The organism is Sphingomonas glacialis (assembly GCF_006439055.1).
GTDB lineage: Bacteria > Pseudomonadota > Alphaproteobacteria > Sphingomonadales > Sphingomonadaceae > Sphingomonas > Sphingomonas glacialis_A.
The window spans coordinates 392,882-450,552 of sequence record NZ_RCZC01000003.1 but is presented as its reverse complement, the minus strand read 5'-3'; the positions used below and the strand labels follow the sequence as shown (position 1 = coordinate 450,552).

Sequence of the window (57,671 nt, the reverse complement as noted above, 5' to 3'; positions counted from 1 at the left end):
CCGATCGATCTCGCGGCGCTTGCCGAAAGTGTCGTCGCAGACCGTGCGCCAGGCATTGTCGCCGGCGGACGGACGATCGCGCTCGAGACCGCCGACGATCCCGCGCCGGCACATGGCTATCCCGACGCGATGATCCTCGCGCTCGAAAACCTGGTCGATAATGCCGCCAAATACACGCCCGTCGGCACGACGATCCTCGTTCGGGTCGGCCCGGGCGCGCGGCTGAGCGTGATCGACGATGGCGTCGGCGTTCCCGAGGCGCAGCTGGCGCGGCTCAAGGAACGCTTCTGGCGCGGCGCGGATCGCGGCGTCGAGGGATCGGGCATCGGCCTGTCGCTGGTCGACCGCATCGCGCGCGCACATGGCGGCGCGCTCACCATCGCACGCGGGCCGAACGGCCGGGGCCTGATGTTCGCGATTCTGCTCCCCGACGCCCGCGATACCCCTGTGCCCTGATCGACTGCGATCGATGCGACCTTCTGCACCGCATCGGCGTTGGTGCGCGAAGCCGCGACGAAAGGGAGCCGATGCCAGCCAGCAAGACCGCCACGTCGGACCAGCCCGACCGCGAACAGCTCCATCGCATCGTCGCGGGGCTGAGCGACGGCGTCGTGCTGATCGAACCCGACGGGAGGATCGTCTGGGCGAACGGCGCAGCGCTGGCGATGCACGGTTGCACCGAACTCGCCGAGCTCGGCGCGACCGTCAAAGCGTATCAGCAGCGCTTCGAATTGCGGCTGCGCGGCGGCCAGCCGATGCCTGTCTCGGCCTATCCGATGGCGCGGCTGTGTCGCGGCGAGGCGTTCGAAGATGTCGTGATCGACGTCCGCAAGGCGCACCAGGCCGAACCCGACTGGGTCCACCGCGCGCGCGGCTTCGTGCTCGACCGGGATGGCAAGCCCGATTGCCTCGTGCTCATCCTGTGCGACGCGACCGAGGCGTTCGAGGCCGAGGAGCGCTTCGAGAGCATGTTCAACGCCAATCCCGCCCCGGCGCTGATCGTCCGGCTGTCCGACCTGCGCTATGTCCGCGTCAACGAAGGCTTTCTCGATCTGTCGGGGTGGGAGCGCGACCAGATCATCGGCCGCTCGCTCTACGATCTCGATATCCTCGACCAGGCGGCCGAGAAGGACAAGGCCAAGGCGCGGCTCGCCAAGGGCGACGCGATCCCGCAGATGGAGGCCGATCTGCCGCTGCCGAACGGCGACACCAAGCTCGTCCTGCTCGCCGGGCACCCCGCTGAGATGCCCAATAACGAGCAGTGCATGATCTTCACCTTCGCCGATCTCGACCCGCGCCGCCGCGCCGAGACGGCGTTGCGGCAGAGCGAGGAGCGCTTCGCGACGGTGTTCCGCTTCGCGCCGGTGCCGATGCTGCTCACCAGCCTCGACGGGCACCGCATCCTCAACGTCAACCACGCCTTTCTCGCGCTCACCGATTGGGGCCATGACAGCGTGGTGGGGCGCAAGCCCGCCGAGATCGAACTCTTCGAAAGCGGCGCGACGCGGCGCGAGATCGAGAAGAAGGTGTCGGAGAGCGGATCGTTCCGTGGCTATGAGGTGCAGGTCAAGACGCGCACCGGCGTGCTCGTCACCTGCATCGCTGCTGCCGAGACGGTGACGATCAACGGCCAATATTGCATCCTCGCCGCGTTCCAGGACATTAGCGAGCGCAAGCGCACCGAACTCGACCTGATCGCCGCGATCGAGGGGGCGATGCAGGATTCGAGCTGGCTCAGCCAGAAGATCATGGACCGGATGGCAGCGTTGCGCGGGCCCGCCGCGCAGGCGGGGACGACCGGCCCGAGCGTCGAGCTTACCCCGCGCGAGCGCGAAGTCCTGGCGTTGATCACGCGCGGCAAGACCGACGATGCGATCGCCGCGGCGCTGTCGCTCAAGCGCAATACCGTGCGCAACCATGTCGCGCGGCTCTACGCCAAGATCGGCGCGCACAGCCGCGCCGAGGCGATCATCTGGGCGCGCGACCGTGGGCATCAACTGGGCTTCGACGCCGCAGCGTGACGCCGCAGCGGCAGCGATTTATTCGTATATTGGGTGCCGAGGCACCTATCGAACAGGTGCCTGCGCATCTTTGGCGGCTGTCCCCGCCCCCCTAATTTCTCTCTCATCCGGGCCATCGCCCGGCCTGAGAGGAGAACATCAATGTCCATTCTTGCCTGGATCATCCTTGGTCTTGTCGCCGGCTTCATCGGCAGCAAGATCGTCAATCGTAGCGGCGAGGGTGTCATTCTCGACATCGTGCTCGGCGTCGTCGGCGCGGTCGTCGGCGGTTTCCTGTTCAACCAGTTCGGCGCGGCCGGCGTCACCGGGCTCAACATCTACAGCCTCATCGTGGCGGTGATCGGCGCGATCGTCGTGCTCGTCCTCTACCATCTCGTGGTGCGCGGCACCGCCCGCTGAACCTCCGCCTCTCCATCCCATCGACCCCCGGCCACCCCCCCGGCCGGAACCAGGAGCATATCATGACCCAGACCATCACAGGCTTGTTCGACCGCTACGACGACGCGCGCCGCGCGGTACAGGATCTCGAAGCGGCCGGCGTGTCGCATCGCGACATCAGCATCGTCGGCCGTGACAAGAGCCATCCCGAAGACGGCACGCGCGACGCCGCGGCCGAAGATGCCGGCGCAGCTGCCGGGATCGGTGCCGCCGTCGGCGGCGTCGGTGGCTTGCTCGCCGGAATCGGTCTGCTCGCGATCCCCGGCATCGGTCCGGTGGTCGCAGCAGGTTGGCTCGCGGCGACCGCAGCGGGTGCTGCTGGCGGCGCATTGGTCGGCGCGGCCGCCGGCGGGATCGTTGGTGCGCTGACGCAGGCGGGCGTTCCCGAGGCCGACGCGCATGTCTATGCCGAGGGTGTCCGCCGCGGCGGCACGCTCGTCACCGCCAAGGTCGACGAACCGCTCGCGCCGACCGCGCGGCAGATCCTCGGCGACGATCGTACCGTCGACGTGGCGGGACGCCGCCAGGCGTATGAGTCGCAGGGCTGGAACCGCTTCGACGACTCCGCACCGGCCTATTCGGAAAGCGACATCGCTGCCGAACGCGCGCGCTACGACCGCGTCTGACCCTCTGAGCTCGAAGGAGAACACCATGCGTATCCCAACGACCCTGCTACTCGGCACCGCCCTGCTTGCCGCCCCGGCGCTCGCGCAGACCGGCCCGGCCAAGAGCAATGCCGCGATCAAGACCGCACATACCGTCGATGACGGTGCCTCGCGCGGTGGTGCCAATTCGTTCACGCAGGCCCAGGCGCGCGAGCATATCGCCAAATCGGGCTTCACCAACGTCTCGGCGCTGACCAAGGACGATCATGGCGTCTGGCGCGGCACCGCCAAGAAGGGCGGCCGCTCGGTCCATGTCGGACTCGACTTCAAGGGCAATGTCGCGACCGGCAAGTAACCAGGGACGGGCGCGCGCTGCTATCCGCGGTGCGCGCCCGCTACCGATCCTTGCGGATCGCTCAGCGCGTCCAGCGCGCGAAGATCGCGGTCGGCAGCAGCAGCCCACGCGCTTCCTCACGCACCGCCATCTCGCCGACTTCGACCGTTCCGCCGAGATCGGACAGCGCCTGGCGCACCACCTCGCCGATCGCCAGCGCCGACATGCGCACAGCGTAGACGGTGAGGACGAGGAACTTGCTGTCCTTGTCGAGCAGGCGACGGCAGTCGGCGATTAGGCCGGGCAGGCCTTCCTCGAGCTTCCACACTTCGCCATCGGGTCCGCGCCCGAACTTTGGCGGATCGAGGAAGATGCCGTCGTAACGCTTCTCGCGCCGCACTTCGCGCGCGGCGAACTTGGCGGCATCGTCGACCATCCAGCGGATCGGGCGATCCGACATGTCCGACAGGAAGGCGTTGGCCTTGCCGGCGTCGACCGATTTCTTCGACGCATCGACATGCGTCATCGCCGCGCCCTTGGCGGCGAGCGCGAGCGTGCCGACGCCGGTATAGCCGAACAGATTGAGCACCTGATCGCCCTCGGCGACCTTGCCGCGCATCCATTCCCATTGCGGGGCCATGTCGGGGAAGAAAGCGAGATGGCGGAACGGCGTGTTCTGCGCGGTGAAGAGCACTTCCTCCCAGCGCACGTGCCAGCCGCCGCGCGGCACGTCGCGCGACAGATGCCAGCGTCCGCCGCCATCCTCGTCCGATGCGCCGATGAAATCGCCATCGGCTTCCCAGCTATCCGACGCGGGCGCCCACATCGCCTGCGGCTCGGGGCGGATGAAGCGGAAGCGGCCATAGCGCTCTAGCTTGCGGCCGTGCCCTGAGTCGACGAGGCCGTAATCCTGCCAGGGTTCGGCGATGAGGGTGAGAAGGTCGTTCATATGCGACTCCCCTCCCTGGAAGGGAGGGGTTGGGGGTGGGTCGGCTGATGGAGTGAGGTTGCGCCCGACAACGGGCCGACCCACCCCCGGCCCCTCCCTTCCAGGGAGGGGAGGAAGAAGTGTGCGTGCGCCGCCATCACCGTGCACTCGCCCGCTCGGCGATATACGCCGTCACCGCCTCGAACGTGCCCGGCAGCGAGGCATAACGTTCCTCGCGCTCAAACAGGTCGCCCATCCGCGCCGGCAGCGACGGCCGCTGCCCGGTCGCGCGCTCGACGGCGTCGCGGAACTTGGCGGGATGCGCCGTCGCCAGCGTGACGACCGGCACATCCGCCGGCAGGTCGGCACGGCGCGCGGCGGCAAGGCCGATTGCGGTGTGCGGGTCGATGATCTGACCGCTCGCCTCGCACGCCCAGCGCATCGCCAGCGCCATGTCGTCCAAGTCGATCCGGTCGCTCGCGAACAGCGCGCTCGCGCCTTCGCGCTGCGCGTTGGTGAGGCGCATCGCCTTCGACGTCTCGAAACCGCGCATCTGATCGGCAAGCGCATGGCCGTCGCGACCGCCCAGATCGAACAGCAGCCGCTCGAAATTGCTCGACACCTGAATGTCCATCGACGGGCTCGGCGTCGGCACCACGGTGCCCTGCGAATAGTCGCCCGCGCTCAGCGCACGGTGGAGGATGTCGTTGACGTTGGTCGCGACGATCAGCTTGGCGACCGGCAGCCCCATCTTGGCGGCGACATAGCCTGCGAACACATCGCCGAAATTGCCCGTCGGCACCGAGAAGGCGACCGCACGCTCGGGCGCGCCGAGCCGCACCGCGGCGTAGAAATAATAGACGATCTGCGCCATCAGCCGCGCCCAGTTGATCGAATTGACCGCCGATAGCGCGAACTTGCCCGAGAAGGCGGGATCGTTGAACATCGCCTTCACCAGCGCCTGCGCGTCGTCGAAGCTCGCATCCTCGAGCGCGATGTTGTGGATGTTGGGCGCGATCACCGTCGTCATCTGCCGCCGCTGGACGTCCGACACGCGGCCCTTGGGGTGGAGCATGAAGACATCGACCCCGGCGCGCCCCGCAAGCGCGTCGATCGCCGCCGAGCCGGTGTCGCCCGACGTCGCGCCGACCACGGTCACCTGCTGCGTCGATCCGGTTAGGAAGCGCTCGAACAGCAGCCCCAGCAATTGCAGCGCGACGTCCTTGAAGGCGAGCGTCGGGCCATGGAACAGTTCGAGCAGCCATTGCCGCTCGTCGAGCTGCGCGAGCGGCACCACCGCGGCGTGCGCGAAGCGGCCATAGGCCTGCGTGCACAGCGTGCGCAGATCGTCCTCGCTCAGCGTGCCCTCGACGAAGGGCAGCATCACGGCGACCGCAGTGTCGACATAGGACAGGCCACGGAGCGCCGTTATCTGCGCAGCAGAGAAGCTCGGCCAGCTTTCGGGCAGATAGAGTCCGCCATCCTTGGCAAGGCCCGCGAGCGTTACGTCGCGAAAGTCGAGGGTCGGCGCGGAGCCGCGCGTGCTGATATAGCGCATGGCGCCTTCGGTTAGCGAGGTGAAGCCGACTCGGCAACCGTTCGCCGTCGCAGCGCGAGCGCATAGATAATTGCGGCAAGCGCTGCAAACACGAACCATTGTACCGCATAGGCGAGATGATTGTTGGGCACCGCCGACAGATCGGGCCCGGGATTGGGGTCGAGCCCGGCCGCCGGCGGATCGGCGACGAGCATCAGCGTCTTGGGCGTACCCTCGCCGACCATGCCCGCGATCAGCGCGGCATGATCGGGCGCGTAGGTGAGATATCCGGTGACGGGCCCGCCCTTCCAATCGGGCTTGGCGTGCGGATCGTTGCCGAAACCGAGCTGCACCGTGAAGCCTGGTCCTTCGGCGCCGGTACGGCACCGCGCGATCTGGCGCCAGCCGGTGCCGCCGCGCGCGTTACGGCCGCCTTCGATCGCGAAGCTGATCGGCTGCAGGCATAAGGCGCTGGCCCGGCGGAAGAGCAGGGTCGCGTCGGTCGCATCGCGCGGGAAGGCCATCGGCGGCAACGTCACGTTGCGCGCATAGCGCGCGAGCAACGCCGCCTTTTCGCTGCGCCGCTCGAGCTGCCAGATGCCGAGCCCGATCATGGCGACGATTGCGAGGCCGACGATGAGCGTCGCGACAACCGGGACTCGCTTCACGGCAACGTCTCGGGCGGCGCGATCCGGCCTTCATGCGCGGCGGTGCGATATTCCGAGCCGAGCAACGCCGCCTTGGCGATGCGCAGCGATCCGATCACGCCGAAGACGGTCACCGGCAGCCAGATCAGCATCTGCAGCCAGATCGGCGGGCCATAGGCTAGCTGGATCGTGATCGCGAGCCCGACGACGACCGCGCCGAGCACCAGCGTCAGGATCGCCGCTGGCCCGTCACCGACGTTGAAGGTGGTGAAATCGAGACCGCAGACTTTGCAGCGATCGCTGAAGTCGAGCAGCCCCTTGAACAGCCCGGGCGCCCCGCAGCGCGGGCACAGGCCCTTGAGCGCTGCGGCAACGGGCGTCGGCGCCACGGCCTCGGCCCGTTGCTCGGTCACTGGCTCACCCTGCGTGGACCGGTGCGCCCCAGCCGCCCCAGACATAGATCGAGACGAACAGGAACAACCACACGACATCGACGAAGTGCCAATACCAGGCCGCCGCCTCGAAGCCGAAATGCTGCTTGGGGGTGAAATCGCCGCGATAGACGCGGATCTGGCAGACGATCAGGAAGATCGTACCGATCATCACGTGGAAGCCGTGGAAGCCCGTCGCCATGAAGAACGACGCGCCATAGTTGAGCCCCTTGAAGGGGAACGGCGCCTCAGCATATTCGTACGCCTGGATGCAGCTGAAGATCAGGCCGAGCACGATCGTCGCCCACAGGCCCTTCTTGAGGCCGTCGCGGTCGCCGTGGATCAGCGCATGGTGCGCCCAGGTGATCGTCGTGCCGCTGGTCAGCAGGATCAGCGTGTTGAGCAGCGGGAAGCGGAAGGCGTTGATGACCTCGAGCCCCTTCGGCGGCCAGGTGCCCGCGGTGTCGGTGACGACACTGACGGTCTTGGCGACCGAATCGTAGGCGATGTGCGCCGGGAAGAGCGAGAAGTCGAAGAACGCCCAGAACCAGCCGACGAAGAACATCACTTCGGAGGCGATGAACAGGATCATGCCATAGCGCAGATGAAGCTGGACGACCGGCGTATGGTCGCCGGCATGCGCCTCGACGATGACTTGGCGCCACCAGCCATACATGACCGCGAGTACGCCGGCCAATCCGGCATAGAATACCAGACCGCCGCCTGCGGCCGAATGCATCCACATGATCCCGCCCGCCGCCATCACGAGCGCCGCCATCGATCCGGCGAACGGCCAGATGCTCGGCGGCAGTATATGGTAATCGTGGTTCTTCGCACCGGCCATGGGTTTTCCCTCTGCTCTGGTCTTATCTCGTCCCGTAACCCTGCTCTAGCCTTTGGCCTTCGCGGAATCCACCGGGTAAAATGTGTAGCTCAACGTGATCGTCTGGACGTCGCTTGCGTCCGGGTCCTGCAGGATCTTGGGATCGACGAAGAAGATCACCGGCATTCGCGCGGTCTCGCCGGGCTTGAGCGTCTGCTGGGTGAAGCAGAAGCACTGGATCTTGGTGAAATATTTGCCGGCCTGCGACGGCGTGACGTTGAACGTCGCGGTGCCCGTGATCGGCTTGTCCGACATGTTGGTCGCAGTGAAGAACGCCATGTCGCGTGCGCCGATATCGACCGTCTCGGACGGGTTCTCGGGGGCGAACTTCCACGGCATGTGCGGCGCGACATTGGTGTCGAAGTCGATGCGGATCTGCTGGCTGACCGCGCCTGGCGCGCGCAGGGCCCGCTGCGTCGTGCCGTTCAGCCCGGTCGCCTGGCAGAACATCCGATAGAGCGGGATGCTCGCCCAGCCGAGCCCGGTCATGAAACAGATCCCGAGGACGGCGAAGAGCGCGGTGCGAAGCTTGCCGTCGAGTACCATCAGTGCGGCATCCCCGCCTTGATCTTGGCGATGGTGATCGCGAACACGAGCACCACGAACGCGCCGAGGATCACGCCCAGCACCGCAGCGCGCGTGCGCTGCCGCTTGCGGACGAGGTCGGCGTGCGGGACCGAGAGGTCGGGCCGTGGGTCTGGGGTCATGCGGTCAGCCGATCGATGGCGAGAGTGGCGAAGATCGCGAGGATATAGCCGATCGAATAGACGAACAGGAAGCGTTCGGCCTTCATCTCGGGCGGGGTCGCGGCGCGCTGGACGACGACCCAGGCGGTGAGGCCGAGGAAGATCGCCGACGTCACCGCCGCGATGATGCCATAGGTCGCGCCTGCCAGCCCGAGCGCCCAGGGCGACAGCGCCGCGGCTGCCATCAGCACGGCATAGAACAGCATCTGCCAGCGTGTCGTGCGCGCGCTCGCCACGACGGGGAGCATCGGCACGCCGCCCTTGGCGTAATCGTCGCGGATCAGCAGCGCGAGCGCCCAGCTGTGCGGCGGGGTCCACAGGAAGATGATCGCGAACATCAGCAGCGGCAACGTCGAGATGCTGCCGGTCGCCGCGACCCAACCGATCAGCGGCGGGAACGCGCCGGCCGCGCCGCCGATGACGATGTTCTGCGGCGTGCGGCGCTTGAGGCCGACGGTGTAGACCAGAACGTAGAACAGGATCGACGTCGCGAGCAGAGCGGCAGCGACGAGGCCGATCGCCATCCCCATCAGCAGCACCGAAAACACACCGAGCCCGACGCCGAATTGCAGCGCGGTCTCGCGCTCCATCTTGCCGGCGGGGAGCGGCCGGTTGGCGGTGCGCTTCATCAGCGCATCGATGTCCGATTCATACCATTGGTTGAGCGCACCTGCTGCGCCGGCTGCCATGGCGATGCACAGGATCGCGGTGAAGCCGAGCACGAAAGGGAGCTGCACCGGTGCTGCGAGCATCCCGCACAGAGCGGTGAAGACCACCGATCGCATCACGCGCGGCTTGGTCAGCGCGAAGAAATCGCGCCAGTCGGCGGGGAGCGTGGCGGTGGGGGTAAGCGTGGTTACGGTCATTTCACTTCTACCCCCCTCCCGCGTGCGGGAGGGGCTGGGGGTGGGCGCGCGCCCTCAAACAGCGCTGAGTCGGGATGAACGCGTGAGCCCACCCCTACCCCTCCCGCACGCGGGAAGGGAGAAAAAGATCGACCCCCGCCGCACGGGCGGCGAGGGTCGGAAGCTCAGTCGATCCGCGGCAGCGTCTCGAACTGGTGATACGGCGGCGGGCTCGACAGCGTCCATTCGAGCGTCGTCGCGCCGTCGCCCCAGGGGCTGTCGCCAGCGGGCTTGCCCTTGGCGAGCGACCAGATGATGTTGACGAAGAACACGATCATCGACGCCGCCATGATCTTGTAGCCGAGCGTCGCCACCCAGTTCCAATGCGCCAGCGCGTCGGTGTAGTCGGGCACGCGACGCTGCATGTTCTGCAGGCCGAGGAAATGCATCGGGAAGAACAGCACGTTCACGCCGACGAAGAACACGTAATAGTGAATCTGGCCGAGCGTCTCGTTGTACATCTTCCCGGACATTTTCGGGAACCAGTAATAGAAACCGCAGAACAGTGAGAACACCGCACCCAGCGACAGCACGTAGTGGAAATGCGCCACCACGTAATAGCTGTCCTGCATGTAATCATCGATGCCGCCATTGGCGAGCACGACGCCGGTCACGCCGCCGACGGTGAACATGAAGATGAAGCCGATCGCCCACAGCATCGGCGTCTTGAAGGTAAGCGAACCACCCCACATCGTCGCGATCCACGAGAAGATCTTGATGCCGGTCGGCACCGCGATCACCATCGTCGCCGCGGTGAAGTACATCTTGGTGTTCACGCTGAGGCCGGTGGTGAACATGTGGTGCGCCCACACGACGAAGCCGACCACGCCGATCGCGACCATCGCGTACGCCATGCCGAGGTAACCGAAGACGGGCTTCTTCGAGAAGGTCGAGATCACCTGGCTGACGATGCCGAAGCCCGGCAGGATCATGATGTAGACTTCGGGGTGGCCGAAGAACCAGAACAGATGCTGGTACAGGATCGGATCGCCGCCGCCGGCCGGATCGAAGAAGGTCGTGCCGAAGTTACGATCGGTCAGCAGCATGGTGATCGCGGCCGCGAGCACCGGCAGCGCCAGCAGCAGCAGGAAGGCGGTGACGAGCACCGACCACACGAACAGCGGCATCTTGTGCAGCGTCATGCCCGGCGCGCGCATGTTGAAGATCGTCGTGATGAAGTTGATCGCGCCGAGGATCGACGAGGCGCCCGCGAGATGGAGCGAGAGGATCGCCATGTCGGTCGACGGCCCTGGCTCCCCATAGGTCGAGAGCGGCGCATAAAGCGTCCAGCCGTTACCCGCGCCACCGAAGAAGGGCGAGGCGAGCAGCAGCGTGAAGCTAGGGATCAGCAGCCAGAACGAGATATTGTTCATCCGCGGGAAGGCCATGTCGGGCGCGCCGATCATGATCGGCACGAACCAGTTGCCGAAGCCGCCGATCATCGCCGGCATCACCATGAAGAACACCATGATTAGGCCGTGCGCGGTGATCAGCACGTTCCACAGATGGAGCGAGTGATCGAGCCCCTGCTCGCCACCGGGCAGGAAGCTTGCCCAATAGCCGAGATACTGGATGCCGGGCTCAGCGAGCTCGGCGCGCATCAGGCCCGAAATCGCGCCGCCGATGATCCCCGCGGTGATCGCGAAGATCAGGTACAGCGTCCCGATATCCTTGTGGTTGGTCGACATGAACCAGCGCGCGAAGAACGACATCTGGTGATCGTCATGCGCGTGCGCATCCGAGTGCGGATGCGCATCGAACGCGTGGCCGGTAAGAGCGGAGTCGGTCATGGCTTATTGTCCAACTGTGCCGGCGCCGGCGGCATTGGCCGTCGCGCTCGTGTTTCTGACAGGTCCGGTGGCTGCGGCGCCGTCGGCGACGGGGCCGGTGACGTTCGCCGTCACGTCGGCTGCGGGCTCGGCAGTGACGGGCGCTGCTGCCGCACCCGGCATCGTGCCGCCCTTGGCCTTGACCCACTGCGCGTAGACTGCCGGGGTCACCGCCTCGACCGTGATCGGCATATAGCCATGGCGCGCGCCACACAGTTCGGAGCAGACGCCGAAATAGACGCCGGGCTTGTCGATCGTGAAGCTCGTCTCGTTGAGGCGGCCGGGGACGGCGTCGAGCTTGATCCAGAAGGCCGGGATTTCCCAGCTATGGATCACGTCGTTCGACGTGGTGATCAGCCGGATCGGCACGCCGACCGGGAGCACGACGCGATTGTCGGTCGCGAGCAGCCGCGGCCCGTCGATCGCGGTGCGTGCGCGCTCACCCTTGCCGGTCTCGCCGGCTTCCTTGAGCATGTTCGAGGTGATCTCGAACCCGCCATTGTCGGGATATTGATACGACCAATACCATTGGTTGCCGATCGCTTTCAGCGTCACCGCGGTCTTCGGCGCGGGCTTGTACTGCGCCTGCAGCAGCCCGATCGACGGGAGCGCGAGGCCGAGCAGGATCAGCACCGGGAGGCCGGTCCACAGCACTTCGAGGATCGTGTTGTGCGAGGTCTTCGAGGCGACCGGATTGTTGGCCTTGCGATAGCGGATGACGACCCAGATCAGCAGCAGCAGCACGAAGATCGTGATGATCGTGATCGTCGGCACGAGCAGCCAGTTATGGAACCACAAGGCCTGGCGACCATTCGGCGTGACCTGCGGCTGGATCGTGATCAGCCCGTCGACCGGCTGGCCGACCTTGGGGTCGATCGCCATCGCGGGCGCACCATCGACGGCGAGCATCGGATCGGTCGAAACGGCGGCGGGGGCGGCTGCAGGTGCGGCCGGTGTCGTAGCAGGCGCGGCAGCCACGGGCGCGGCTTCGACGGGTTTGGCGACAGGCGCGATCGGGGCCGCTTGCGGGGCGGCGTCGGCCGCTCCGATGCTCAGAATCGCGAGGCTTGCCGCCAGCACGATCGATTTGATCCCGATCCTACGCATCGTCTGCTTCTACCCTCTGCAGCGCCGCTTTTACGGCATTATCAAGGCGGGGATACGCCTCTATACCATGGCCTATAGCAGGCTATGCCTCGGCCTCAACCCGCGGCGATGCCTTTTTTGGCGCAATCGTTGCGTCGGCGGGCGGGCAACCCTAATCAGGCGCCTCTTCGCTTCAGGACGGAACCAGCATGACCGACGCCGATGTTCTCGCCGAATTCCGCGCTGCCGAGGCGTTGCTCGAGGGGCATTTCATCCTGTCGTCGGGGCTGCGCAGCGGCCGTTACCTGCAATGCGCCCGCGTCCTGATGGACCCGGCGCGCGGCGCGCGGCTGGCCGAGGCGCTCGTCGCACGGCTGCCGGCCGAGTTGCGCGCGAGCATTGCCGCGGTGATCTCGCCCGCGATGGGCGGCGTGATCGCTGGGCATGAGATGGGCCGCGCGCTCGGCGTGCCGGCGATGTTCCTCGAACGGCCCGAGGGCGTGTTCGAACTCCGCCGCGGTTTCCGCATCGAACCCGGCACCAAGGTGCTGATGATGGAGGACGTCGTCACCACCGGCCTGTCCTCGCGCGAGGCGATCGCCGCGATCGCGCGCGCCGGCGGCGAGACCGTCGCAGCGGCGGCGCTGGTCGACCGCTCGAGCGGGACCGCCGAGCTCGGCGTGCCGTTCTTCCCGCTGATCCGGCTCGACGTGCCGACCTACGCCGCCGACGCCCTGCCCCCCGAACTCGCAGCGATCCCCGCGATCAAGCCCGGGAGCCGCGCGGCATGAGCCGCGAGCTGCGCCTCGGCGTCAACATCGACCATGTCGCAACGGTGCGGAACGCGCGCGGTGCCGGTTATCCTGATCCGGTGCGCGCTGCCTTGCTTGCCGCCGAAGCCGGTGCCGATGGCATCACCGCGCATCTGCGCGAGGATCGGCGCCACATCACCGACGACGATATCGCCCGGTTGTCCGAGCAACTGACGATCCCGCTCAACCTCGAGATGGCGGCGACCGACGAGATGCTCGCGATTGCGCTGCGCCATCGGCCGCATGCCGCGTGCATCGTGCCCGAAAAGCGCGAGGAAGTGACGACCGAAGGGGGACTCGACGCCGCTGGGCGCTTCGATCGCCTCGAACCGCTGGTTAGCGCGTTGCGTGACGCCGGGATCCGCGTCTCGCTGTTCATCGAACCCGATGCGCGCCAGATCGACGCCGCGATCCGGCTCGGCGCGCCGGTGATCGAGCTGCATACCGGCCGCTATTGCGATCTCGCCGGCGAAGCGCAGACAGCGGAGCTGCGTCGCCTGGCCGATGCCGCAGCGCTTGCGGCGAAGAACGGTATCGAGGTTCATGCTGGGCACGGCCTGACTTACGCCAATGTCGCGCCGATCGCGGCGATCCCGCAGGTGCGCGAATTGAACATCGGGCATTTCCTGGTGGGCGAGGCGCTGTTCGTCGGGCTCGACGAAGCGGTCCGCCAGATGCGCGCGGCGATGGACGCGGCGCGGTGAGGGGCACTTCTTCTTCCCCCCTCCCGCTTGCGGGAGGGGCTGGGGGAGGGCCTGTTCCTACGAGCTCGGCACTCGAGGCACGCCCCTCCCCTAACCCCTCCCGCAAGCGGGAGGGGAATCTGCGATGATCATCGGCATCGGTTCGGACCTGTGCAATATCGAGCGAATCCAGGCCTCGCTCGATCGCTTCGGCGCGCGCTTCGAAAATCGCGTGTTCACCCCGCTCGAACAGGCGAAGGCCGCCCGGCGCCCGTTCACCAAGGCCGGCACGCTCGCCAAGCGCTTTGCCGCCAAGGAAGCTTTTTCAAAAGCCGTCGGTACCGGATTCAAGGCTGGCGTGTTCATGCGGGATATCGGCGTCGTCAACGCGCCCTCGGGTGCGCCGACATTGGCGCTGACCGGCGGGGCAAAGGCGAGGCTTGACGCAATCACGCCCGACGGCCACGTCGCGATGCTACATTTGACGATGACCGACGATCACCCCTGGGCGCAGGCCTTCGTGATCATCGAAGCGGTCATGAAGGACAGCGTATGAGTGAGGATGTGGCCCTGCGCACGCAAGAGACTATGGAGCCCGTCCCGAACGAGCCCGCGACACAGCCCAAAAAGGCGCGGACCGATTGGGCAGGCGAAGTGCGCGGCATCTTCTGGCTGATCCTCGCGGTGCTCGGCTTCCATACCTTCATCGCCAAGCCTTTCTACATCCCGTCGGAATCGATGCTGCCGGGGCTGCTCGTCGGCGATCAACTCGTCGTGAGCAAATTCCCCTACGGCTGGTCGTTCGTCTCGCCGACCTTCCATCTGCTGCCCTTCATCAAGGGCCGCCTGCTCGGCCATCTGCCAGAACGCGGCGACGTCGTGATCGTCACGCCCCCCGGCACCGAGACCGATTATATCAAGCGGTTGATCGGCCTCCCCGGCGACCGGCTCGAAGTGCGCGACGGCACCGTCATCCTCAACGGCGTGCCGGTGAAGCGCGGACCGCTGCATTATGTCGACATCCCCAATTATGGCGGCGTCCAGCTCCCCGCCCCCGAACGCGCGACGTGCGATCTCGGCGACGACGCGCTGCGTACCGGCCCCGATGGCAAGACCGTCTGCCACGTCCCCGTCATCACCGAGACGCTGCCCAATGGGCGGCATTACGACACGGTCGAGCTCGGGCCGTCGATCGGCGACAATTACAAGGAAGTGACGATTCCGGCGGGCCACGTCTTCCTGATGGGCGACAATCGCGATCGCAGCGCCGACAGCCGCTTCAGTCTCGCCGAACAGGGCCTGGGCGGCCCCGTCCCGTGGGAATATCTCGGCGGTCGTGCCGAATTCATCACCTTCTCGAAGACGGGTCTTGGAAGCTGGAACCCGCTGACCTGGGGCCAGTCGTTCCGCGGCGGCCGCGCCGGCACCTCGTTGCACGCGGCGCGGACCCAGTGAGCGACACCCCCGCCCACCCCCCGATCGTCACCGAGCCCGCGCCCAACGAACTGCGCGATCCCTTCGTGCGGCAGGAATTGAAGCGCGCGACGGTGTGGCTCGGCCTGGCCGGCGCGATCGCGCTCGTCGTGTTGCTGGTGCAGCCGCTGCTGATCATCTTCGGCGGGCTGGTCTTCGCTTCGATGCTCGACGGTGGGGTGCGGCTGCTCGGGCGCGTGCTGCCGATCGGGCGGGCGTGGCGGCTGGCGATCGTCGTCATCCTGACCGTGCTGTTCATCGCGGTCGTCTGCTACCTGACCGGCGCCGGGATCACGCAACAGTTCGAGCAACTGCGCACCACGCTGATGACGCAGGCGACCAAGCTGATCGACTGGGCGTCGCAAAAGGGGATCATGCCGGGCAAGGCCGATCTCAACGGCATCATGCAGCAGGCGCTCGGCTCGTTCGGCAAGCTCACCTCGTATCTCGGCATCGCCTTCGGCGCGCTCGCGAGTCTCATCATGGTGCTGGTGATCGGCCTGTTCATCGCGATGGAGCCGCGGCTCTACGAAGGCGGGCTGCAGTGGATGGTGCCGAGCGACCAGCGCAAGCGCTTCTCGGGCACGATCGAGCAGATGGCGACGACGATGCGCCGGCTGCTCGCCGGGCGCCTGTTCGGCATGGCGATCGAGGGCGTGATGACCGGCATCGCGCTCGCCATCGCAGGCGTGCCGATGGCATTGGTGCTCGGCATCATCACCGGCATCCTCGCCTTCGTCCCCAATATCGGCGCGATCACCAGCGGGATCATCATGATCTCGGTCGGCTTCAGCGCGGGGATGAACACGGGGCTCGCCGCGATCGGCATCTATATCTTCATCCAGGGGCTCGACGGTTATGTCGTCATCCCGATGGTAGCCAAGCGCACCGTCGATCTCCCGCCGGCGCTGACGCTGTCGATGCAGATCCTCGCCGGCACGCTGTTCGGCATTATCGGCCTGACGCTCGCCGACCCGATGACCGCGATGATCAAGGTCGCGCTCGAGCGCAGCTCGGAGAAGGAAGCGGACGCCGAGGCATGATCCTCTACGATTATTGGCGCTCCTCGGCGGCGTATCGCGTGCGGATCGCGCTTAATCTCAAGGGCATTGCCTATGAGAGCGTGGCGATCGATCTGGTGCAGGGCGCGCAGCACGCGCCCGAATATGTCGCGCGCAACCCGCAAGGGCTGCTGCCCGCGCTCGACCTCGGCGACACGGTGTTGACGCAGAGCCTCGCGATCATCGCCTATCTCGACGCGACGCATCCAACACCCGCTTTGCTGCCGCACGATCCGGTCGCTCGGGCGCAGGCGATGGCGCAGGCGCTGGTGATCGCCGCCGACATCCATCCGATCGACAATCTGCGTGTGCTCAACCACCTCACCACGCAATTCGGCGCCGATCAGGCTGCGCGCGAAGATTGGTACAGGCATTGGATCGTCGAGGGGCTCAGCGCGCTCGAGACGATGACCGTCGCGCTGCCGGGCCCGTTCCTCGGAGGCGAGGCGCCCAATATCGCCGACATCTGCCTGGTGCCGCAGCTCTACAACGCGCGCCGATTTTCGGTGCCGCTCGACGCCTGGCCGCGCCTGGTCGCCGCCGATACCGCTGCGGCGGAAATTCCGGCGTTCGCCGCCGCGCACCCCGATCTCGTCAAACCCAGCGCGGCCTAAGCCCGCCTCAGCGATCGCGCGTCACGCCACCATCGCGAAACGCCGTTCGAGCACGACCTCGTCGAACAGATCGAGATATGCCGCCGCCGCATCCTCGCCCGGCTGCGGCACGGGCCGCGGGCGCGCGCGGCCGGGGGCGAGCCAATGGTCGAGCGCGGCGACCAATCCGCCCGCATCGCCGGGCGTGACGATCGAACCGAGCGCTGGCCGCGTGACGATCTCGCGCACCGCGACGCTCGAATCGGTGGTGATCACTGGCGTCCCGACCGCGAGCGACTCGCGCAGCACGCCGGGAACGCCCTCGAAATCGGAAACCAATGCGAGCGCCGCCGCACGCGCGATCACCGGCGTCGGATCGGCGACATGCCCCGGAAGGGAGACGCGCCCGCCAAGCCCCAAAGCGGCGATCTGCGCCTCGAGCGCGGCACGCTCGGCACCCTCGCCCAGAATCATCAGCGCGATATCGCGATCGGCAATCCGGTCGAACGCGTCGATCAGCCGGTCCCAGCGCTTTTGTGGCGCGAGTCGTCCGACCCCCAGCAGAAACCGCCCGGCCGGCATCTCGGGCAGCGGGGCGTCGCGCACCGCGCGGACCGGCGGATTGGGAATGACGCTCAACATCGCGCGACTCGCGCCCATTTCGGCGCAGGCTTCGTCGGCCATCGCCGGGCTCATCGCCACCAGCCGATCGACGAAGCTTGGATGACAGCGCAGCCAGCGCCGATACGCCATCGCGAATGCGGGGCCGTGGTCGCGGCGGACCAGCGCGTTCGAGATCTTCGCGACGATCGGCGGGCACGCGCGCCCGAGCCGCATTTTGGTCCAGGCGGCGAGCGCGGAATAATGGTTGCCCGGGCAGAACAGGACGTCTGGCCCGATCTCGTGCGTCAAACTGGCGAGCCCGCCCATCCCGATCATCGATGTCCGCCCGAGCAGCCGCGTCTCGACTCCATCGGGAAGGTCGCGCGCGAGCGGCCCCGCGGCATCGCCGAGCACCAGCGTCACGCGCCGGCCGAGATCGCTCCAGCCGCGCACGAGCCGGAGCAGCGCCTTCTCGACACCGCCGCCCTCAAGCGTCTGAGCGAAGGCGAGAATGTGCGCAGCGGGAGGTCGTGGGCTCAACATGGAGGCATGCTAACGTGCGTTTGTAGCAAAAGTTTCCCAAGCGCGCAGTCCGACCACGATGACCTGCCAGCTTTTTCCGACCGCCCGGCGCGGCCGTGCCGGAAATTGCCGCGCCACACTTCTGCCGTTAAGCCGCGCCAATGGACCGTCTCGACCGGTTTGAACCAGCGGACAAACGCGCCACGTGACACAGATGAAGACCGGCCCCGGGATCGGCGCTGCGACCCCCGGGTCGGGAGCCTATGCCCCCTTGCCCCCCCTGCCGGGATTGACCGGCACCGCTGACCTTGCCGGATTGGAGCCGATGGCGCCGCTCAAGCGCCGCTGGCCGTCCTATCTCGGCGCCGCGGTCACGGTGGTGATGATCGTCTGGCTCGGGCTCAAGCTGCGCGCGCTCGGCGTCGACAGCCTGCTCGCGGCGATGCCGACCAACCCGCTGTTCTACGTCTTCTTCGCTTTGCTCTATATCGCGCCGGTCACCGGCGACTTCATCATCTTTCGGCGGTTGTGGGGAATCCCGGCCGCGGGTTTCGTCGCGCTGACCAAGAAGCGAATCGCCAACGACATCCTCAATTATTCGGGCGAGGCGTATTTCTACGCCTGGGCGCGGCAACGCTCGTCGATGGTCGCAGCGCCGTTCGGCGCGGTGAAGGACGTCAGCATCCTCTCGGCGATCGCCGGCAACATGGTGACGCTGGCGATGATCGCCGTCGCCATGCCGCTCGGCATCGGGCTGCTGACGCCGCACGGGCTGCACAATGCGATCTGGTCGGTCGTCGCGGTGTTCGCGATGTCGCTGCCGTTCCTGATCTTTTCGAAGCGGGTCTTCTCTCTGCCGCGCGCGACCTTGTGGTGGATCTTCGGAATCCACTGCCTGCGGCTGATCGCGGGCTGCGTGCTGATCGCCTTCACCTGGCATTTCGGCCTGCCGACCGTCACGCTCGGCATGTGGCTGCTGCTCTCGGCGGCGCGGATGATCGTCGGGCGCTTGCCGCTCGTGCCGAACAAGGACCTTCTTTTCGCCACCTTCGCCACCCTATTGATCGGGCAGGATGCCGAGCTGTCGGTGCTGATTGCGGTGACGGCGGCGTTGCCCCTGCTCGTCCATGTCGTGCTGGTCGCGATCTTCGGGCTGGTCGGCCTGGTGAGGAAGAATTGAAGATGCGCAAGATTCTGGCTGGGGTGGCAGCGCTGCTCGCGGCGACAGGGCTTCCTGCGGCGGCGCCGGCGGCACAGGTCCTCGGCAGCGATGCCGCGGCGTGCAGCAGCGGCGGCCCGGCGATCCGCGTCAACGTCGATGGGTTGAAGGACCGCACCGGCGAATTGAAGCTCGAACTCTATCCCGCGACCGAGGCCGATTTCCTCAAGGACGATCGCGACCTGATCAAGGAAGGCAAGTTCTTCCGCCGCGTCCGCCTGCCCACGCCGCAGACCGGCCCGATCAGCCTGTGCATCCGCGTGCCGACGCCTGGCCCCTATGCGCTGCTCTTCACGCACAATCGCGACGGCAAGAACAAGTTCAACTTCTGGGCCGACGGCGCGGGCTTTGCCAGCAACGTCAAGCTCGGCCGTACGCGCCCCAAGCTCGACATGGCGCGGATCGAAGTGCCCGAGGGGGTTGTGACGACGACCATTCATGCCCAATATCTGCGTGGGCTCGGTGGTTTCGGCCCGCTCGGGAGCTGATCCTGCGATGCGTATCGTCGACGTCAACGAATTCTACTCGCCGACCGGTGGCGGGGTGCGCACCTATATCGATCGCAAGATGGGGATCATGTCCGACCTCGGGCATGAACTGATCGTGCTCGCGCCCGGCCGCGAAAATGCGGTCGAGGAGCGCCCCGGCGGCGGCAAGGTGATCTGGATCCAGACCGGGCATCTGCCGCTCGACCAGAATTACGGATTGTTCTGGGACGCCGCGCCGATCCTGCGCTGGCTCGACGAACTGCAACCCGACGTCGTCGAGACGTCGTCGCCGTGGCGCCTGCCGTGGGTGATCGGCAAGTGGCAGCCGAAATATGCGGGAGGCGCGGTCAAGGCGTTCTTCATGCACAACGACAATATGGCCGCCTATGCGCTGCGCTGGTTCGAAGGGATGGCGCCGCAGGAGCGGCTCGAACAGGCGTTCGATTGGTACAGCCGCTACATGTCGCGCTTCCTCAAGCATTTCGATGCGGTCGTCACCAACGGCCCGGCGCTCGAAAAGCGGCTCAAGGGCCGCGGGGTGCATATCGACGCGTCGATGCCGCTCGGCATCGAGCGTGGCCATTTCTCGCCCGATCTGCGCGACGACCGGCTGCGCGCGGCGTTGCTCGCGCAGTGCGACCTGCCGCCGAGCGGGCATTTGCTGCTCGGGCTCGGGCGGCATCATCCCGAGAAGCGCTGGCGGCTGGTGATCGACGCGGTCGAGCGCGCCGGATCGGAGCTGCCGGTCGGGCTGATCCTGCTCGGCAACGGCGTCGAAAGCCGTCAGATCGAGGCGCGGATCGCCGGATCGCCGCACATCCGCATGTTCCGCCCGGTCTATGACCGCGAGCGGCTCGCGCGGATCGTCGCGAGCTGCGACGCGCTGATCCATGGGTCCGAGGCCGAGCCGTTCGGACTCGTCGCGTCGGAGGCGATGGCGGGTGGCCTGCCGCTGATCGTGCCCGACACCGGCGGCTGCGCCGAAGTCGCCGATCCCTATGCGTCCGAATTCTACACCGCGCGCGATGCGCAGAGCGCGGCGATGGCGATCCACCGGCTGTTCGCGCGCGACCAGCGCGTGCTGCGCCGCGCGGCGCTCGTCGCCGCGACCAAGGTGCGCAGCGACCGCGACCATGCGATCGACCTGATGGCCTATTATCAGGGTCTGGTCGACGCCAAGCGGGCGCTTCCGCTTCAGCGCAGCGCGTAAACCGCGATCCGGCTGCCGCCGAGCGGCAGATCGGCGCGCTGGCGATAATGGGCGGCGACATAGCGCTCGAACAGCGCGCGCAGCTCGGCGCGCTCACCGCGATAGCGCGCGCCGAGCACGACGACCGCCGGCCGCAGCGCGAGGATCCGTTCGAGCTCGCTCTGTTGGTCCGCGCCGATCGCGCCGCGCTCGCGCGCCTGGCCGATATGGCGCGGGAAGCGGTAGCGCGTCAGCATGCAGCGATCCGCCATCGGATAGAGCATCGGCGATCCCGAGAAGACATAGAGACACCCCGGACCGTGCCCGATCGACCGCGTGATCGCCGCGAATTGCGCGGGTGTCCCGCGCTCGTGCCGCTTGACCAGCAAAACGACCTGCGAGGCGAGCAGGACGACGATCAGCAGCGGCGCACGCACCCGGATCGCACGGTAATGCTGGGCGAAGAACCCCGCCGCGCAGACGCACAGCGGCACCAGCAGCGGCAAGGCATAATGATCGAAATAGCCGCGGAACACCAACACGCCGAGCCCTGCGACGATCGCCCAGCCGAACAGCCAGCGCCGCAGCGGCCACCGCGTGGCTTCGGTGCTCGGGCAGCGCGCGGCGAGGATCGCCATCGCGATCAGCGGTGAAAGGATCAACAGCATCAGTGCGAGATTGCCGAGCTCGTGCGTGATCGGATCGCCACCGCGCGCGCCGATCGAGGCGAAATTGGCATAGACGAAGGCGTCGCCATGCCCGTGCGCCCAGAACCACGCCAGTGCCGCAAGCGTCGGCAGCGCGGCGAGCGCCGCGAGCGGGACCGCCAACAGCGCTACGCGCCACCAGCGCTGGCCGAGCCGCCATTCGCGCCACATCCACCACAGGCCGAAGAACAGCCCTTCGAACACCACGGTATATTTGATCTGCAACGCCAGCCCGACCAGCGCGAGCGCGGCGCACCCCTGCACGAAGCGGCGCCTCGCCTGCGCGGCATCGTCTGGCCGCGGCGCGAGCAGGCTCGCCGCGCTGACCATCAGCAGATTGTAGAAGACCGGGGTCTGCCCGCCCTCGCCTTCGAGCAGATTGAGCCACAGCAGATAGGCGATCGCGGCTGGCAGTGCGCCCTTCGCCCAGCCCGCACGATCCGCCAGCCGCGCGATCAGCGTCGCGGTCGCGGTAACGCTCGCCAGCGCCAGCGCCTGATACGCCCAGATGCCGAGCGGAAGCCCCAGGGCGGCGGCCGGCACATAGAGCAGGAACAGCCCGACCGGCTTACGGTCCCACACATCGACATAGGGGATCGCCCCGTGCGCGATCGCCTGCGCGGTCGCGAAATAGAATTCTTCGTCGACATGGAGGATCGGGTTGCCGAAGGTCAGCGCCCTGACGAGCAAGGCGACCGCGAACAGCATGACCCAGCGCGGCATGGGCATGGCGGACCGGAAGGTGGAAGCGGCAATATCCGGCACGGCCTCGGGCTAACGGGGCATTCGGGCGAAACGAGGGCGCGAATGTTACCGAATGTACAGTCGGAAGCGCGCACTATCGAGCGGCACCGCGCGATACTGCCGCGTTCGCGCCCACTCCTCGAGCCGGGCATCGAGCGCGACATCGCCGCTGCTCCAGCCGCCTTCGCCGCCGACCAGGACCGTCGCGGGCGGCGATCGGTCTACCGCGGCGAGGCGATCCGCCGAGACGAGGTGCATCGCGGCTTCGCGGTCCGCGGGAAGCAAGGCGTGGCTCCGGAAATAGAAGGGACCGGTCGCGAACCGGCGATCGGGCAACGCGTGCGTCGCGCCGAGGAATTGCGGCGAGAGCGTCGCGACGCCATCCCGCACGCCCGCCCGATCGAGCGCAGCCCCGATCGCGCGCGCCTCGCTCAGCGCCGCCGGCAGCGAAGTTGCGCCGCGCGACTGTATCGCCGTGATCAGCGTCGGGGCAAGCCCGGCACCGAGCGTCACTGCGACCAGCGCCCGCATCCAGCGCGCAGGGCGCGCACGCTGCCATTCGAGCGCGAGCAGCACGAACAACGGCGGCAGCGCCGGCAGCAGATATTGCCGCCATGTCGGCAGCGGCAGCAGCGCGGCGACCAGCCCCGCGACCAGCACAAGCTCGAGCACGCCCGGCCGCCACAGCCGCCTGCGGATGACGACCAGCGCCAGCAAGGCCGGCCCCAGTGCGAGGAATTTGAGCGTGTCGACCGCCTTGCCGAGCAGCGAGAGCTTCCACGGCCGATCGGCGTAGAATTCGGCGGGCGCCACCGCCGGAAAGGTGATCGTCCCGAACACGAACGCGTCGGGTGCAAGCGCCCAGCTCCACGCCACCAATCCCACCACCGGCACCGCGCCGAGCACCACCGACAGCGGTTGATGCCGCCGGTCGAACAGCGCGTAGCCGCCATAGGCCGCTGCCGGGAACGCGTAGGACAGCTTCGCCGCCGCCGCCGCCGCAAGCAGCACCCCGACCAACACCGCCGCTGCCCGCGTCGCCCCGCCCCGTTGCGCGCGCACGATCGGGATCAGCGCCGCGGCGAGCAAGGCCGCTGGCAGCGCATCGTTGCGCGCGGTCGAGATGCTGAACAACAGTATGTCGCACGCGCCGAGCAACGCTGCCGCTGCCAGCGCGGCGCCTGCCCCCACCCCCGCCTCACGCGCCGCGCGCCAGACGCAGCCGAGGATGCAAACACCGAGCAGCGCATTGGTCAGCCGCAGCGCGAGCCAGGCATGCCATCCCGCCGCCCAGGCGATCGGCGCGAAGAGCAGCGGCTGGAGCGGCGTCTGGAGATAGGGATAGTCGCGATACGGCAGATCACCGTGCGCGCTGAGCATAGCGGCGGCGACATATTGGCTTTCGTCATGGTCGATCGGGTGAAGCAGCGCGAGCGCGACGAACACCATCAGCGCGGCCGCCAGCCAGCGCCACGGCAGTGCCATCGGTTCTGTCATGGAGCCCCCCATCGGCGCGGCATACGCCGCGGGATAGCCGCTGTCACGAACGCGCCATATCCCGGTGGCAGGGGATCGCTACCTTTTGGAGACCCGCGCATGACCATCCGTATCGACCGTCGCTCCTTCCTGCTGACCGGCTCGCTCGGGATCGGCGCCTTTGCCGTGCCGGGCTTCGCGCAGACGCCGTCGGTCGCCTCGGCGCGTGGCTTCACCCATGCCGTCGCAAGCGGCGAACCGGGCGCGGATTCGATGCTGCTGTGGACGCGCTATGTCCCCGCTGCCGGCGACACCGCCGAGGTCCGCGTCGAACTGTCCGAAACGCCCGATTTCGCACGCGTCGCAGCGGGCGGATCGCAGATCACGGGCGTGTGGCGCGATTTCACCGCCAAGATCACGGTCGACGGATTGAAGCCCGGAACGCGCTACCACTACCGCTTCGTCGCCCCCGACGGCAGCTTTTCGCCCGTCGGCACGACGCGCACGCTCCCGGTCGGCCCGGTCGATCGCTTCCGCACCGCGACCTTCTCCTGCTCGAACCTGCCCTATGGCTTTTTCAACGCTTATGCGCACGCCGCCGCACGTGACGACATCGACCTCGCAATCCATCTCGGCGACTATTTCTACGAATATCGCACGGGCGACTATCCCGCGCTCAAGGACCAGGTCGCCGGACGCGTGCCCCTGCCCGCGACCGAATTGCTCCACCTCGCCGACTATCGCATCCGCTATGCCAGCTATCGCAGCGACCCGGCGCTGCAGGCGCTCCACCAGAAGCTGCCGATGATCGTGCAATGGGACGACCACGAATCGGCCAATGACAGCTGGGAAGGCGGCGCCGAGAACCACCAGGCCGACGAAGGCGACTGGAATGCGCGCCGTGCCGCGTCGATCCAGGCGTATCGCGAATGGATGCCGGTCTCGGACGAGCCGTGGAAGGCATATGAGATCGGCACGCTCGCCACGCTGTTCCGCACCGAGACGCGCCTCCTCGCGCGCACCAAGCAGCCCGATGTCGCGCCGCTGTTCAAGGAAGCCGATCCCACCGCCGCGCTGAAGGCGTTCCGCAACGGCGCCTGGATGGATCCGGCGGTGACGATGATGGGCAGCCAGCAGGAAAGCTGGCTCAGCCATGCGATGGCGCAATCGGTCCGCACCGGTCAGCGCTGGCAGGTGGTCGGCTTCGGCACGATCATGGGCGAGACGATGATGCCGCAGGACGCGCTGAGCTGGGTCGCGCCCGATGCCCCCGCGCGGGCGAAGAACTACATCCTCGCCGGCGTCGCCGCCGCCAAGGCGGGCCTGCCGTTCAACTACGACAATTGGGGCGGCTATCCCGCGGCGCGGGCGCGCTTCCTCAAGGGCGCGCAGGCACTCGGCGCGAATTTGATCGTGCTGTCGGGCGACAGCCACAATGCCTGGGCGTACGATCTCGGGCAGGACGGCAAGGCCGCCGGCGTCGAATTCGCCGGCCACGCGGTCAGCTCGCCCGGCTACGAAGCCGCAACACGCACCGATCCCAAGGTGATCGCGGCGACCTTGGTCCGCGCCAATCCCGAGCTCAAATGGTGCGACACCTCGCGCCGCGGCTATATGGCGATGACGCTGACGCCGGCCAAGGCGAGCAACGACTGGATCATGGTGGAGACGATCAAGGCGGCGAACACCACCGCCAGCGTCGGACACACCGCGACGATCGAACGCGGCCGCAACACGATGGCATAAGCCGTCGCTCGGGGCGGATGCGTATTGCCGACCCGGCCCTGCTGCGGCACACCCGCAGCAGGGCAACGGGGAGCCGGCATTTTGCGCGTGACGATCAAGGACGTATCGCGAGTCTCGGGGGTGTCGATCAAGACCGTCTCGCGCGTCCTCAACAAGGAGCGCTATGTCGGGACCGAGACGCGCGCCAAGGTCGAGGCCGCGGTCGCCGAGCTCAACTTCCGCCCGAGCACCGCGGCGCGCTCGCTCGCGGGCAAGCGCAGCTTCCAGATTGCGCTGATCTGCGACAATCCGAGCCCCTATTACGTCTATGAGATGCAGTCGGGGATCCGCGACCGCTGCGCACAGGACGGGGTGCGGATGATCGCGCAACCCTATGACCGCAATGCCGCCACGCTGCTCGACGATATCGAGAATCTGGTCGATGCGACGCATGTCGATGGGCTGATCCTGACCCCGCCGGTGTCGGACCATCCGCAGGTGCTCGAATTGCTCGAACGGCGCGGCGTGCGCTTCGTCCGCGTCTCGCCGGGCAGTGCGGTCGATCTGGCGAGCTCGACCTTTATCGACAATGAGCGCGCGGCGCGGGTGATGACAACGCATCTGCTCGAGCTCGGCCATCGCCGGATCGGCTTCATCGCCGGGCATCCGAGCTATGCGACCAGCGGGCAGCGGATGCGCGGCTATGCGCGCGCGCTCGGGCAGGAGGGGTTGCCGCTCGATCCGATCCTGGTGCGCGAGGGCAGCTATGACTTCGCCTCGGGCGCGCAGGCGGCGGAGGAATTGCTCGCGCTCGCCGTGCCGCCGACCGCGATCTTCGCATCGAGCGACGATATGGCGGCGGGCGTGCTGACCGTCGCGCATCGCCGCGGGCTGACGGTGCCGGGGCAATTGTCGGTCGCCGGGTTCGACGATACCACGCTGGCGGGCTTCGTCTGGCCGCCGCTCACCACGATCCGGCAGCCGACGCGCGAGATGGCGTATCAGGCGGCCGATCTGCTGCTCAGCCCCGCCGACGCGCCGATCGAGCGGCGCGAAGTGGCGTTCGAACTGATCGTGCGCGAATCGACCGGGCCGGTCGGCGCGTAGCCGCTCCTCTCTCTGGAAGGGAGGGGTCGGAGGATAGCCGCTCCCCTCCCTGGAAGGGAGGGGCTGGGGGTGGGTCGGTCTGGGGCGGGCGTGACGTTCCCATTGCGAGCAACCCACCCCTCGATCCCCTCCCTTCCAGGGAGGGGAGGCGCCGTCAGCCGATCAGCAGAAGGGCTGCCGCCAGCGCCAGGCCGAACGCCACCAGCGTCGCGATCAGGATCACCAGCAGCGGCTTGGGGCCCGCCTCGAGCAATTGCGCGAGCGGCGAGCGGATCGCAGTCGCGGTCACCGCGGTCGCGAGCATCGCCGCGGCGGCCTTCTCGGCACCGCTCGCGACGATCGGCGGGATCACGCCGAACGAGTTGATCCCCGCGAGCACGAAGAAGCCGATCACGAACCACGGCACGCCCGGCCCCTTCGCGGCGCCCTCGCCCCCGCCGCCCCAACGCGCGAGGCCCATCGCCACGACCGCGAGCACCGGCGCGAGCAGCGCCACGCGCGTCAGCTTGACGATCGCGGCGATCCCGCCCGCGCCGTCCGAATAGGAATAGCCCGCGCCGAGCGCCTGCGCGACGTCGTGGATCGCCGCGCCGAGCAGGAAGCCGGCCTTGAGATCGCTCATGTGGAACGCGTGCGCGACGAGCGGATAGAGCATCATCGCGCTCGCGCTCATCGCCGAGATGCCGACCAGCACCAGCGTCAGTTGCGCCTGCGTCGTGCGCTTCTCGCCGAGCGTCGTCGCCAGCGCCATCGCCGCGCTCGCGCCGCAGATCGCGACCGATCCGCCCGCCAGGATACCGAACGCCGTATCGAAGCCGAAGCGCCGCGCGGCGAGGATCCCCGCCCCCATCGTCAGCGCGACGATCAGCACGACGCACAGCAACGCGACCGGCCCCAGCGCGACGATCTGCCCGAAGGTGATCCGCACCCCGACGAGCACGATCCCCCAGCGCAACAGCGAGCGCGAGGCGAAGGCAAGCCCCGGCGTCAACCGCGTGTCGGCGCTGAGAAAATTGAGCGCAAGGCCGATCAGCAGCGCCATCAGCGTCAGCGGCACGCCGTAATGATCCGACAGGAACCCAGCGGCGAGCGTGCCCATCGCCACCACCACAAGCCCGGGGACATAGCCGCGCCACTCATGCTTGGGCGCTGCTTCGATATCGCCATACAGGTCGCCATAGAGATCGGCAGCCATCGGGAGCGGACGTTTCGGGTATTTGCTCGCCATTCTTCCCATCCGTCATGCCGGACTTGTTCCGGCATCCACCGTGCCGCACACCGCGCCTGCGAGTATTTGCGGCGCGGTGGACCCCGGCACAAGGCCGGGGTGACGGAGCGTGGGGTCTAGCGCAAGCGCCCTCGATCTGACAACGCTGTCGCACAAAAATGACGGGAGTGGATGGCAATGGCAATCAGGGGGGCAATCAAGGGGCCAATCAGGGGCGGCGCAGCACGCTGGATCATCGTCGCGATGGTGTTCGTCGCGGTGATGCTCAATTATGTCGATCGGCAGATTCTCGCGCTGCTGAAACCGACGCTCGAGGCGCAGTTCCAATGGTCCGATCAGGACTATGCCAATATGGGCACCGCCTTTCAGATCGCGACCGCCTTCGCCTTTCTCGGCACGGGCTGGTTCCTCGACCGCGTCGGCTTGCGGCTCGGTTTCGCGCTCGGCGTGCTGATCTGGAGCCTCGCCGGCATGGCGCATGCCTTTGCCACCTCGGTCCCCGCCTTCTTCGCCGCGCGCATCGTGCTGGGGATCGCCGAATCGGTCGGCACGCCGGCGGCGGTCAAATCGGCGGCGACCTATTTCAACCACAAGGACCGCCAGATCGCGCTCGGCATCGGCAATACCGCGCCCAATATCGGCGCGATCGTCACGCCACTGTTCATTCCCGCGCTGGCGGTGGCGTTCGGCTGGCAGGCGGCGTTCCTGCTTGCGGGCGGGCTGGGCGTCGTCTGGGTCGTCGTGTGGTTCGCGATCCGCATCAAGCCGGTCGCGCTCGACGCGGTCGCGCCGGCGCCGGTGCCGTGGCTCAGCGTGCTGCGCAGCCGCGAGACCGCCGCGATCGCAATCGCCAAGGTGCTGTCGGATCAAGTGTGGTTCTTCATGCTGCTGTGGCTGCCCGATCTGTTCCACCGGCTGTTCGGGCTGCCGCAGGGTACGCTCGGGCTGCCGGTGGCTTTGGTCTATGTGCTCGCGGCGTGTGGCGCTTTGACCGGCGGCTTCCTGCCATCGCGGCTGATGGCGATGGGGTGGAGCGTCAACCGCGCTCGGAAGACCGCGATGCTGGGCTATGCCTTGCTCGTCCTGCCGGTGGTGTTCGTCCAATCGGTGTCGAGCCCGTGGAGCGCGGCGTTTCTGCTCGGCCTCGTGCTGTTCGCGCATCAGGGCTTCTCGACCAACGTGTTCGGCGTGACGACCGACATCACCCCGGCGCGCTCGGTCGGCTCGCGCATCGGGATCGCGGCGTTCTGCGGCAATCTCTGTTCGATCGGGATGATCCAGTTCCAGGCCTATGCGCTCGCACACGGCTGGGGCTACGCGCCCGCGCTGACGATCTGTGCGGGGTCGTATCTGGCGGCGCTGCTGGCGATCCACCTGCTGATCCCGGTGATCGTGCCGATCGATGAAAGCGAGCGCGGCGACGGAATGGTGGCCGCACATTAAATCCTCCCTCGCGAAGCGGGGGAGGGGGACCACCAGCCTTCTTCAGGCTGGTGGTGGAGGGGGCGCCGCTGCAAGCGCTACCGCCCGCGGAGAGCCCCCCTCCGTCAGCCTTCGGCTGCCACCTCCCCCGGTTCCCGGGGGAGGATTATAGGATCAGAACGTCACGCGTCCGGTCACGCCGAAGTAGCGATCTGCATCGCGCGGGATCTGGTAGCGATAGGCTTGGCCCGGCCCGCCATTAATGATCGACGCGGCGAAGCTCTGGTCGAACAGGTTCCGCACCTGGAAGGTCAGCTTGTAATGCTCGTCCTTGCTGACGAGCCCCGCCGACAGATTGACCAGGCCATAGGCCCCGATCGTCCCGAGCCGCCGCTGCACCGCATCGGCCGAGAACAACCCCAGTTGGCTGCTCTGGTACGACCCCTGCGCGCCCAGCAGGACATCGGCGAACCCGCCGGTGCGGACGCGGTAATCGACGCCGAGATTGCCCTTCCACTTCGGCGCGAAGCCGAGCGGCGTTCCCGACGGCACGACCGCCGCACCGAGCGGCGCCTTGAACGCATCGACATGCGCATCGGTATACGCGACGCCGCCGGTCAGGTTGAGATCGCGGACCGGACGGAAGGTCGTGTCGAGCTCGACGCCGCGCGTCGAGACGTCACCGGCATTGGTGAAGCGCGTGACGACCACGCCCGCCACCAGATCGGGATTGTTCGCCTGGAAATTGTGATATTTCGCGTAATACGCCGCGAGGTTGAGCGTAAGCTTGCCCCCGAAGAAAGTGTTCTTGAGCCCGAGCTCGTACGAATCCGACGTCTCGGGCGCGATCGCGTTGGTGCCCGTCGCGGTCAAATTGTAGAAGACGTTGAACGCCGGCCCCTTATAGCCGCGCGCATAGGTCGCATACGCGGTCGATCCGCGCGAAATGTCGAACTGGACGCCGGCCTTGCCTGACAGATTCTCGTTAGTCGCCTTGGCGGTGAAGGGCACGCCGTTCGACACGCCGCCGCCCAGACCGTTATTGTAGACGCCTGCATCGAAATTGCCGTTGATGCCCGGCCCGGCGAGCGTCGTGCGGCGGATGTGGAACACGTCGAGCTGATCGACGGTGTAGCGCAAGCCGCCGATCACACGGAAGCGCGACGCGATATTGATCGTCCCCTGCCCGAACAAAGCGAAATTCTTGAACACCGATCCGAAATCGGCGGTGCCGGTCGGGAAGGTCGAGGGCGCGGCGAGCGCGCTCGAGCACGGCGTCAGCGCGGTCGGCGCAGGGCTCGCCGCCGCATTGCAGACCTGATCGTTGCGCGTGAAGATCCGTTCGCTCTCGGCACGCGAATAATAGGCACCCAGCACATAGGTAAGGAACTGGTTGCCCGGCGAGGTCAGCCGCAATTCCTGGCTGAAGGTGTTGCCGGTCTGCGGCCCGAAATCGTGGAGCTGGTTGAAGCCGATATAGGCGGCGGGTAGGAAATCGCCGTCGCGAATCTCGGTATTCTTGTAATTGCGATACGCGGTGATCGAGGTGACGGTCTGCGTCCCCGCCTGGATATCGGCCTGGAGCGAGAAGCCGTAGCCGGTCTCGGTCGTGCGCGTGACGAGGTTCTGCGCGAGCTCGCGCGTGTTGGTGCCGCGCGGCGTCGGCAGCCCCGCGGTCGAGGCGTTGGTGGTGACGGCACCGGTCGCGGTGTTGATCGGCCCGGTGGCGATCACCTCGCCGCAGCAATCGTCGTCGTTGTGATGATAATCGGCGATGAAGGCGAGCTTCACGTTCGGCCCGGCATCGGCGTCGACCTGCAGGCGGCCGCCATAATGTTCCCAGCCATTGACCAGCTTGCCCGTCGTCGTGTTGCGGATGTTGCCGTCATAATTGGTGTAGAAACCGGTCAGGCGCGAGCGCAGCCCCTCGGCGAGCGGCACGTTGAGCACTGCGCGACCGCGATATTCGCTGTCGGTGAAGAAGCCCGCCTCGACATAGCCACCAAAGGTGCTGGTCGGCTTCTTCGAGATGATGTTGATCACGCCGGCCGATGCGTTCTTGCCGAACAAAGTGCCCTGCGGCCCGCGCAGCACTTCGAGCTGATCGATGTCGACCAGATCGCCGAACGCCTCGCCCGCGCGCGCGAACACGACGCCATCGACGACGGTCGAGATCGACGGCTCGCCCGCGATCGAGAAGGTCGAGGTGCCGACGCCGCGGAGGAACAGCGACTGGTTGAGCGTCGTCCCCGATTTGAGGAAGTTGAGCGACGGCACGAGATATTGCGCGCCCTCGAGGCTGGTCTTGCCCTGCGTGGCGAGCGCATCGCCCGACACGACCGTCACCGCGACCGGCACGTCCTGCAGCCGCTCGGAGCGCTTCTGCGCGGTGACGATGATGTCACCCGGCGGAGCGTCCTCGGAAGCAGCGGGTTCGGCCTGTGCGGCCGCGGGCACGGCTGGTGCGGTCTGGGCGAAGGCGGGCGTCGCGGAAAGCAGCGCCAGCGTGGCCGCCCCCGTCAGATACAGTGCTTTCATCAGTCATCCCCTTTGTTGATATCCCATCGTTGCGATGGGTATTATCGTAACAGCATTTCTGACAGCGTGATCATGCTTGCCAGCGGTAAAGCTTTGCTTCGCGTCAGACTCCCAGCTCGGCCATTTCGACGACGCGATGCTCGCGCGCGCTGATCTCGGCCGCGGTGCCGATCGCGACCGCCATCATCCCATCGCGCGCGGTCACGTCGACCGGCCCTGCCCCACGCACCGCTGCGTTGAAGCGCTGATGCTCATAATAGGTCGATCCGTGATGGCTGCCCGCGTTGAGCGCGGTTTCGTCGGTATGGACGACGCGGCGCGTCGCCTGCTTGGGATTGCGGAAGCCGACCCGGGGGGAATGGATCAGCGCCCCCTCGGGGATCAGCACGTCGAGCCGAGCGTCGCTGCCGACCGCGGTGATCTCTTCCTGATTCTCCGCCCCATCGGCGAACATCGACAGATCGAGCATCGCGCGCACGCCATTGGCGAAATCAACGGTGGTGTAGCTGTTGTCGATGATGTCGGGCCGCTCGCCGCCATAGCTTTCGTCGAGATGGTTCACGTCCATCGCGCCCGAGCAATAGACACGCACCGCCTCGCTCTGCGTGATCAGCCGCATCAGGTCGAAGAAGTGGCAGCATTTCTCGACCATCGTCCCGCCGGTGTTGCGGTTGAAGCGGTTCCAGTCGGCGACCTTGACCAGGAACGGAAAGCGATGCTCGCGGATCGACAGCATCTGCAGCCGGCCGATCTTGCCGCCATGGATATCGGCGATGAACTCGGCCGCGGGCGGCATGTAGCGATATTCCATCGCGGTCCAGAACACGCGGTCGGTCTGCGCGACGCGATCGACGATCCAGCGGCAATCATCGAGCGTCGTCGCGAGCGGTTTCTCGCACAGGATGTGAAGGCCCGCATCGAACAACGGCTCGAGCACCGAGCGATGCGTGAAATTAGGGCTGGCGACGATCACCGCGTCGCACAGCCCGCTGCTGGCGAGCGCCTCGACCGACTCGAACGCGGTCGCCTGCGCGGCCTTGTCGCCGAGCGCATCCTTCGCCCAGCCGAGCGACCCCGCCGCCGGATCGGCAAGCGCGGTCACCACCGCACCCGGCGTGATGGCGAGGTTGGTGATGTGCTCGACGCCCATCATCCCCGTCCCGACCAGGCCATATCGCACTTGCTCTACCACGGGATTCGCCTCATATGACAACGATGTCTGAAATCACACTTACACCCGAAATGCGTCCACTCGGCAAGAGCGGAATCATGGTCTCGCCGATTGCCTGGGGGATGTGGCGTTTCGCCGGCGTCACGCCGGCCGAGGGCAGCGCGCTGATCGCGGCGGCGTTTGCCGCTGGTGTCACGCTGTTCGACACCGCCGACATCTATGGCTTTAACGGCAGCGGCGGGTTCGGCGATGCCGAGTCGCTGCTCGGGCAGATCTTCACTGCGACGCCGGGGATGCGCGACCGGATGGTGCTTGCGACCAAGGGCGGCATCACCCCGCCGGTGCCGTATGATTCGGGCCGCGACTATCTGATGGGCGCGCTCGAATCGTCGCTCAAGCGGCTGCAGGTCGAACAGGTCGATCTGTACCAGATCCACCGCCCCGACATCCTCGCGCATCCGCAGGAAGTCGCGCGCACGCTCGAGGAAATGGTCACCAGCGGCAAGGTCCGCGCAGTCGGCGTGTCGAACTATACGATCGCACAGACGCAGGCGCTGGCAGCGCTGCTGACGATCCCGCTCGCGACCGTCCAGCCCGAATTCTCGCCGCTCGAACTCGAGCCGATCACCAACGGCCTGCTCGATCTCGCGATGGAACGCGACGTGGCCGTGCTCGCCTGGTCGCCGCTCGGCGGCGGTCGGCTCGGCGCGCCCGAAGATGCCCGCTCGACCGCGGTCGCAGCGGCGCTCGACGTCGTTGCCAACGCGGCGGGCGTATCGCGCGCGGCGGCGACCTATGCCTGGATCATGGCGCATCCGGCGCGCGTGATCCCGATCGTCGGCACGCAGAATGTCGCGCGGATCGGCGAGATCGCCGACGTCTACAAGGTCAAGTTCACCCGCCAGACGTGGTACGACGTGCTCGTCGCCGCGCGCGGGGAGAAGCTGCCATGACCGCGCTTCCCCCGTGCGAGATCAGCTGGTTCTCGGCGTTGTGCGACGATGATTACGAGTTTCTCGGCGTGCCCGATGCCAAGCTCAAGTCGAGCTGGGAGCATTGCCGCGACATCGTGCTGCAGGCCGAGAGCGGCGGGTTCGACAATATCCTGCTCCCCTCGGGCTATCAGCTCGGCATCGACACCACCGCCTTTGCCGCGGCGATCGCGCCAATGCTCAAGCGGATGGCGTTGCTGATGGCGGTGCGCATCGGCGAGACCTGGCCGCCGCAGCTCGCGCGCCAGATCGCGACGATCGATCGGCTGCTCGGTGGGCGGCTCACCGTCAACATCATCTCGTCGGACATGCCCGGTGAGACGCTAGGTTCGGCGCCGCGCTATGCGCGCACCGTCGAGGCGATGCAGATCCTCAAGACGCTGCTCAACGGCGAGCCGCTCGACCATGACGGCGAGTTCTGGAAGCTCAAGATCGATCCGCCGCGCGTCGGCACCGTCTCGGGCAAGGCGCCGTTGCTCTATTTCGGCGGGCTCTCGCCCGACGCGCGCGAGGCCGCGGCCAAGGGCTGCGACGTGTTCCTGATGTGGCCCGACAAGCAGGAGGTCGTCGCCGGGATCATCGCCGACATGACCGCGCGCGCCGCTGCGCATGGCCGCACGCTGAAATTCGGCTACCGCGCGCATGTCATCGTGCGCGACAGCGAAGCCGAGGCACGCACTGCCGCCACGCGGCTGCTGTCGAAGCTCGACGCTGCCGAGGGCGCCGCGATCCGCGCGAAATCGCTCGATTCGACCTCGGTTGGCGTCGCCGCGCAGGCCGCTTTGCGCGAGGGCGCATCGGACGATGGCTATGCCGAGGCCAATCTGTGGACCGGCGTCGGGCGCGCGCGCTCGGGCTGTGGTGCGGCGATCGTCGGCGATCCCGACCAGGTGCTCGCCAAGCTCAACGCCTATCGCGAGATGGGGATCGAGGCGTTCATCCTCTCGGGCTATCCGCACGCTGCCGAAGCCGATTTGTTCGCACGCCACGTGCTGCCGCATATCGAGCATGGGGCGTTGGCGCGCTGACCGCAGCGTCGCGCGGCTGATCGAGCGCATCGGGTTCGCGCAGAGGCGCGGAGGCGCAGAGGTGTTGCGCGCGAAGCGTGTGGAAGCGACTCTCAGCACGCTCGAGAAAGAGGGGGGCAGGCTGCCTTCGGCAACCCTCCCTCTCTGCGCCTCTGCGCCTCTGCGCGAACCCAATCCACCGCCTACCAAACGCACCCAGCGGGTTTAGACAGCAACCCTCCGCCCGCCCGCCGCACTCTCCCGCGCAAGCGCGATCAAGCGCATCACGGTTAGCGCTTCCCCGGCTGGCACCGGCGCCGCAGCGCCGGTCGTGATCGCCGCCACGACCCCTTCGTAATAGCCCCGCCAATCCCCGCGTTCGCTCGGCACCGCCCGAGCGACGCCGTCGGCATCGGTCAGCGTGCCATAGGCCTCGGGCGCATCTTCACCGAAGCCCGGCGTCGTCGGCGGCAGCCCTGCCCGCAACACCGCTTCCTGCGGGTCGATGCCATATTTGACGAAGCTCCCGCCCGTCCCGTGCAGCGCAAAGCGCGGGCGCGGTGCCGCGAGCAGGGTGGCGGCCGACACGATCACCCGGCGCGTGCCATAGTGGAGCGTCAGCTCGAAATAATCCTCGGTCGTCGCCGCCGCGCGCTGTGTCGCGAGGTCCGCCGTCAGCGCCTCGGGCATCCCGAACAATTGCAGCGCCTGGTCGAGCAGATGCGGGCCGAGATCGTTGAGCAGCCCCGCCCCCGCGGTCTCGCGCCACCCGGGCTTGATCGCCGGACGGAACCGGTCCCAGCGCAACTCGGCGAGCGCGATCTCGCCGAGCGTCCCGGCGTCGACCAGCGCGCGTGCCGTCAGGAAATCGGCATCCCAGCGGCGATTGTGGAACGCCGAGAGCATCAGCCCCTTCGCCTCGGCGAGCGCGATCAGCGCCGCGCCATCGGCGGGATCGGTGACGAACGGCTTGTCGATCACGACCGGCTTCCCCGCCTCGAGCGCCGCCTTGGCGAGCGGGGCGTGGAGATGGTCGGGGGTGGCGATCACCACCAGCCCGATCTCCGGATCGCCGAACAGCGCCCCCGCATCCGCCACCGCCTTAGCCTCGGGCCAGTCGCGCGCCACCGCATCGGCGCGCGACGTCACCACGCTGGCCAGCCGCAACCCCGGCACCGCGCCGATCAGCGGCGCATGGAAGGAGGCTCCGGCAAGCCCGTACCCGATCAGTCCGACATCTATCATCGGCGCACCCTAGCCGAGCCCTTGCGTCCGTGCCCAGGCCAGAAACAGGTCGGGCCACGCCTCGGCGGGCTTGCCCATGGCGCTGCGCAGCCCGAAGCCGTGGCCACCGCTGGTGAAGAGGTGCGTTTCGACCGGCACCTTCGCGGCCTTGCACGCGGCGCGGAATTCGATCGTATTCTCGACATCGACCGTCGCGTCATCCTCGGCATGGACGAGGAAACAGGGCGGTGTCTTGCCCGTGACGTTCAGCGCAGTGGAATGCGCCGCGGCAAGCGCCACGCTCGCCCCGCGCCCGATCAGCAGATCGCGCGATCCGGGGTGCGCAAGCTTGGGCGTCATCGACTGGACGGCATAGATCAACGCCGCCACGTCGGGCCGGCTGGCGAGTCTGTCGGCCGCGTCCACGGCGGTATAGACCGGCACATCGAAGCGTGTCGCAAGATCGCCGCAGACATGCCCGCCCGCCGAGAACCCCATCGCTGCGACGCGTTCGGGGTAAATGCCATAATCGCGCGCACGCGACCGGATCACGCGCATCGCCCGCTGCGCGTCGGCGAGCGCGACGTCGGGCCCTGCCGCCCAGCCCTCCCCTGGCAAACGATAGAAGAGCACGAACACGGTAAATCCCCGCGCCGCCAGCCAGCGCCCGAGCTCATAGCCCTCCTTGTCGATCACCACCCGCGCATAGCCGCCGCCCGGCGCGACCAGCACCGCGGACCCGTTGGCGATGCGCGGCCGGAAGACGACGAGCCGCGGGCGGCTGATGCCGGTCACCGCGCGATCGGTCAGCGCCGTCTCGGTGCTGCGCTCGACGACCGTCTCGACCAACGCGCGCGCCGGGGCACCGGGCGCGCCGTGCGCGCCGTGCGGCCACAGGTCGATCGTCTCGTCGGGCTCGGGCAATCCCGCAACCGGCACCGCCCCGACAATGTGCGGCGGCACGGTCTGCGCGGCGGCGACGCCCGCAAGCCCGCTCGCCAAAGTCCCGAGGATCGCGCTGCGACGGTCGAGCATCATGCGGCTCCTGAAACAGAAGCGGACGATGCCGGGGTCGGCACCGTCCGCAAGGGGAGGAGAAAAACGTTCGGGCGTCAGAGCTTCATGCGTGCGCCGACGAGGATGGTGCGCCCGAAATGGTTGTTCTCGTAATTCCGGTTGGCGTCGAGATCGGTGTAGCGATAGCGATAGGTGTCGGTGAGGTTGGTCCCCTCGAGCGAGACTTCGAGCCATTTGGTGAGGCGATAGCGCACCGACGCATCGAAGTTGGTCGTCGCGGTATAGCCTTCGAAGACGTTCCCCGTGCCGCTGTTCTGGTCGACATACGGCCCGCGATAGCTGATCGACCCACGCGCGCTGAACTTGGCGTCCTCATAATACAGCGTGCCGTTGAACGCCTTTTTCGACAGGCCGAACAGCGTCGAGGTGCGCTGCACCGCCGCCGGCGCGACCAGCCGGCAGGTGAACTGCGTCGCGCACACCAAAGTCGATGGCCCGACCACGCCATAGCTTGCCGTGCTGTCGATGAAGGTCGCGTTGGCGATCCCGCCGAAATTCTTGAGGAAGCCCGGCAGGAACTTGAACGGCGCCTGCACCGACAGCTCGATCCCCTTGAGCGATGCGCCGGTCCCGTTGACCGTGGTGGCGATGGTGTAGAGTTGGGTGGGATCGAAATTGATGAAGGCCGGCGAGCTCGGCGGAAGCACGGCCTTTGTCAGCCCGGCGTCGGCGAGCGTTCCCGTGATCGTGCTCGACACCGGGAAGCTGTCGATCGACTTTTTGAACAGCGCGATCGAGGCGATCGACTGCGGCGCGAAATACCATTCGAGCGCGAGATCATAGGCGGTCGCGCGGAACGGATCGAGGAACGGGTTGCCGTTGGTGATCCTGAAGTTGAACCCGTCGACCGATCCGCCCGGCGTCAGATTGCCGAGCGACGGGCGCGTCATCACCTTGGCGACGGCACCGCGGACGATGATATTCTCTGTCGGGTAGAGCGCGACGTTGAGCGACGGCAGCCAATCATCATAGTCGCGCTTGACCGTCGCCGCGACGCCGCTGACCAGTCCGGTCGAGACCTGATCGGTCCGCACATAGCGCACGCCCGCATTGAAGGCGTAGCGCAGGCCGAACAGCTCGCCCTTGGTGTCGAATTCGAGATAGGCGCCCTTGACCTCTTCCGACACGCTGCGCGTGTTGCCGGGATCGACCACCAGCGCGCGATTGTAGAGATTGGTATAGGCGGCCGCCGCGGGAATGTTGGCGATGGCATATTGCGTCGTGGTCCCGGCGGGCTGCCCCGCGGAGCCAAGGCTGACGATATCCGCCAGCGCCGAGGTCACCGGGAAGCCATAGACCGATCCCGCCGCGATCGCTGATGACGGCGAGCAATTGAGCGTGCCGAGCACGAGATCCTTGCCGCCATTGCCGCACACCACGGTATCGCGCGTGAAGCCGACGGTATCGAAGCTGAACTTGCGATACACGCCGCCCGCCTTGATCTGGAAACCCTCGGCGACGTCCCATTCGCCGCGCAGCTGCGCGGTGCGGAACTTGTTGACCGTGTCGGACGGGCGATCGCGGATTTCGGAGAGCTGGTAACCGGTCGGATCGGCGACATTGTTGCCGAACGTCAGCTTCGGGCTCGCCATATTGGTGTAATCGTATTGATACCCCTGCGCCGCCTTGTTGTCGAACAGGATCGTGGTTTCGACCGGGATGCTCGCATCCGATTTGGAAATGCCGCCGAGCAGCGTGAAGCGAAGCTTGTCGGTGACGTCCTGGTCCCAGGTGCCGCCGATCTGGTAGAATTCGGTGCTCGACTTGCGCAGATAATGCTCGTTGCGGTTGTACGCGTCGTTGAGCGTCGCCGAGATCAGATTGTTGTTCTTGTCATAGACCGGGTTGACCAGGTCGATCGACCGCTCGTTGCTGCGCATGAGCACTTCGGCCCATTGCTCCTCGCGCGTTTCCTTGAACTTCGAATAGAGCCCGTCGATCGAGATCTTGGTCTTCTCGGTCGGCGCGAACTGGACGCTGGCGGTCAGGCCGAGCCGCTCGCGGTCATGCTTGATCACGCCGTAGCGCGGGATGCGCGGGTGGAAGGCGAGCGACGCCTTGTCGCACGCCGCGCTCGAGCGATAGACGCCGCCGCTGTTCGATGCGCGCGTCGTGAAGACCTGCGCCGCGCCGGTGCCGGTCGTATTGTAATAGCACGGCGTGCCATCGACCGAGTCGAACTGCGCCTGCGCCCAGCGCGTCGTGTTGTTGCCGAGCTCGAGCGTGTCGAGCTTCGAATAGGCGCCCGAAACCGACGCGCCGAAGGTCCCGGCGTCATTGCGCCACGACAGCAGCCCCGCGACGCGGGGACCGATCGTCTTGGCGAGCGTGTTGTACGAGCCCTGGGCCGACAGCGCGCCGGTGAAGCCCGCTTTCTTGCCGCCGAGCGGATTGCCGGTGTTGAGATCGACCACTGCGCCGAGCGACCCTTCGTCGAGCGAGGCCTCCGCGGTCTTGTGGACGACGAGCGAGCTGAACAGCTCCGACGCGAAGACGTTGAAGTCGAACGCGCGGTCGCGGTTGGCGCTCGCGCCGTCGGTCGAGGTGGCGACGGTCTCCATGCCGTTGACGCGGACGCGGGTGAATTGCGCGCCCAAGCCCCGCACGGTGATCGCGCGGCCTTCGCCGGCGTCGCGCTGGATCGAGATGCCGGGAATCCGCTGGAGCGATTCGGCGAGGTTCTGGTCGGGGAATTTGGCGATGTCTTCCGCGATGATCGAATCGACCGCGGCGACAGAATTCTTCTTCACGTTGAGCGCCGCCTGGAGCGACTGGCGAAAGCCGGTGACGACGATGTCCTGGCCGATCGCATCGGCGGCCGACTCGGGCGCCGTATCGGCGGTCTGGCTGTCGACCGGACCCGCCGTAACCGGCTGCGCGGGCGAGCCCGGCGCGGCCTGTGCCAGCGCCGATGCGGGCAGCAGCAAGGCGGCGACGATCGCGCCGGCCGAGACGCCGTGCTGCAGCTTCAGGCTTTTGGAAAGCGTGCTCATTTCTCATCCCCCCTAACCGCCGCGCGTCGTCGCGCAGCGGTGATTGACACCGGTTGCTGCGCCGGCTCCCTGGTGGAGCTTCGGAACAGCGAACAAGAGAGGGAAATGCGCGCCTGAACGGCGTGTGGCTCCTCTCCTGCCCGACGGTCGCTCTTCGGCGATCTCGTCCTGACGCTTAAATGTCGCCTTTGGTAACCGGTGTCAACGGCGTTTTTGAGTCAGCTGCCCGGCTGGATATAGGGCACGCGCGCAAACAGTTCGCGCTGCCATCGGCGGGGATCGTCGGCGCGTTGCGAGACGGCGTCGATCATCATCGTCGCGCGCTGCGTCAGGTCGTAGCGCGGCCACACCGGCAGCCCCGAATGGTTCGGATCGCCCGTCTTGGCGAGTGCGACGAAGCTGTCCTGCAGCGCCCGCGAGGCTGCGCGCGCATCCGCGCCCGTCCCCGTCTGCGACCCGCGCGCACCGAGCGTGCCGAACACCAGCGGGATGTCCATCGTATGGAAGGCGCCGCGCCGCGGATCGACGCGCGATCCGAAATTGACCTGATAGACCCAGGCCGGTGCCCCGGCGCGCGCACGCGCCTCGGCCTCGATCACTTGCCCGCGCCAGCTGCGTCCGGCGGTGGTCGCGCCGTAGAAGACGTCGATCGGCGACCAATCGGGGAAGTGCGTCCGATATTCGGACACGACCCATTCGGGGAGCACGTCGATCCGCAATTCGGGCGCCATGCGCGTGGCGATATTGTCCCAGCTGAGCCCCTTGATCTTGGGGCCGTCGATCGGGATGAAACCACGCGTCTCGTCGCGGACATTGCCGAGGATCAGCGGAATGCCGAGCCCCTGCGGATTGGCGTCGGGCCAAAACGGGTGGCGCACCAGCCATTTCATGTCGAGGACCGGCCCGAAATAGACTCCGCCGCCGAGGATAGGATCGGTCGCGTCGAGCGCGGCGACGAGCCGCTCGTGCGGCATCGCCAGCAAGGGCGCGAGGTTGCGCTCGTCGACGCCGAGCTTGGCGAGATAGGCGCGCGTCCGCGCGGTCGCGTTGAGCGGGCCCGAGGCGGTGACCTGCTGCCCGCTCATCGTCGCGGCGCGCTGGAACAGCCCGCGCGCGGCGGGCATCCCCAGCATCGTCGCGATCTTCGCGCCGCCGCCCGACTGGCCGAACACCATCACGCGGTTCGGATCACCGCCGAACGCCGCGATATTGTCGCGCACCCATTTCAGCGCGAGGATCAGGTCGAGCTGCCCGGCATTGCCGCTATCGGCAAAACGCGGATCGAGCCGCGCAAGATAGAGATAGCCGAGCGCATTGAGCCGGTGGTTGACCGTGACGACGACGACATCCCCGCGCGCCGCGAGCGCCGCGCCGTCGTTGAGCGGATCGGTGACGCTCCCGTTCGAATAGGCGCCGCCATGGATATAGAGCAGCACCGGCTTCGCGCGCGCCGCGCCCGGGCCGGTCCAGATGTTGAGGAACAGGCAGTCCTCGGATTGCGCGCCGTAGCCCGTTCCGCTTTGCGGCGCGACCGGGCCGAATGTCTCGGCGCGGTGGACGTCGCTACCGTAGCGGAACGGCGTCGGCGCGCGGAAGCGCTCGGCGCGGCCGTAGCGGATGCCGCGATACGCGACCGTATCCCCGGTCCGGACGCCCTCGAAGCGGCCGGCCTGACACGCGACGATGCGCGGCGCGCTAGGTCCCGCCGCGCGCAACCCGCTCGCCCCGAGCGCGATCGTCGCCGCACCGCTGCCGAGCAGCGCGCGGCGCGTCAGTTCAGCGGCGGACATCGAGCCCGCCTGCCAGATACGCATCGATATCGGACTGACGGAACAGGGAGGCATCACCCGGGAGCGAATGCTTCAGCGCGGCGAGCGCAAGGCCGGTCCTGGCCGCCTCGCCAATGTCGCCACCGCGCCGCAAGGCGTGGAGCACGCCGGCGGCAAACGCATCGCCGCCACCGATCCGATCGACGATCCCGGCGAGCACGACCTCGTCGGTCTGCGCATGGCCTCCGCGCGTATCGATCCGCGCCGACAGGCGGTGGAGATCGACATGCTCGACATGCCGCGCGGTCGACGCGATCGTCTGGAGCTTGGGGAAAGCCTCGAACGCCGCGTCGACGGCTTCGCGCCGACGATCCTCGCCATCGCTGCCGAAGTCGCGATCGAGCAGCAGCGCGATGTCGCGGTGGTTGCCGAACATCAGATCGGCATGCGCGACCAATTGCGTCAGGATGCCGCGCGGATCGCTGTCCCAGCGCTCCCACAATTTGCCGCGCCAATTGCCATCGAACGAAATGGCGATGCCCTTGGCGGCGGCGGCCTCTGCCGCAGCGATCGCGCTGGCGGCGGGGATGGGCCCGAGCGCGGGGGTGATGCCCGACAGATGCAGCCGGTCGACGCCGTCGAGCAGCGTGTCCCAGTCCCACGCTTCGGTCGGCGTCTCGGCGAAGGACGAGTACGCGCGGTCGTAGATCACCTCGGTCGCACGCAGGCCCGCGCCCGAGGTGACGAAATACAGCCCCATCCGCTCGCCGCGCAACAGGATGCCCTTGGTATCGGCCCCCGAGCCGCGCAGGCTGGTCAGCGCGGCGCGGCCGAGATCGTTGTCGGGCACCGCACTCGCGACCGCGACCTCATGCCCGAGCCGGGCAAGTGCGCTGGCGACATTGGCTTCGGCGCCGGCGATCCATACGTCGAGCTTGGGGGTCTGCATCAGCAACTCGCGCCCGGGTGGCGACAGGCGCAGCATGAGTTCGCCGAATGCCAGAAACGTCATGTCACCCAATCCCCAACCGTCGCCCCGGCCTCGTGCCGGGGTCCACTCCTAAACTCGACCCCACGCGTGCGGCACGGTGGACCCCGGGACAAGCCCGGGGTGACAGTCGAGGCTCTTTACCGTGCCAGCCAGCCGCCATCGACCGCAAGGATATGCCCTTGCACATAGGCCGCCGCCGCGCTGCACAGAAACACCGCCGCGCCGCCGAGATCGCTCGCATCGCCCCATTTGCCCGCGGGAATGCGCTCGAGGATCGAGCGGTTGCGGTTCTCGTCGGCCTGCAACGCCGCGGTGTTGTTGGTCGCGATATAGCCCGGCGCGATCGCGTTGACGTTGATCCCCTTAGCCGCCCATTCGTTGGCGAGCAGCTTGGTGAGGCCGCCGATCCCGCTCTTCGACGCGGTGTAGCTCGGCACGCGGATGCCGCCCTGGAAGGTCAGCATCGAGGCGATATTGACGATCTTGCCGCCGCCATTCGCGATCATGTGGCGCCCGGCCGCCTGGCACAGGAAGAACACCGACTTGAGGTTGGTGTCGATCACCGCGTCCCAATCTTCCTCGGTGAAATCGACCGCGTCGGCGCGGCGGATGATGCCGGCATTGTTGACGAGAATGTCGAGCCCGCCGAGCTTATCCACCGTTTCATCCACGACTCTTTGCACAGGTTCGATCGTCGAGAGATCGGCCGAGACGATTTCGGCGCGGCGCCCGAGCGCGCGAATCTGCGCGACCGTTTCCTCGGCGGGGGTGCGGCCGACACAGGCGACGTCGGCGCCGGCGGCTGCCAGCGCGACGGCGATCGCCTGACCGATGCCGGTGTTGGCGCCGGTGACGATGGCGACCTTGTTGGTGAGGTCGAAGGGTGAGGTCATGGCATACGCTCCTCCCCTCCCTGGAAGGGAAGGGTTGGGGGTGGGTCGGTCTGGGGCAGGCGTCGGACCCGCAACGGGCCAACCCACCCCCGGCCCCTCCCTTCCAGGGAGGGGGGGCACATCACGCCAGCTGGCAGATATCCAGCACGCTCATATCGGTATAATCCTGGTTCTCGCCCGCCATCGCCCAGATGAAGGCGTACGCCTTGGTGCCCGACCCCATATGGATCGACCAGGGCGGCGAGATCACCGCTTCCTCGTTCGCCATCACGATGTGACGCGTCGCTTCGCCCTCGCCCATGTAGTGGAACACGCGGTCCTTCTCGAGATCGTCGAGCTCGAAGTAGAAATAGATCTCGCTGCGACGCTCATGGATATGCGGCGGCATCGTGTTCCACACCGAGCCCGGCTTGAGCACGGTCAGGCCCATCACCAGCTGCGCGCTGTCGCAAATGCCCGGGATGACCATCTGGAAGATCGTCCGCTCGTTCGATTCGGCGAGGGTCCCGCGCTCGAGCGCGGTCGCGTCGGCGACCGAGATCATCCGCGTGGTGAACGCCTTGTGCGCCGGGCACGACGCCAGATAGAAACGCGCGCCTTCGCCCGAGAATTGCACATCCTTCGCGCCCATCGTGACGTAGAGGCAGTCCTTGTTGCCGAGCGTGAACGTCTCGCCATCGACCGTGACGGTGCCTTCGGCGCGGCCGACATTGACCACAGCCAGCTCGCGCCGCTCGAGGAAGGGATGCCCCGCCGCCGAGGCCGGCTCGGTCTGGTCGGGCAGCTTGACCGCACCGCCCGCAACCGCGACACCGCCGATCACGAAGCGATCGGCATGCGTGTAGTTGAGCACGCATTCGCCGGCGCGGAACAGGTCCTGGATCAGGTAGCGATCGCGCAACTCGTCATTCGAGACGCATTCCATCATGTCGGGATGCGTGGCGTAATAGGTACGGTCGAACATGGGGCTCTCCGGGGTCAGGCCGCCTTGGCGGCAGCTTCGGGTTGGTCGATACGATAGGCGCGGCGCACGAGGCCGCTGGTCAGCTCGTGCGCGAGCTCGGCGGCTTCCCAATCCTCGAGCCGATGCTCGGCGACGAGCTGCGCGAGGAAGCCGCAATCGATCCGCCGCGCGACGTCGTGCCGCGCCGGGATCGACAGGAAAGCGCGCGTGTCGTCGTTGAAGCCGACGGTGTTGTAGAAGCCCGCGGTCTCGGTCGTCATTTCGCGGAAGCGGCGCATCCCCTCGGGGCTGTCATGGAACCACCACGACGGCCCGAGCTTGAGGCACGGATAATGCCCGGCCAGCGGCGCCAATTCTCTCGCGTAGACGCTTTCGTCGAGCGTGAAGAGGATGATCGACAGCTCGGTCGAGGTACCGAAGCGATCGAGCAGCGGCTTCAGCGCATGCACGTAATCGGTGCGCATCGGGATGTCGGCACCCTTGTCGCGGCCATGGCTCGCGAACAGGCCGGCATTGTGGTTGCGGAAAGATCCGGGGTGGAGCTGCATCACCATCCCGTCCTCGATCGACATCGCCGCCATTTCGGTCAGCATCTGCGCACGGAACAGCTCGGCATCCGCCGGGGTCCAGCTGCCGCCGACGATCTTGGCGAACAGCGCCTCGGCCTCGTGCGCCGACAGGTTGGCGGTGGCGGCGGTCGGGTGGCCATGGTCGGTCGCGGTTGCGCCCGCCGCGCGGAAATCGGCGCGACGCTTGCGATGGGCTGCCAGATAGCCGGTCCAGCTATGGACGTCCTCGCCGGTCAGTTCGGCAAAGCGCGTCATCGCGCGGCCGAACTGCTCATGCTCGACGTCGATCACGCCATCGGGACGATAGGTCGTGACGACGCGCCCGCCCCAGCCCGAAGCGCGGATGCGGTGGTGCGCGCCGAGATCGTCCTGCGGGCCTTCGGTCGTCGCGAGGAAATCGATCTTGAAGCGATCGAACAGCGCCCGCGGCCGGAACGCCGGGCTGGCGAGCTTTTCGGCGATCGTGTCGTAATAGAGGTCGGCGGTGCTCGCCTCGAGCGCGACGTCGAAGCCGAACACCTCGGCAAAGACATGGTCGAGCCAGAGCCGCGACGGCGTGCCGCGGAAGAGATGCACGTTCTGCGCGAACAGCCGCCACGCCTCGCGCGGATCGGTCGCAGGAACGCCCGCCCGGCTCGGGATCGCAAGCGCATCGAGATCGACGCCCTGGCTGTAGAGCATCCGGAAGATGTAATGATCGGGTGCGAGCAGCAACGCGGTCGCATCGCTCCAAGGCGCATCGTCGGCGAACCAGCCGGCATCGGTATGGCCGTGCGGGCTGACGATCGGCAGGTCGGCGATCTCGGCATACAGCGTGCGCGCGATCGCGCGGGTCGCGGGGTCGCTCGGGAAGAGTCGATCGGGGTTCAGGTCGAGTGGTCGTGTCATCATCTTCTCCCTCCCCGCATTTTTATGCGGGCTTGGTAACCGGTGTCAGGGTTCGTCGCAAGATCGCGACGCAAATTCGCTAATGGCTCGGCGCCGCCACCGATGCGCGGCGGATCAGCGTCGACAGGAAGAGCGATGGCTCCTCGACGATATCCTCGCCGTCGAGCCCCGCGGTCAGTTTCAGCGCGGCGGAGCGCGCCATCGAGGCGATCGGCCAGCGCACCGTCGTCAGCGGCGGCCAGACATGCGCGGCGACCGGGGTATCGTCGAACCCGACGATCGACAGGTCCTTGGGGATATCGAGCCCGCGTTGCCGCGCGGCGTGCATCACGCCCGCCGCCATCTCGTCATTGCACGCGAAGATCGCGGTCGGGCGCGGCATCAGGTCGAGCAGCCGCTCGGCGGCGGTGAGCCCCGATTCGAAGGTGTAAGTGCCATCGGCGATCATGCTGCGCGGCAAGGCGATCCCGGCATCGGCGAGCGCCTGCTCGAACCCGAGCCGCCGCTCGCGCGCCGAGCGGAAGCCGTGCGGCCCGGCGATCAGCCCGATCCGGCGATGCCCCTGCGCGATCAGATATTCGGTCGCGCCGCGCACCGCCTCGCAATCGTTCGACGCGACCATGTGATCATCATCGTCGAGCCGCGCCGACCCCATCCGCACATAGCGACAGCCGATTTCGGCGCACAGCTTGGCGATCGTGTCGTTCTCGCTGATCGGCGGCAGCAGCACGAGCCCGAACAGCCGCTGCCGCTCGAGGAAATGCCGCAAATCGACGAGCATCGTCGCCGAACCGCGATCGACCGGGCGCACGACCAGCTCGAACTCGGTGCCGTGCAGCGCCTCGAGAATGCCCTGCTGGACGTTCATCACCATCTGCGCATTGGGATTGTCGTGGACGAGCCCGATCAGAAAATTGCGCCGCAGCGCCAGCGCGCGCGCCTGCGGATTGGGGATGTAGGCGAGCTCGGCGATGACATCCTCGACGCGGCGCCGCGTATCGTCATTGAGCAGCGGCGAGCGGTTGATCACTCGGCTGACGGTCTTCTTCGACACGCCCGCGATCCGCGCGACATCGTTGATCGTCGTTTGTCCGCTGCTCTTCATCGGCCATGGCATAACCGCGGCGGGGGTGGCTTGGCTAGTGGCCTGACCAAAGCGCGGACAAGCCTTGCCAAAAGCTCGGCCGCTGAGGCAAAGCGCTGATACCGGTTACCGAAAGACCTGCCGTGCCCAAAGCGCTTCTGATCCATCCCGACGACACCGTGGCGACGCTCGTCGAGCACGCGCTTGCCGGCGAAACGCTGACGTTCGGGGCGCAGCAGGTGACGGCACTGACCGACACGCCGAGCGGCCACAAGGTCGCGATCCTGCCGATCGCGAAGGGGGCGCCGGTGATCAAGTTCGGCTTCCCGATCGGCACCGCCACCGCCGACATCGCGGTCGGCGCGCATGTCCATTCGCACAATCTCGCGACCGCGCTCGACGGGACGCTCGACTATCGCTTCACGCCGGGCGCCGTCGTCGCGCCGAATGCGGATCCCGACCACGCGACGTTCGAAGGCTATGTCCGCGTCGATGGCCGGGTCGCGACGCGCAACGAGATCTGGGTGCTGCCGACCGTCGGCTGCGTCGCGCGCACTGCGACGCGGATTGCCGCGCTCGCCGATGCGGCACTGGCGCGGGAGACCGGCGACGGCCCGATCGACGGCGTCCATGCCTTCACGCATCCGTTCGGCTGTTCGCAGCTCGGCGACGATCTCGATGGCACGCGCAGCATCCTTGCGGCGCTCGCCTGTCATCCCAATGCCGGCGGGGTGCTGATCGTCGGGCTTGGCTGCGAATCGAACCAGATTGCGGCGTTGCGCGAGGAAATCCCGGCTGAGCGGCGGGCGATGGTCCGCACGCTGGTGACGCAACTCGCCGGCGACGAGATCGACGAGGGCGTCGCCAAGGTCGCCGAGTTGGTCGCGCTCGCCCGTGCCAAGCGCAGCACCGTTGGGCTCGACCGGCTCGTGCTTGGCGTGAAGTGCGGCGGGTCGGACGGGCTGTCGGGGCTGACCGCCAACCCGCTCGTCGGGCGGCTCAGCGAGCGCGTCGTCGCGGCGGGCGGCAGCGTCGTGCTGACCGAAATCCCCGAAATGTTCGGCGCCGAACGGCTGCTGATGGACCGCGCGGTCGACGAAAGCGTGTTCGAGGGGATCGTGACGATGGTCAACGACTTCAAACGCTATTTCCTCGATCATAACGAGCCCGTCTCGGAAAATCCCTCGCCGGGCAATGTCGCCGGCGGGATCACCACGCTCGAGGAGAAATCGCTCGGCGCGGTGCAGAAGGCCGGTCGCGCTGCGGTGTCGCAAGTGCTCGCCTATGGCGGGCGCGTTACGAGCACCGGACTGACGCTGCTCGAGGCGCCGGGCAACGATGCCGTGTCGTGCACCGCACTCGCCGCGGCGGGGGCGACCGCGATCCTGTTCACGACCGGCCGCGGCACGCCGCTCGGCTTCCCCGTGCCGACGCTCAAGATTTCGTCGAACAGCGACCTGGCGACGCGCAAGCCAGGCTGGATCGACTTCGATGCCGGCGGAGTGCTCGAGCACGGCTTCGCGCCGGTTGCCGAAGCGCTCGCCACGACGCTATGCGCGATCGCCTCGGGGGCTGCGACTGCGGCCGAACGCAATGGCGAGCGCGAGATCGCAATCTGGAAACGGGGTGTCACGCTGTGAACCGACTTGAATATGCCGCGCTCGACGCGCTCCCCGCCGCGATCGCCCGCCCTGCGCGCACTGCACCTCCCGCTACCGGAATCGTCCATTTCGGCCCCGGCGCGTTCCACCGCGCGCATCAGGCGACCTATGTCGACACGCTGCTCGAAAGCGATCCGAGCTGGGGAATCGCCGCGGTCTCGCTGCGCAGCGCCGGCACGGTCGAAGCGCTTTCGGCGCAGCAGGGGCTCTACACGCTCGCGATCCGCGATGCCGCGCCGGGGTTCCGCGTGATCGGCGCGCATAGCCGCTTCCTCGGCCCCGATGATGCCGCAGAGACGCAGGCGCTGCTCGCCGACCCGGGCGTCAAGCTCGTCACCACGACGGTGACCGAGAAGGGCTATTGCCTCGCCGCCGACGGCAGCCTCGACCTCGCGCATCCCGATATTGTGCATGATCTGGGCGCGCCGGCAGTACCGCGCAGCGTGATCGGCTGGATCGTCGGCGGCCTCGCCGCGCGGCGTGCGGCGGGCGTTCCGCCCTTCGTGATGATGCCGTGCGACAATCTCGCCAATAACGGCGCCAAGGTGAAGGCCGCGCTGGTGGCGTTTGCCGCCGCGACCGACGCCGCGCTTGCCGAATGGATCGAGGCGCAGGTGCTCGTCCCCGGCACGATGGTCGATTCGATCACCCCCGCCAGCGACGCAGCGCTGTACGAAACCGTCGCCGCCGCACTCGGCGTCGAGGACCGTGCCGCGGTCCAGCGCGAGTCCTTCACGCAATGGGTGATCGAGGATGTCGGCTCGCCCGTGTGCGCCGCGCTCGCCCGCGCCGGGGCGACGCTGACCGACAATGTCGCGGGCTATGAACAGGCCAAGTTGCGCGTGCTCAACGGGTCGCATTCGACGCTCGCTTATGCCGGGTTGCTGCGCGGCCATGCCAGCGTGTCCGAGGCGATGGGCGATGCCGCGCTTGCCGGCTTCGTCGATGCGATGATCCGCGAGGATATCATCCCGACGCTGCAGCCGGTCGCAGGACTCGACCATGACGCCTATCGCGAAGCGGTACTGGCGCGCTTCCGCAACCCGGTGATCGTCCACCGCCTCGACCAGATCGCCGGCGATGGCAGCCAGAAGATCCCCTATCGGCTCGGCGACACGCTTGCGGCGCACCGTGCGCGCGGCGACATGCCGCAGCACGTCGTCGTCGCGCTTGGCTGCTGGGTCGCCTTCCTGATGCAGCGCGCGCGCGCCGGCGTGCCGATCCTCGACCCGGCGGCCGCCGCACTTGCCACCGCCGCTGCGGATGGCGACGCCGCCACCGTGCTCGATCGGCTGATCGCCGCAAAGCTCGGCTTTTCGAGCGAATTGGCCGCCGATCCCGCCGCGGTCGCGGCGATCGCCGCCGCCGCGCAGGCTGCGTTCGACGGCAATTGGGCGATGCTTTCGCCCGATTGAGCGATGGGCGCGACGCGATCCGTCGCACCCCCTCTTGTCAATGACACCGGTTTCCCATACCCAGTCGCGACAAGCCGATCGAACGGCACGAGGGGGGATTGCGGCACGTGACGTCCGAAACCGGTCAAACGAATATCACGCGGATCGCCAGCGAATTCGTCACGGCGCGGCGTAACGCCACTGCCCTGGTCGAATATCCCGGCACGATGCCCGCAGCGCTCGCCGAAGCCTATGCGATGCAGGACGCCGCGATCGCGCTGACCGACAAGCCGATCGCCGGCTGGAAGGTCGGGCGCATCAACCCGCCGATCGAAGGCGCCGACCGCCTCGCCGGGCCGATCTTCGCCGACCAGACCTTTCACGAAGGCGACACGCCGCGCGCCATGCCCGTCTTTGCGGGCGGTTTCGCCGCAGCCGAGGCCGAGTTCCTGCTGCGCATCGGCACTGCGCCCGACCCGGCCAAGCACGACTATACGCTCGCCGAAGCGACCGCGCTGATCGACCGCGTCTGCGTCGGCATCGAGATTGCGAGCTCGCCCTTCGGCGGGATCAACGATCACGGCGCTGGCGTCACCATCTCCGATTTCGGCAACAATAACGGCCTCGTCATCGGCGCCGACGTGACCGACTGGCGCGACATCGACGTCAACGCCTGGCCGGTCGAACTGACGATCGACGGCGTCACGACCGGCGTGGCAACCGCCGCGACGATGCTCGACGGCCCGTTCGGCGCAGCGCGCTTCCTCTTCGAGCTGATGGCGACGCGCGGGATCGCTTTGTCCGCGGGACAATGGATCTCGACCGGCGCGGTCAGCGGCGTGCATCCGGTCGAAATCGGTGCAAAGATCGTCGCGATCTTCGATGACCGTCTGCAGGTGGAGTGCAGCATTTCCGCGCAATAGCGACGCCCCGACAATTTTCGGAACGGCCCAGCATAGGGTCGCCGACAGGAGAGTGATGATGCCGACGGCCGAATTTCCGATCGACAGCACGGGCAGCGCCGCAGTGGCGGGCGCCAGCGGGCGCTATCGCTGGCTGATCTGCGGGCTGCTCTTCGCCGCGACCGCGATCAACTATGTCGACCGGCAGATGATCGGGCTGCTCAAGCCCAACATTTCGGGCGAATTCGGCTGGGACGAGAACGCCTATGCCGACATCGTCTTCTGGTTCCAGGCCGCCTATGCGATCGGCTATGTCAGCTTCGGGTCGATCGTCGATCGGCTCGGCGCGCGCGTCGGCTACTCGCTGGCTTTCGTCATCTGGACGCTCGGCCACACCTTGTGCGGCTTCGCCGGCTCGACCTTGCAGTTCGCCGCCGCGCGCGCGGTGCTGGGTCTCGGCGAATCGGGTAATTTCCCGTCGGGGATCAAGGCCGTCTCGGAATGGTTTCCGGCACGCGAACGGGCGTTTGCCACCGGCCTGTTCAACGCCGGCGCCAATATCGGCGCGGTGATCACCCCGCTGATCGTCCCCGCGATCACGCTCGCCTTCGGCTGGCGGATGGCGTTCATCGTCACCGGCGTGGCGAGCCTCGTCTGGCTGGTCGCGTGGATCGCGATCTATCGCCGCCCCCGCGAGCAGCCGCGCGTCTCGGCCGCCGAACTCGCCTATATCGAGAGCGACCCCGCCGACCCCGCGCAGAAGATCGCCTGGACGCGCCTCCTCGGCTATCGCGAGACCTGGGCCTACGCGCTCGGCAAGTTCCTGATCGATCCGATCTGGTGGCTGTTCCTGTTCTGGACGCCCGATTTCCTATCGAAGGCGTATCACCTAGATCTCAAGAGCTTCGGCCCGCCGCTCGTCGTGATCTATCTCATCTCCGATTTCGGCAGCATCGCGGGCGGCTGGTCGTCGTCGAAGCTGATGAAGCGCGGCTGGAGCGCTAACCGCGCGCGCAAGACGACGATGCTGGTCTGCGCCTTCCTCGTCATGCCGATCTTCTTTGCGCAATATGTCGCAAATCTGTGGGCAGCGGTGGCGATCGTTGGCCTCGCGACCGCGGCGCATCAGGCGTTTTCGGCCAATCTCTATACGATCCCGTCGGACATGTTTCCGCGGAAAGCCGTCGGTTCGGTGGTCGGGATCGGCGGGATGGTCGGCGCCATCGGCGGGATGGGGATGGCCAAGTTCACCGGCTACATCCTCCAGACGACGGGCAGCTACACGCTGATCTTCGCGGTCGCGGGCAGCGTCTATCTGATCGCGGTCGGGGTGATCCACCTGCTCTCGCCGCGCCTGGCGCGTGTCGATGCGCTGTAAACACGGCCTGGCGAGCCTGATCGCGATCGCGGTCGCGGCACCCGCCGCGGCGCAGGATGCGCCAAAGGACAATGGGGGCCTGCTCTTTCGCGTCTCGGCCGACACCAGCCTGACCGCCGACATCGCGGTCGGCGACCCCGTCCCGAACTTCCGCAGCAACGTCAGCGTCGTCCCCGATGGCGCGATCGGCGGCGCGGCGCGCTGGGCCGATGACGGCTATGTCGCGTGGAAGGCGCCGGGCAATTTCCACGCGCAGCGCGGCACGCTGAGCTTCTTCTGGCGGCCGCGCGAACAGCTCGGCCAAGCGCCGTTCGTGATCTTCCGCACCGGCTTTGCCGACCACAGCAGCTGGGACATGGCATTCCTGCGGATCGACTGGAACGGGCACGGCTTCGACGCCTTCGTCACCGACGCCAATCTCTCGCGTATCCGCGTCTCCTGGACGATCCCGCAGACGCCGTCGGCCGACGCCTGGAAGCACATCGCCTTCGCCTGGGACGAGACCAAGGGCGTGCAGCTCTTCATCGACGGCACGCTGGTCGCGCGGAAGGATCAGGTCGCCGATCTCGATTCGGGGCTCGACCAGTTCGGGCTCGCCGGCCGCGCGATGTCGCCGCACCAGGTGCAGAGCCGCTACAATTTCATGCGCGGCAGCGATCTCGACGAGATCCGCGTCTATGACCACATGCTGCGCCCCGCGGATGTCGCGGCACTCGCCGACAAGCGCGATCCGCTACCCGTCGCACCAGACACGACCGGCCGCCGCACCGCCTGGCTCCACCGCTACGGCTGGGACAAGACCCTGCCGCCACTGCTCGACGCACCCGTCACCACGGTGCGCAAGGTCGAGTTCGCCGACGCCAAGGATCTCAAGCAATGGATGTGGAAGGGCGTCGACGGCATCGCCGAGACGACCTGGCCCGGCGTCTACAACCGCTCGAAACTCCCCGGCCGCGACGATTATTTCGAGCTGCCAGACTGGAACGTCTATGTCGAAGGCGGCAAGCGCTACGATCTGACCGTCCCGGCGGGCGAGCGCGTCAACCGCGTCGAGATCCGCGGCGCGGCATACGGCGCACTCTCCTGGTCGGATGGCACCACATCCACCCCGCTCGCGACGCGCGCGAAGGGTGTGGTGCGCAGCGTCACTGCCATGCCCGAGCGCCAAGGCGGCACACTGAGCTTCGCCAACACGATGCAGGAACAGCCGATCCAGGAGCTGTGGGCCTACGACGTCCATCCCGGTGCCGAGCCCGCCGGGCGCTTCAAACTGTCCTACACCGTCGATGCGAATGCCTCGACCCGGATCGCGGCGCTCGGTCCGCTCGAAAGCTTCATCGCCGGGCGATACGCGCCGGACGAGCGAAGCACGGTCGTCGCGCTGCCGAGCGCGGGGATCAAGGCCGCAGTCGGTGCCGGCGCGGCGGGTGCCGGGACGACAGCCCAGCTCCGTGCGCCCGGCCTGCCGATCGTCCACATCCTGATCCCTGCAAGCCTCGGCGACGCCTATCCCGACAAGCCGCTCGCGCGTGCGTTCGATTATGGCTGGCAGAACCTCCACGACGGGCTCGACGGCATCGCGATCGACCTACCTGCGCTGAAAGGCAGCGGCCCGATCGCGCTCGACATCCGCGTGAAGGACCCGCTCTGGCCCGCGCGCGACATGATCGACCTGTCGGTGTCGGTCCGCCCCGGCGAGGCGCGCACGCTGTGGCTCGACCTGCGCGACCGCATCCTGTCGAACGACAGCCTCTATCTCAGCATCGCCTCGGCCGAGCCGAGCTTCGACGCCGCGTCGCTCAACGGCGCGAAGATCCGCCTGGTGTTCAAGGACCGCGCCGCAGCGCTCCCCGAACATATCGCCGACCGGCTCAACCAGGTGAAGGACAATTGGGGCTTCCTCGTCGAGGAGCATACCGCCTCGAAGCGCGAGGCGCTCTATGCGCGCGTGTTCGGCGACATCGGCGATCTGCTGCGCGTCGATCCCGACAATCTGCTCGCCCGGCAATATTGGGCCGACATCGATTATCGCCCCGAAAACCTGCCCGCCTTCGTCCAGCCGACCGCCCCCGCGGGCGTACCACTCTGGGCGTTCCGCCAGCTCGAGGATCTCAAGCTCACCCGGCAGTTCGTCACCTGGTGGATCGACCACCGCCAGGTCCCCTATGGCGATTTCGGCGGCGGCATTTCCGACGATACCGACCTGACGCAGCAATGGCCCGGCCTCGCGCTGATGGGGGTCGAGCCCGACAAGATCAACGCCTCGCTGCGCGCGCTGGCGGACGCGGCGTACAAGAACGGCATGCGCGTGAATGGCCTCGGCACCATCACCACCGACGAGCTCCACGCCTATGAGGAAGGGCTCAATTCGGACGCCGAGCGGCTCTATCTGAACTGGGGTGAGCCGATCGCCGTCGAGCGGCTGATGGCCACCGCCAAGGCGCTGCAGGGCGTGATCCTCAAGAACCCGGCCGGCCATCTCCACTTCGCCAGCAACTGGTACGGCGGGCGGATGATGTACCGCGAGGGCGCGTTCGAATGGCAGAAGCCGTATAGCTGGACCGTGCTGCACGCGCCGATCTTGCTCGGCCTCTACAACGGCAACGCCGCGGCACGCGCGTTGGTGACGGGCACCGTCGATGGCTGGATGGCGCATGGCACGCAAGCGCCCGACGGACTGTGGTCCTATCCCAACGAGATCAACTGGCGCAGCGACGCAACGCGCGTCGGCGATGGCGGCGGGGTGACGACACCGCTGCAATCGGCTTGGGCGGCATGGCGCTTCACCGGCGACGCGAACTACCTCCGCCCGATCGAAACCCGCGCAGCCAAGGGCGGCGGCGGTGCGCTCGCCGAGTTCAACGAGAACGCCTTCACCGCACTCCCGCAAGGCTCGGCGCTGCGCGCGCGCGCAGCGAAGGGCGACGAAGCCTTTGCGCGCTACGCCGCTTGGTCGGCGAGCGGTGACGTCAGCGCGCTTGCCGCACTCCACGCCGATGCGATCGCCGACAAGGCGCAGCATATGGCGCTCTACACCGAGGGCCATTGGTGGTCGGACCGGGTCGAGCAACCCAACGAGATCCTCCAGCGCGAGCGGCTCGGCGGGATCGCGCTCAAGCGCAACCAGACCTGGCCGGGCAACACGGTGAGCTGGCGCTTCGCCGAGGCGGGGGCTGCCGAAAAGGTCGCGATCCTGCTGCCGAACGCGACGCCGACGCACTTCCGCGTGCTCGGCTACAACACAAGCGCGACGCCGCAGGCCGCGACGATGACCGCCTGGAGCGTCATCGCCGGCCAATGGTCGATGACGCGTGGCACCACGAGCGATGATGGCAAGACGGTGACGGCGGCAGGCACCCCGCAGGCGATCACGCTCGAACGCAGCGCCAGCGTGCCGGTGGCGTTCGCGCCGGGCGCGATGACGGTCTATGATTTCGCGCTCGTCACCCCCTCGGCCCCGGTCGAGACGCGGCCCGATCTCGGCATCGGTCGCGATGACATCCGCGTCGAGGGGCGCACGGTGCGCGTCACCGTCCACAGCCTCGGCGCGGTCGCGACGCCGCAGGCGCGCGTTTCGCTGTGGGGGCATACGATGCTCGCCAGCGCCCCGCTCGCCCCGCTCGCCGCGCCGAACGACCTGCTGCCGCGCACCGCGACCGTCACGCTGACGCTTCCCGCCGGGCGCGATCCGAACCGCCTCACGGTGCAGGTCGATCCCGTGGACGGAACCGCCGAGGTGACGCGCCAGAACAACCGCGTCGCGCTCGCCGACCGCACGCAATGACGACGCGGCGCGCGGTGCTCGCTGGCGGCGCAGCCTTCGCCTTGACGCCATGGCCGGTGCGCGCGGCCACCGACACGCTGCGCACCGCACTCGACGCCGCGCTTGTCGAGCGCGATCCGGCGACGGCCTTGCGCTCGCTCGAGCGCTTCGAAGCGGCGGCGCTGCAGCCTGCCGCCCGGCTCGATCTGGTAACGGCGCGTGCCGGGCTGGCGGTCGATGCCGCACTCGTCGCGCGCGGGATCGACCCGCGCGCCAAGCCGGGCGGATCGCACGACGCTGACGTGCTGACGCTGCTGCTGCGCCGCAAGCTCGGCGACGGCATCGACCTCGACTCCGCGACACGCCGGCTCGAGCAGGAGCGCGCCGCCAGCACCGCGCACGCGGCGCGGCTGTTCGGCACGCTCGGCATCGGCGGCGCGACGATCGGGGCGTGCTTCACCCGATTGTGGCAGGACGAGCGCGAGCGCTATCCCGCGTCCGACGCCGGACGCGATGCCGCGGTGGCCGAGATGAACCGCTGGCTCACGACCTTCGCCGCCCAGATCCCCACGCTCATCGGCGCGGTTCCCGACTATTGCCGCAACGTCTCAGCGATCAAGCCAAGCCCCGCCGATCTCGCAACCGGCAAAGTAGGTGTGCGGACACTGCCGACGGCGCAGCATAGCGGCGGCTATGTCGTCGACCTGACCGCGGTCCAGGATCGCCCGCGCTGGACGCTCCCGAGCGTCGTCGCGCACGAGCTGCTGCCCGGCCACATGATCCAGCTACCGATCGAAGCGCTTGCCGATCCCCATCCGCTCCGGCTCGAATATGCCCCCTGTTTCGCCGAGGGCTGGAGCATCGCGATCGAACAACGGATCGCGCAGTCCGGCTGCTACGCTCGCGATCCGCGCGCCGCGCTCGGCCAGCTCCACTGGCGACTGTTCCGGATCGGGCGGGCGCTGGTCGAT

General features: G+C 67.5%; 50 protein-coding genes (2 of these 50 running past the window's edge). 25 read left to right on the top strand and 25 right to left on the bottom strand.

The genetic code is table 11. The annotated features are described in order from the left end of the window. The 5 genes from EAH76_RS13950 to EAH76_RS13930 form a co-directional block, all read left to right on the top strand. Positions 1–456, top strand: the final stretch of a protein-coding gene (locus EAH76_RS13950; RefSeq protein WP_241659695.1) for a sensor histidine kinase. 864 nt of this gene lie to the left of the window's left edge; only the last 456 of its 1,320 coding nucleotides appear in the window; its start codon lies off the left edge, out of view; it ends in the stop codon at positions 454–456. A gap of 71 nt (positions 457–527) precedes the next feature. Further along, positions 528–2,021 (top strand): helix-turn-helix transcriptional regulator, encoded by a 1,494-nt coding sequence (locus EAH76_RS13945; RefSeq protein WP_140850868.1) that lies wholly within the window; start codon positions 528–530, stop codon positions 2,019–2,021. A gap of 141 nt (positions 2,022–2,162) precedes the next feature. Continuing rightward, positions 2,163–2,420: a GlsB/YeaQ/YmgE family stress response membrane protein gene (locus tag EAH76_RS13940; protein WP_140850867.1), complete on the top strand. Its 258-nt coding sequence runs from the start codon at positions 2,163–2,165 to the stop codon at positions 2,418–2,420. Positions 2,421–2,482: 62 nt separating this feature from the next. Continuing rightward, positions 2,483–3,085: a general stress protein gene (locus EAH76_RS13935; protein WP_140850866.1), complete on the top strand. Its 603-nt coding sequence runs from the start codon at positions 2,483–2,485 to the stop codon at positions 3,083–3,085. Positions 3,086–3,110: 25 nt separating this feature from the next. Beyond that, positions 3,111–3,419 carry a hypothetical protein gene (locus tag EAH76_RS13930; protein WP_140850865.1) on the top strand — a complete coding sequence of 103 codons (309 nt, stop codon included), beginning with the start codon at positions 3,111–3,113 and terminating at the stop codon, positions 3,417–3,419. 61 nt (positions 3,420–3,480) lie between these two features. Here EAH76_RS13930 and EAH76_RS13925 read toward each other — a convergent pair whose 3' ends face one another. The 10 genes from EAH76_RS13925 to coxB all read right to left on the bottom strand — a co-directional run bounded on the left by EAH76_RS13925 (position 3,481) and on the right by coxB (position 12,411). Beyond that, positions 3,481–4,347: a class I SAM-dependent methyltransferase gene (locus tag EAH76_RS13925; RefSeq protein WP_140850864.1), complete on the bottom strand. Its 867-nt coding sequence runs from the start codon at positions 4,345–4,347 to the stop codon at positions 3,481–3,483. 136 nt (positions 4,348–4,483) lie between these two features. After that, the gene (gene thrC / locus EAH76_RS13920) at positions 4,484–5,884 is read right to left on the bottom strand and encodes a threonine synthase (protein WP_140850863.1); all 1,401 of its coding nucleotides are present in this window, start codon (positions 5,882–5,884) and stop codon (positions 4,484–4,486) included. An 11-nt stretch (positions 5,885–5,895) separates the two neighbouring features. Continuing rightward, positions 5,896–6,531: an SURF1 family protein gene (locus tag EAH76_RS13915; protein ID WP_140850862.1), complete on the bottom strand. Its 636-nt coding sequence runs from the start codon at positions 6,529–6,531 to the stop codon at positions 5,896–5,898. Beyond that, positions 6,528–6,923 (bottom strand): DUF983 domain-containing protein, encoded by a 396-nt coding sequence (locus EAH76_RS13910; RefSeq protein ID WP_170208027.1) that lies wholly within the window; start codon positions 6,921–6,923, stop codon positions 6,528–6,530. The genes EAH76_RS13915 and EAH76_RS13910 overlap by 4 nt, the downstream gene beginning before the upstream one ends. 4 nt (positions 6,924–6,927) lie before the next feature. Continuing rightward, positions 6,928–7,785, bottom strand: coding sequence for a cytochrome c oxidase subunit 3 (locus EAH76_RS13905; protein ID WP_140850861.1), 858 nt, complete (start codon positions 7,783–7,785; stop codon positions 6,928–6,930). Between the two features lie 45 nt (positions 7,786–7,830). Next, positions 7,831–8,370 carry a cytochrome c oxidase assembly protein gene (locus EAH76_RS13900; RefSeq protein ID WP_140850860.1) on the bottom strand — a complete coding sequence of 180 codons (540 nt, stop codon included), beginning with the start codon at positions 8,368–8,370 and terminating at the stop codon, positions 7,831–7,833. Further along, positions 8,370–8,531 carry a hypothetical protein gene (locus EAH76_RS24170; protein ID WP_170208026.1) on the bottom strand — a complete coding sequence of 54 codons (162 nt, stop codon included), beginning with the start codon at positions 8,529–8,531 and terminating at the stop codon, positions 8,370–8,372. Before EAH76_RS24170 ends, EAH76_RS13900 begins: the two co-directional genes overlap by 1 nt. Beyond that, complete coding sequence (locus tag EAH76_RS13895; protein ID WP_140850859.1) at positions 8,528–9,436, bottom strand: heme o synthase; 909 nt, start codon at positions 9,434–9,436, stop codon at positions 8,528–8,530. Before EAH76_RS13895 ends, EAH76_RS24170 begins: the two co-directional genes overlap by 4 nt. Before the next feature lie 164 nt (positions 9,437–9,600). Next, a complete protein-coding gene (gene ctaD, locus EAH76_RS13890; RefSeq protein WP_140850858.1) occupies positions 9,601–11,265 on the bottom strand; it encodes a cytochrome c oxidase subunit I in 1,665 nt (554 codons plus the stop codon). Positions 11,266–11,268: 3 nt separating this feature from the next. Then, positions 11,269–12,411, bottom strand: coding sequence for a cytochrome c oxidase subunit II (gene coxB, locus EAH76_RS13885; protein ID WP_140850857.1), 1,143 nt, complete (start codon positions 12,409–12,411; stop codon positions 11,269–11,271). A 188-nt stretch (positions 12,412–12,599) separates the two neighbouring features. On the opposite strand from coxB, the gene pyrE reads away from it, so the two are divergent. From pyrE to maiA, 6 genes are all read left to right on the top strand, one after another. Further along, a complete protein-coding gene (gene pyrE, locus EAH76_RS13880; protein ID WP_140850856.1) occupies positions 12,600–13,181 on the top strand; it encodes an orotate phosphoribosyltransferase in 582 nt (193 codons plus the stop codon). Continuing rightward, positions 13,178–13,906, top strand: a complete 729-nt coding sequence (locus EAH76_RS13875) for a pyridoxine 5'-phosphate synthase (RefSeq protein WP_140850855.1) — start codon at positions 13,178–13,180, stop codon at positions 13,904–13,906. Before pyrE ends, EAH76_RS13875 begins: the two co-directional genes overlap by 4 nt. Before the next feature lie 124 nt (positions 13,907–14,030). Then, positions 14,031–14,441: a holo-ACP synthase gene (acpS, locus tag EAH76_RS13870; protein WP_140850854.1), complete on the top strand. Its 411-nt coding sequence runs from the start codon at positions 14,031–14,033 to the stop codon at positions 14,439–14,441. Beyond that, entirely contained in the window at positions 14,438–15,340 is a 903-nt protein-coding gene (gene lepB / locus EAH76_RS13865) for a signal peptidase I (protein ID WP_140850853.1), read from the top strand. Before acpS ends, lepB begins: the two co-directional genes overlap by 4 nt. Next, a complete protein-coding gene (locus EAH76_RS13860) occupies positions 15,337–16,401 on the top strand; it encodes an AI-2E family transporter (RefSeq protein ID WP_140850852.1) in 1,065 nt (354 codons plus the stop codon). The genes lepB and EAH76_RS13860 overlap by 4 nt, the downstream gene beginning before the upstream one ends. Then, positions 16,398–17,033 (top strand): maleylacetoacetate isomerase, encoded by a 636-nt coding sequence (gene maiA, locus EAH76_RS13855; protein ID WP_140850851.1) that lies wholly within the window; start codon positions 16,398–16,400, stop codon positions 17,031–17,033. Before EAH76_RS13860 ends, maiA begins: the two co-directional genes overlap by 4 nt. 21 nt (positions 17,034–17,054) lie before the next feature. On the opposite strand, the gene EAH76_RS13850 is transcribed toward maiA, so the two are convergent. Continuing rightward, on the bottom strand, positions 17,055–18,158 hold the full coding sequence (locus tag EAH76_RS13850) for a glycosyltransferase (RefSeq protein ID WP_140850850.1): 1,104 nt from the start codon (positions 18,156–18,158) through the stop codon (positions 17,055–17,057). Between the two features lie 193 nt (positions 18,159–18,351). Here EAH76_RS13850 and EAH76_RS13845 point away from each other — a divergent pair, with 193 nt between their 5' ends. From EAH76_RS13845 to EAH76_RS13835, 3 genes are read left to right on the top strand one after another with little or no spacing between them, the layout of a single operon-like run. Then, entirely contained in the window at positions 18,352–19,317 is a 966-nt protein-coding gene (locus EAH76_RS13845; protein ID WP_431357990.1) for a hypothetical protein, read from the top strand. 2 nt (positions 19,318–19,319) lie between these two features. Beyond that, on the top strand, positions 19,320–19,844 hold the full coding sequence (locus tag EAH76_RS13840) for a DUF2141 domain-containing protein (RefSeq protein WP_140850848.1): 525 nt from the start codon (positions 19,320–19,322) through the stop codon (positions 19,842–19,844). Positions 19,845–19,851: 7 nt separating this feature from the next. Further along, entirely contained in the window at positions 19,852–21,054 is a 1,203-nt protein-coding gene (locus EAH76_RS13835) for a glycosyltransferase (protein WP_140850847.1), read from the top strand. On the opposite strand, the gene EAH76_RS13830 is transcribed toward EAH76_RS13835, so the two are convergent. Both EAH76_RS13830 and EAH76_RS13825 read right to left on the bottom strand, forming a co-directional pair. Beyond that, positions 21,039–22,469, bottom strand: a complete 1,431-nt coding sequence (locus EAH76_RS13830; protein ID WP_140850846.1) for a hypothetical protein — start codon at positions 22,467–22,469, stop codon at positions 21,039–21,041. The two genes, EAH76_RS13835 and EAH76_RS13830, sit on opposite strands and share 16 nt — an antisense overlap. An 81-nt stretch (positions 22,470–22,550) precedes the next feature. Next, positions 22,551–23,981 (bottom strand): DUF2029 domain-containing protein, encoded by a 1,431-nt coding sequence (locus EAH76_RS13825; RefSeq protein WP_241659694.1) that lies wholly within the window; start codon positions 23,979–23,981, stop codon positions 22,551–22,553. A gap of 99 nt (positions 23,982–24,080) precedes the next feature. Here EAH76_RS13825 and EAH76_RS13820 point away from each other — a divergent pair, with 99 nt between their 5' ends. Further along, positions 24,081–25,706, top strand: a complete 1,626-nt coding sequence (locus EAH76_RS13820; protein WP_140850844.1) for an alkaline phosphatase D family protein — start codon at positions 24,081–24,083, stop codon at positions 25,704–25,706. A gap of 81 nt (positions 25,707–25,787) precedes the next feature. Then, positions 25,788–26,792 (top strand): LacI family DNA-binding transcriptional regulator, encoded by a 1,005-nt coding sequence (locus tag EAH76_RS13815; protein ID WP_140850843.1) that lies wholly within the window; start codon positions 25,788–25,790, stop codon positions 26,790–26,792. Between the two features lie 154 nt (positions 26,793–26,946). On the opposite strand, the gene EAH76_RS13805 is transcribed toward EAH76_RS13815, so the two are convergent. After that, complete coding sequence (locus EAH76_RS13805; RefSeq protein WP_140851004.1) at positions 26,947–27,987, bottom strand: YeiH family protein; 1,041 nt, start codon at positions 27,985–27,987, stop codon at positions 26,947–26,949. A gap of 210 nt (positions 27,988–28,197) precedes the next feature. On the opposite strand from EAH76_RS13805, the gene EAH76_RS13800 reads away from it, so the two are divergent. Further along, complete coding sequence (locus tag EAH76_RS13800) at positions 28,198–29,463, top strand: MFS transporter (protein ID WP_140850842.1); 1,266 nt, start codon at positions 28,198–28,200, stop codon at positions 29,461–29,463. Positions 29,464–29,616: 153 nt separating this feature from the next. Here the strand turns inward: EAH76_RS13800 and EAH76_RS13795 are convergent, their stop codons facing one another. Together EAH76_RS13795 and EAH76_RS13790 are read right to left on the bottom strand one after the other, a co-directional pair. After that, complete coding sequence (locus EAH76_RS13795) at positions 29,617–31,980, bottom strand: TonB-dependent receptor (RefSeq protein WP_140850841.1); 2,364 nt, start codon at positions 31,978–31,980, stop codon at positions 29,617–29,619. Between the two features lie 103 nt (positions 31,981–32,083). Then, positions 32,084–33,160: a Gfo/Idh/MocA family protein gene (locus EAH76_RS13790; RefSeq protein ID WP_140851003.1), complete on the bottom strand. Its 1,077-nt coding sequence runs from the start codon at positions 33,158–33,160 to the stop codon at positions 32,084–32,086. A gap of 35 nt (positions 33,161–33,195) precedes the next feature. Here EAH76_RS13790 and EAH76_RS13785 point away from each other — a divergent pair, with 35 nt between their 5' ends. Continuing rightward, a complete protein-coding gene (locus EAH76_RS13785; protein ID WP_140850840.1) occupies positions 33,196–34,104 on the top strand; it encodes an aldo/keto reductase in 909 nt (302 codons plus the stop codon). Continuing rightward, complete coding sequence (locus EAH76_RS13780; RefSeq protein ID WP_140850839.1) at positions 34,101–35,171, top strand: LLM class flavin-dependent oxidoreductase; 1,071 nt, start codon at positions 34,101–34,103, stop codon at positions 35,169–35,171. The genes EAH76_RS13785 and EAH76_RS13780 overlap by 4 nt, the downstream gene beginning before the upstream one ends. A gap of 204 nt (positions 35,172–35,375) precedes the next feature. Here the strand turns inward: EAH76_RS13780 and EAH76_RS13775 are convergent, their stop codons facing one another. From EAH76_RS13775 to EAH76_RS13735, 9 genes are all read right to left on the bottom strand, one after another. Then, entirely contained in the window at positions 35,376–36,395 is a 1,020-nt protein-coding gene (locus EAH76_RS13775) for an oxidoreductase (protein ID WP_140850838.1), read from the bottom strand. A 9-nt stretch (positions 36,396–36,404) separates the two neighbouring features. Beyond that, on the bottom strand, positions 36,405–37,412 hold the full coding sequence (locus EAH76_RS13770; RefSeq protein ID WP_241659692.1) for an alpha/beta hydrolase: 1,008 nt from the start codon (positions 37,410–37,412) through the stop codon (positions 36,405–36,407). Between the two features lie 74 nt (positions 37,413–37,486). After that, on the bottom strand, positions 37,487–40,444 hold the full coding sequence (locus EAH76_RS13765) for a TonB-dependent receptor (protein WP_140850836.1): 2,958 nt from the start codon (positions 40,442–40,444) through the stop codon (positions 37,487–37,489). A gap of 218 nt (positions 40,445–40,662) precedes the next feature. Beyond that, positions 40,663–42,234, bottom strand: coding sequence for a carboxylesterase/lipase family protein (locus EAH76_RS13760; protein ID WP_140850835.1), 1,572 nt, complete (start codon positions 42,232–42,234; stop codon positions 40,663–40,665). Next, positions 42,221–43,225, bottom strand: a complete 1,005-nt coding sequence (locus EAH76_RS13755; protein WP_140850834.1) for a sugar kinase — start codon at positions 43,223–43,225, stop codon at positions 42,221–42,223. The genes EAH76_RS13760 and EAH76_RS13755 overlap by 14 nt, the downstream gene beginning before the upstream one ends. Before the next feature lie 116 nt (positions 43,226–43,341). Then, positions 43,342–44,097, bottom strand: coding sequence for a 2-dehydro-3-deoxy-D-gluconate 5-dehydrogenase KduD (gene kduD, locus EAH76_RS13750; protein ID WP_140850833.1), 756 nt, complete (start codon positions 44,095–44,097; stop codon positions 43,342–43,344). Positions 44,098–44,218: 121 nt separating this feature from the next. Beyond that, on the bottom strand, positions 44,219–45,061 hold the full coding sequence (gene kduI / locus EAH76_RS13745) for a 5-dehydro-4-deoxy-D-glucuronate isomerase (RefSeq protein ID WP_140850832.1): 843 nt from the start codon (positions 45,059–45,061) through the stop codon (positions 44,219–44,221). Positions 45,062–45,075: 14 nt separating this feature from the next. Further along, entirely contained in the window at positions 45,076–46,518 is a 1,443-nt protein-coding gene (gene uxaC, locus EAH76_RS13740; protein ID WP_140850831.1) for a glucuronate isomerase, read from the bottom strand. Positions 46,519–46,597: 79 nt separating this feature from the next. After that, complete coding sequence (locus EAH76_RS13735) at positions 46,598–47,623, bottom strand: LacI family DNA-binding transcriptional regulator (RefSeq protein WP_140850830.1); 1,026 nt, start codon at positions 47,621–47,623, stop codon at positions 46,598–46,600. Positions 47,624–47,745: 122 nt separating this feature from the next. Here EAH76_RS13735 and EAH76_RS13730 point away from each other — a divergent pair, with 122 nt between their 5' ends. The 6 genes from EAH76_RS13730 to EAH76_RS13705 all read left to right on the top strand — a co-directional run. Further along, positions 47,746–49,242 (top strand): UxaA family hydrolase, encoded by a 1,497-nt coding sequence (locus EAH76_RS13730; protein ID WP_140850829.1) that lies wholly within the window; start codon positions 47,746–47,748, stop codon positions 49,240–49,242. Beyond that, a complete protein-coding gene (locus EAH76_RS13725; RefSeq protein WP_140850828.1) occupies positions 49,239–50,678 on the top strand; it encodes a mannitol dehydrogenase family protein in 1,440 nt (479 codons plus the stop codon). Before EAH76_RS13730 ends, EAH76_RS13725 begins: the two co-directional genes overlap by 4 nt. 107 nt (positions 50,679–50,785) lie before the next feature. Further along, complete coding sequence (locus EAH76_RS13720; protein ID WP_140850827.1) at positions 50,786–51,580, top strand: 2-keto-4-pentenoate hydratase; 795 nt, start codon at positions 50,786–50,788, stop codon at positions 51,578–51,580. A 58-nt stretch (positions 51,581–51,638) separates the two neighbouring features. Further along, entirely contained in the window at positions 51,639–52,937 is a 1,299-nt protein-coding gene (locus tag EAH76_RS13715; protein ID WP_140850826.1) for an MFS transporter, read from the top strand. Beyond that, positions 52,927–56,721 carry a LamG-like jellyroll fold domain-containing protein gene (locus EAH76_RS13710; RefSeq protein ID WP_140850825.1) on the top strand — a complete coding sequence of 1,265 codons (3,795 nt, stop codon included), beginning with the start codon at positions 52,927–52,929 and terminating at the stop codon, positions 56,719–56,721. The genes EAH76_RS13715 and EAH76_RS13710 overlap by 11 nt, the downstream gene beginning before the upstream one ends. Next, positions 56,718–57,671, top strand: the 5' portion of a protein-coding gene (locus EAH76_RS13705) for a DUF885 family protein (RefSeq protein ID WP_140850824.1). The gene runs 285 nt beyond the window's last position; only the first 954 of its 1,239 coding nucleotides appear in the window; its start codon is at positions 56,718–56,720; the stop codon falls past the right edge of the window. Before EAH76_RS13710 ends, EAH76_RS13705 begins: the two co-directional genes overlap by 4 nt.

Bases quoted from the DNA above. Each gene is read 5' to 3' on its own strand.
- EAH76_RS13780 (WP_140850839.1), top strand. From the start codon at position 34,101: ATGACCGCGCTTCCCCCGTGCGAGATCAGCTGGTTCTCGGCGTTGTGC.
- EAH76_RS13770 (WP_241659692.1), bottom strand. From the start codon at position 37,412: ATGATGCTCGACCGTCGCAGCGCGATCCTCGGGACTTTGGCGAGCGGG.
- kduI (WP_140850832.1), bottom strand. From the start codon at position 45,061: ATGTTCGACCGTACCTATTACGCCACGCATCCCGACATGATGGAATGC.
- EAH76_RS13765 (WP_140850836.1), bottom strand. From the start codon at position 40,444: ATGAGCACGCTTTCCAAAAGCCTGAAGCTGCAGCACGGCGTCTCGGCC.
- EAH76_RS24170 (WP_170208026.1), bottom strand. From the start codon at position 8,531: ATGACCCCAGACCCACGGCCCGACCTCTCGGTCCCGCACGCCGACCTC.
- maiA (WP_140850851.1), top strand. From the start codon at position 16,398: ATGATCCTCTACGATTATTGGCGCTCCTCGGCGGCGTATCGCGTGCGG.
- EAH76_RS13830 (WP_140850846.1), bottom strand. From the start codon at position 22,469: ATGCCCATGCCGCGCTGGGTCATGCTGTTCGCGGTCGCCTTGCTCGTC.
- EAH76_RS13875 (WP_140850855.1), top strand. From the start codon at position 13,178: ATGAGCCGCGAGCTGCGCCTCGGCGTCAACATCGACCATGTCGCAACG.
- EAH76_RS13715 (WP_140850826.1), top strand. From the start codon at position 51,639: ATGCCGACGGCCGAATTTCCGATCGACAGCACGGGCAGCGCCGCAGTG.
- EAH76_RS13940 (WP_140850867.1), top strand. From the start codon at position 2,163: ATGTCCATTCTTGCCTGGATCATCCTTGGTCTTGTCGCCGGCTTCATC.
- ctaD (WP_140850858.1), bottom strand. From the start codon at position 11,265: ATGACCGACTCCGCTCTTACCGGCCACGCGTTCGATGCGCATCCGCAC.
- EAH76_RS13900 (WP_140850860.1), bottom strand. From the start codon at position 8,370: ATGGTACTCGACGGCAAGCTTCGCACCGCGCTCTTCGCCGTCCTCGGG.
- EAH76_RS13850 (WP_140850850.1), bottom strand. From the start codon at position 18,158: ATGTTGAGCCCACGACCTCCCGCTGCGCACATTCTCGCCTTCGCTCAG.
- lepB (WP_140850853.1), top strand. From the start codon at position 14,438: ATGAGTGAGGATGTGGCCCTGCGCACGCAAGAGACTATGGAGCCCGTC.
- pyrE (WP_140850856.1), top strand. From the start codon at position 12,600: ATGACCGACGCCGATGTTCTCGCCGAATTCCGCGCTGCCGAGGCGTTG.
- EAH76_RS13760 (WP_140850835.1), bottom strand. From the start codon at position 42,234: ATGTCCGCCGCTGAACTGACGCGCCGCGCGCTGCTCGGCAGCGGTGCG.
- uxaC (WP_140850831.1), bottom strand. From the start codon at position 46,518: ATGACACGACCACTCGACCTGAACCCCGATCGACTCTTCCCGAGCGAC.
- EAH76_RS13820 (WP_140850844.1), top strand. From the start codon at position 24,081: ATGACCATCCGTATCGACCGTCGCTCCTTCCTGCTGACCGGCTCGCTC.
- EAH76_RS13805 (WP_140851004.1), bottom strand. From the start codon at position 27,987: ATGGCTGCCGATCTCTATGGCGACCTGTATGGCGATATCGAAGCAGCG.
- EAH76_RS13755 (WP_140850834.1), bottom strand. From the start codon at position 43,225: ATGACGTTTCTGGCATTCGGCGAACTCATGCTGCGCCTGTCGCCACCC.
- thrC (WP_140850863.1), bottom strand. From the start codon at position 5,884: ATGCGCTATATCAGCACGCGCGGCTCCGCGCCGACCCTCGACTTTCGC.
- EAH76_RS13935 (WP_140850866.1), top strand. From the start codon at position 2,483: ATGACCCAGACCATCACAGGCTTGTTCGACCGCTACGACGACGCGCGC.
- EAH76_RS13795 (WP_140850841.1), bottom strand. From the start codon at position 31,980: ATGAAAGCACTGTATCTGACGGGGGCGGCCACGCTGGCGCTGCTTTCC.
- EAH76_RS13840 (WP_140850848.1), top strand. From the start codon at position 19,320: ATGCGCAAGATTCTGGCTGGGGTGGCAGCGCTGCTCGCGGCGACAGGG.
- EAH76_RS13825 (WP_241659694.1), bottom strand. From the start codon at position 23,981: ATGACAGAACCGATGGCACTGCCGTGGCGCTGGCTGGCGGCCGCGCTG.
- coxB (WP_140850857.1), bottom strand. From the start codon at position 12,411: ATGCGTAGGATCGGGATCAAATCGATCGTGCTGGCGGCAAGCCTCGCG.
- EAH76_RS13930 (WP_140850865.1), top strand. From the start codon at position 3,111: ATGCGTATCCCAACGACCCTGCTACTCGGCACCGCCCTGCTTGCCGCC.
- EAH76_RS13785 (WP_140850840.1), top strand. From the start codon at position 33,196: ATGTCTGAAATCACACTTACACCCGAAATGCGTCCACTCGGCAAGAGC.
- EAH76_RS13735 (WP_140850830.1), bottom strand. From the start codon at position 47,623: ATGAAGAGCAGCGGACAAACGACGATCAACGATGTCGCGCGGATCGCG.
- EAH76_RS13775 (WP_140850838.1), bottom strand. From the start codon at position 36,395: ATGATAGATGTCGGACTGATCGGGTACGGGCTTGCCGGAGCCTCCTTC.
- EAH76_RS13835 (WP_140850847.1), top strand. From the start codon at position 19,852: ATGCGTATCGTCGACGTCAACGAATTCTACTCGCCGACCGGTGGCGGG.
- EAH76_RS13925 (WP_140850864.1), bottom strand. From the start codon at position 4,347: ATGAACGACCTTCTCACCCTCATCGCCGAACCCTGGCAGGATTACGGC.
- kduD (WP_140850833.1), bottom strand. From the start codon at position 44,097: ATGACCTCACCCTTCGACCTCACCAACAAGGTCGCCATCGTCACCGGC.
- EAH76_RS13945 (WP_140850868.1), top strand. From the start codon at position 528: ATGCCAGCCAGCAAGACCGCCACGTCGGACCAGCCCGACCGCGAACAG.
- EAH76_RS13845 (WP_431357990.1), top strand. From the start codon at position 18,352: ATGAAGACCGGCCCCGGGATCGGCGCTGCGACCCCCGGGTCGGGAGCC.
- EAH76_RS13905 (WP_140850861.1), bottom strand. From the start codon at position 7,785: ATGGCCGGTGCGAAGAACCACGATTACCATATACTGCCGCCGAGCATC.
- acpS (WP_140850854.1), top strand. From the start codon at position 14,031: ATGATCATCGGCATCGGTTCGGACCTGTGCAATATCGAGCGAATCCAG.
- EAH76_RS13800 (WP_140850842.1), top strand. From the start codon at position 28,198: ATGGCAATCAGGGGGGCAATCAAGGGGCCAATCAGGGGCGGCGCAGCA.
- EAH76_RS13710 (WP_140850825.1), top strand. From the start codon at position 52,927: ATGCGCTGTAAACACGGCCTGGCGAGCCTGATCGCGATCGCGGTCGCG.
- EAH76_RS13895 (WP_140850859.1), bottom strand. From the start codon at position 9,436: ATGACCGTAACCACGCTTACCCCCACCGCCACGCTCCCCGCCGACTGG.